The following is a 57671-nucleotide window of genomic DNA, read 5'->3' as shown; positions in this document are numbered from 1 at the left end:
AGCAGGGGTCCGGGGGCTGGCCCCCGGGAACGGTGCCGCACCCGGTAACGGGTCCGGGGCACAGCCACGGGGAACGGGCGAAGGGCGGGTAGGGGACCCAGCCCCGCAGGGTCGAACCAGCCACGGCCGCCCGCCGGTCCCGCGCCGGGACGGCCGTGGCAACAGCCCCGACTGGGCCACCGACGACGGAGTCCGGAACGCGTCAAGAAGACAACGCCGGGCTCACGCCAGGGCGAGTTCCGCGCGGCGGACCGCGGGGGCCGAGGTGCCTACTATCGCGCCCGCCATGCTCACCGCCGCCCCCGCCAGGAAGACCGGGGTCACCCCCCACAGATCGGCGGCGAAGCCGAAGGCGGGATAGGCCAGCGGGGCCAGGCCGACCGCCGTGAAGGCCATGACGGAGCTGACCCGCCCGAGGTAGGAGGGATCGGTGGCCGTCTGGATGAGGGCGATGGCGAGGCCGCCGCAGATTCCGCAGACGAGCCCCGTCAGTACCGCCAGCCCTACCGCCACCGGCAGGCTCGGCGCCAGCACGAGCCCGCCGATGCCCGCGGAGCCGACGATGAGGGTGAGGTTCTGGATGGCCCCGGCGCGGGGGAACCGCGGGATCAGGGTCAGGACCAGTGCGCTCGACGCCGCGCCCACACCCATCCCGCCGATGATCCAGCCGACCCCGCCCGGCCCCCAGCCGCGCTCTTCGGAGACCAGGATCAGCCCCAGTGTCATCGGCGCGGACGTGCCGAGCTGACTCAGCGCCCCGGACAGTACGAGGGGGCCGATCAGTCCGTGTCGCCGGATGTAGCCGAGCCCCGAGCGGAGCTGTGTCCAGGGGCTCTCCCCCGAGACTGCCACGGGCTCCGAAGGAGCCGGCAACGGGGCGATCCGTACCGCCACCAGCAGTACCAGCGAGACTCCGAACAGCGCCGAAGCGACCGCGAAGGCCGACGCGGGCCCGCCCAGCCCCATCGCCAGCCCCGCCACCGGCGGCCCGGCGGTGTGCCCGACGCGTTCCGCGAGGCTGCGCATCCCCTGGACCCGTACGAGCTGCCCGGGCCCGGCGATCCGCGGCGGCAGCGCGCCGACGGCCGGCATGAACAGCGCGTCGACGATGCCGAAGACCAGCGCGACGAGCACCAGGACCCACAGGCCCGGGGAGCCGAGGGCGAGGACGAGCGCCAGTCCCAGGACGACGCCGCACCGCACGGCGTCGGAGGAGATGACCACCAGGCGGGGCCCGAAGCGGTCGGCGACCACTCCGCCGCCGAGCATGAGCAGCGCCCTCGGTATCGCGCCGACGGCCATGACCAGGCCGACCTGGGCCGGGCCGGCCGTCTGGGCGGCCGCCCAGCCGAGGGCGAGGAAGTAGACCCCGTCCCCGACGAGCGAGGCCCCGTAGGCGGCCAGCCAGCGCAGGACGTTGCCGTCCCGCCACACGTTCCCGTTCACGAACCGGCCCCCCACGGGCGAAGCGAACCCCTCAGCGGACCGGGTGGCCCGCTTCCCTCAGCGCGTCCTTGACCTGCCCGATGCGCAGGTCGCCGAAGTGGAACACCGACGCCGCGAGCACCGCGTCGGCGCCCGCCGCGATCGCCGGCGGGAAGTGCGCGAGCTTGCCCGCGCCGCCCGAGGCGATCACCGGGACCGTGACGTGCTTGCGCACGGCCGCGATCATCTCGGTGTCGTAGCCGTCCTTGGTACCGTCCGCGTCCATCGAGTTCAACAGGATTTCCCCGGCGCCCAGCTCGGCGGCCCGGTGCGCCCACTCGACGGCGTCGATGCCGGCGCTCTGCCGGCCGCCGTGGGTGGTCACCTCGAAGGACCCGGAGGCGGTGCGGCGGGCGTCGACGGACAGGACGAGGACCTGCCGGCCGAACCGTTCCGCGATCTCCTGGATGAGCTCGGGGCGGGCGATGGCGGCGGTGTTGACGCCGACCTTGTCGGCGCCGGCCCGCAGCAGCTTGTCCACGTCGTCCGCGGTGCGGACGCCGCCGCCCACGGTCAGCGGGATGAAGACCTGCTCGGCGGTGCGGCGCACCACGTCGTAGGTGGTCTCCCGGTTCCCGGAGGACGCGGTGATGTCGAGGAAGGTCAGCTCGTCGGCGCCTTCGGCGTCGTAGAGCTTGGCCATCTCGACGGGGTCGCCGGCGTCGCGCAGGTTCTGGAAGTTGACGCCCTTGACCACGCGGCCGTTGTCCACGTCCAGGCAGGGGATCACCCGTACGGCGAGGGTCATGCCGAGCCTCCGGTGACGGGGCCGAAGGCCTCGACCTCCACCTCGACGACCATGCTCGGGTCCACGAACCCGTTGACGATGATCAGCGTGGAGGCGGGGCGGATCTTGTCGAAGAGCTCGCTGTGGGCGCGGCCGACCTCCTCCACGTCACGGGCGTGCGTGAGGTAGAGGCGGGTGCGGACCACGTGCTCGGGGCCGAGCCCGGCCTGCTCCAGCGCGTTGAAGGCCACGGAGAAGGCCTTCTTCGTCTGGTCGTACGGGCCGCCCGCGTCGGCCCCGGTGCAGCCGGAGACCAGGACCAGCCCGTTGGGGAGCTGGACGGCGCGGGAGTAGCCGAGTACGTCCTCGTAGGCGCCGCCGGAGGAGATGCGTCGGACGTCGGAGCTGTTCGCGGAACCGTTGTCGGAACTCATGCGGAGACCACCTTCAGGGCTTCTTCGAGCGTGAACGCCTTGGCGTACAGGGCCTTGCCTACGATGGCGCCCTCGACGCCGGCCCCGACGAGCCCGGCCAGTGCGCGCAGGTCGTCGAGGGAGGAGATGCCGCCGGAGGCGACGACGGGCCGGTCGGTGGCGGCGCAGACGTTCTTCAGCAGCTCCAGGTTGGGGCCGGTGAGGGTGCCGTCCTTGCCGATGTCGGTGACGACGTACCGGGCGCAGCCCTCGGAGTCCAGGCGTGCGAGGGTCTCGTAGAGGTCCCCGCCCTCGCTGGTCCAGCCGCGGCCCTTGAGGGTGGTGCCGCGTACGTCGAGGCCGACGGCGATCTTGTCGCCGTGCTCGGCGATGGCCTTGGCGGCCCACTCGGGGGTCTCCAGGGCGGCGGTGCCGAGGTTGACGCGGGTGCAGCCGGTGGCGAGGGCCGCGGCGAGCGAGGCGTCGTCGCGGATGCCGCCGGACAGTTCGACCTTGATGTCCATGGCGCCGGTGATCTCGGCGACGAGCGCGCGGTTGTCACCGGTGCCGAAGGCGGCGTCCAGGTCGACCAGGTGCAGCCATTCGGCGCCGGCGGACTGCCAGGCCAGGGCGGCCTGGAGCGGGGAGCCGTAGGAGGTCTCGCTGCCGGAGACGCCGTGCACGAGGCGGACGGCCTGGCCGTCGCGGACGTCGACGGCGGGGAGCAGTTCGAGCTTCTTCGACGTCGTCATCACAGGGTCTCGATCCAGTTGGTGAGGAGCTGGGCGCCGGCGTCCCCGGACTTCTCGGGGTGGAACTGGGTGGCCCACAGGGCCCCGTTCTCCACCGCCGCGACGAACCGCTCGCCGTGCGTGGCCCAGGTGACCTTGGGGGCCTTGATCAGCGGGTTGGTGACTTCCAGCGACCAGTCGTGGGCCGCGTAGGAGTGCACGAAGTAGAAGCGGGCGTCCTCGTCCAGGCCGGCGAAGGCCTGGCTGTCGGCCGGCGCGTCCACGGTGTTCCAGCCCATGTGGGGGACGATCGGGGCCTGGAGCGGGCCGACCGTGCCGGGCCACTCGTCGAGGCCCGCGGTCTCCACGCCGTGCTCGATGCCGCGCTCGAAGAGGATCTGCATGCCGACGCAGATGCCCATGACGGGACGGCCGCCGGAGAGCCGGCGGCCGATGATCCAGTCGCCGCGGGCGTCCTTGAGTCCCTGCATGCAGGCGGAGAAGGCACCGACGCCGGGGACGAGGAGTCCGTCGGCGTCCATGGCCTTGTCGTAGTCGCGGGTGATCTCCACGTCCGCGCCGGCGCGCGCGAGGGCGCGCTCGGCGGAGCGGACGTTGCCGAAGCCGTAGTCGAAGACGACGACCTTCTTCGTGGGGCTGACTGCGCTCATTCCCAAATTCCCTGGATCCGCAGGACTCCGGCGACCAGGCACATCACGGAGCCGATGGCGAGCAGGATGACGACCGAGGCGGGCATCTCCTGCTTCTTGAAGGAGTAGACGCCGCCGGCCAGGAACAGGCCGAGGACGATCAGGATCGTGTTGAGCCCGTTCACGCTAGAGGGCGCCCTTCGTGGAGGGCAGGATCCCGGCGGCGCGCGGGTCGAACTCGGCGGCGTAGCGCAGGGCCCGGGCCAGCGCCTTGAACTGGCACTCCACGATGTGGTGGGCGTTGCGGCCGTAGGGCACGTGGATGTGCAGGGCGATCTGGGCCTGCGCGACGAAGGACTCGAAGATGTGCCGGGTCATCGTCGTGTCGTACGAGCCGATCATCGGCGCCATGTTCTCGGGCTCGGTGTGCACGAGGTAGGGGCGGCCGGACAGGTCGACGGTCACCTGGGCGAGGGACTCGTCGAGCGGCACGGTGCAGTTGCCGAAGCGGTAGATGCCGACCTTGTCGCCGAGGGCCTGCTTGAAGGCGGCGCCGAGCGCGAGGGCGCTGTCCTCGATGGTGTGGTGGCTGTCGATGTGCAGGTCGCCCTCGGTCTTGACCGTGAGGTCGAAGAGGCCGTGGCGGCCGAGCTGGTCGAGCATGTGGTCGTAGAAGCCCACGCCCGTCGAGACGTCGACCTTGCCCGTGCCGTCGAGGTTTATCTCGACGAGGACCGAGGTCTCCTTCGTGGTCCGTTCGACCCGTCCGATGCGGCTCATGCGTGCTGCTCCTTCTTCAGTGCGCGAACCGCTTCCAGGAACGCGTCGTTCTCGGCCGGGGTGCCCGCGGTGACCCGCAGCCATCCCGGTACGCCGTTGTCCCGGACCAGGACGCCCTGGTCGAGGATCTTCTGCCAGGCGGTGTGGGAGTTTTCGAACCGGCCGAACTGTACGAAGTTCGAGTCGGAGTCGGTGACCTCGAAGCCGATCCCCCGCAGCTCGGTGACCAGGCGGTCCCGCTCGGCCTTGAGCTGCTCGACGTAGCCGAGCAGGGTGTCGGTGAACTCCAGGGCGGCCAGCGCGGTCGCCTGGGTGACGGCCGACAGGTGGTACGGCAGCCGTACGAGCTGTACGGCGTCGACCACGGCGGGGTGCGCGGCCAGGTAGCCCAGGCGCAGGCCCGCGGCGCCGAAGGCCTTGGACATGGTCCGGGAGACCACCAGGTTCGGGCGGCCCTCGATCAGCGGCAGCAGGGAGTCCCGGTGGCTGAACTCCACGTAGGCCTCGTCGACGACGACCAGCGAGGGCTTGGCCGCCTGCGCGGCCTCGTAGAGGGCCAGGACCGTCTCCGCCCCGACCGCGGTGCCCGTGGGGTTGTTCGGCGAGGTGATGAAAACGACGTCGGGGGCGTGCTCGGCGATGGCCTGCTCGGCGCTCTCCACGTCGATGGTGAAGTCCTCGCTCCGCGGACCGGAGATCCAGTCGGTCCCGGTGCCGCGCGCGATCAGCGCGTGCATCGAGTACGAGGGCTCGAAGCCGATCGCCGTGCGGCCGGGTCCGCCGAAGGTCTGCAGCAGCTGCTGGAGCACCTCGTTGGAGCCGTTGGCGGCCCAGACGTTCTCCAGGGCGACCGGGTGCTTGCCGGTACGGGTGAGATAGGCAGCCAGCTCGGTGCGCAGCTCGACCGCGTCCCGGTCGGGGTACCGGTTGAGGGTGCGGGCGGCCTCGGCGACCCGCTCGGCGATGCGCGCGACGAGCGCCTCGGGGAGCCCGTACGGGTTCTCGTTGGTGTTGAGCTGGACGGGCACGTCCAGCTGCGGGGCGCCGTACGGGGTCTTGCCGCGGAGCTCGTCCCGGATGGGGAGGTCGTCGATGCCGATGACGACCGCGCCGTCAGCGGTGTCAGCAGTGTCAGCGCTGTCAGTGGTGCCGGTCATGCCTGCGGAACCTTCCACCCGAATCGTGCCTTCAGAGCCGCGCCGTGCGCGGGCAGGTCCTCGGCCTCGGCGAGGGTCACCACGTGGTGGGTGACCTCGGCGAGGGCGTCGCGCGTGTAGTCCACGATGTGGATGCCGCGCAGGAAGGACTGCACGGACAGGCCCGAGGAGTGGCAGGCGCAGCCGCCGGTGGGCAGCACGTGGTTGGAGCCGGCGCAGTAGTCGCCGAGCGAGACCGGGGACCACGGGCCGACGAAGATCGCGCCGGCGTTGCGCACGCGGGCGGCCCAGGCGGCCGCGTCGGCGGTCTGGATCTCCAGGTGCTCGGCGCCGTACGCGTCGACCACCTTGAGGCCGTCCTCCAGGCTGTCGACCAGCACGATCGCGGACTGGCGGCCGGCCAGCGCGGGCTTGATCCGGTCCTCGACGTGCTTGGTGGCCGCGACCTGCGGCGCCAGCTCCTTCTCGACGGCGGCGGCGAGCTCCTCGGAGTCCGTCACCAGCACGGCGGCGGCCAGCGGGTCGTGCTCGGCCTGGCTGATCAGGTCGGCGGCGACGTGCACCGGGTCGGCCGTGGAGTCCGCGAGGACCGCGATCTCGGTCGGGCCGGCCTCGGTGTCGATGCCGATCTTGCCGGTGAAGTAGCGCTTGGCGGCGGCGACCCAGATGTTGCCGGGGCCGGTCACCATGTTCGCCGGGGGGCATTCCTCGGTGCCGTACGCGAACATCGCGACGGCCTGGGCGCCGCCCGCGGCGTACACCTCGTCGACGCCGAGCAGGGCGCACGCGGCGAGGATCGTCGGGTGCGGCAGTCCGTCGAAGTCCGCCTGCGGCGGGGACGCGAGCGCGATGGACTCCACGCCCGCCTCCTGGGCCGGGACCACGTTCATGACGACGGAGGAGGGGTACACCGAGCGGCCGCCCGGGGCGTACAGCCCCACGCGCTCCACCGGAACCCACTTCTCGGTCACGGTGCCGCCGGGGACCACCTGGGTGGTGTGCTCGGTGCGGCGCTGGTTGCGGTGCACGATCCGGGCGCGCCGGATCGACTCCTTGAGGGCGGCGCGGACGGCCGGGTCGAGCGCGTCGAGGGCGGCCTTCAGCGCCTCGACGGGGACCCTGACCTGCTCCAGCTCGACCCCGTCGAACTTCCGCGCGTACTCGATCAGCGCCGCCGTCCCACGATGGTGGACGTCCTCGCAGATGGGCCGCACCTTCTCCAGGGCGGCTTCCACGTCGAACTCGGCACGGGGCAGCAGATCGCGCAGGGCGCCACCCTCGGGGAGGGTGTTGCCGCGCAGGTCGATACGAGAGATCACCTGGCAATTCTCTCAGACCGCTTCGCGCCGCCGTTCGTCCGTATCACTGACTGATACAGGCCACGGACGTTTCCCGATGTCACAGCGGCCCTCTAGCGTGACAGGAAGCGCGGCTCGTCCGCGCGTACGAGCGGGAGGGACCGCGCGGTGCCGTCCGCGCGGACGAGCGGAGGGGGGCCGCCATGGCCGAAGCACGCCCGGCCGGGGAACCGGCCGATCTCACCGTCCCCGAACGGCTCATGTGGGACGCGTACCGGACCGGCAGCGTCTGCGATCTCAGTACCCGCACCGCCGAGCGGGACGATCCGCACGCCGACCGGGTCTGGGGCCCCGAGCGCAGCGTCCGTGCGGCCGTGGTGGCCCTGCTGCTGCTCCACGGGCCGGGCCCGGTGCCGGGCCGGGTGGCCTCCCTGAAGCTGCGCGGCGTGCGGATCACCGGCCGCCTCGACCTCTCCGGGGGCACGGTCAGCCCGTACGTGGAGCTCCAGTCCTGCCGCTTCGACGGCGAGGTGCAGCTCTCCGAGACCCGTTTCGGCACGCTGCGCCTGGTGAACTGCGCGATACCCCGGCTGGACGCGGCCCGGCTGCACACGGAGGGCGACCTGCACCTGCCGCGCTGCCGGGTGGCGCGCGGGATCCGGCTGACCGACGCCCAGATCGGCACCGATCTGCTGATCAGCGAGGCGGTGCTGCAGCGCGACGCCAAGGGGCGGGCCCTGGCCGCCGACGGCATGTCCGTCGCGCAGGACTTCCAGGGCGAGCTGCTCCGCACCTACGGGGAACTGAGCCTGCGCGGCGCCAAGGTCGGCGTGTCGATGAGCCTGCGCGGGGCCCGCCTGAGCAATCCGGCGGGGAAGCGGGCGCTGAACGCCCCGCAGCTCACCGTCGAGCGCACCCTCTACCTGACCTCCATCGCCCTGGACTACGCCTTCGGCGACCCCGGCTCCTCCACTCCCCCCTACGGGCAGGGCCACACCCCGCTGCGGGGCGAGCCAGCGCAGCATTTCGAGTGCCGGGGCGGCCTGCGGCTGGACGACGGCCGCTTCGGGGACGCCGTGGACTTCTACGGGGCCCGGTTCACCCTCACGGAGGACCAGGAGGTCTCGCTGCGCCGCATCCACACCCCGGAGCTGCGGTTCGTGGGCGAGCGGCCGGAGCGGGGCCGGGTGGTGCTGTCGGGCTCGCAGGTGGTCAAGCTGGTGGACACGGCCACGAGCTGGCCGGAGCGCCCGGGCCGGCTGTCCATCGAGGGCTTCGGCTACGAGAACCTCGCGCCCCGGGGCCACTTCCCGCCGGCCCGCCGGCTGGAGTGGATCGAGGCGGCCAGCCCCGAGTACTCCCCGGAACCGTACGAGCGGCTCGCCGCGGTCCTGCGGGCCTCCGGGGAGGACGCGGACGCCCGCGAGGTGCTGCTGGCCAAGCAGCGGCGCCGCCGGGCGACGCTGCCGCCGGCGCTGCGCGCGTGGGGGTACCTCCAGGACTGGACGGTGGTCTACGGCTACCGGCCGGGCCGGGCGGCGCTGTGGATGGCCGTGCTGTGGGCGGCCGGGGCCGCGCTCTTCACGCTGCACGGCGAGCCACCGCCGCTCAAGGCGCAGGAGCACCCGGACTGGAACGCGGCGCTGTTCGCGCTGGACCTGCTGCTCCCGGTGATCGACCTCGGCCAGCAGGACCAGTGGATTCTGCGCGGCGGCTGGCAGTGGGGCACGGCGGCCCTGGTCATCCTGGGCTGGATCCTCGCCACCACGGTCGCGGCGGGAGCCTCCCGCGTCCTGAGGCGGGGGTGAGTCTGCTGGCCACGGCCACTACCCTGTGCCTCGTGACCACCGTTCGCCTGCCCCTCTTCCCGCTGAACTCGGTGCTGTTCCCGGGACTCGTCCTCCCGCTGAACATCTTCGAGGAGCGTTATCGCGCCATGATGCGCGAGCTGCTGAAGGCGGGAGAGGAAGAGCCCCGCCGTTTCGCGGTCGTCGCGATCCGCGACGGCCGGGAGGTCGCCCCGACCGCGCCCGGCCTGCCCGACCAGACGGCCGTCCCCGAGCGCGGGCCGGCCGCCGGTTTCGGCGCGGACCCGGTCCAGGCCTTCCACCGGGTGGGCTGCATCGCGGACGCGGCCTCCATCCGGGAGCGGGAGGACGGCAGCTTCGAGGTGATGGCGACCGGCACGATCCGGGTCCGGCTGCTGTCGGTCGACGCGTCCGGCCCGTTCCTGGTGGCGGAGCTGGAGGAACTCCCGGAGGACGCGGGTGACGGCGCGGGCGCGCTGGCGGAGGGCGTGCTGCGGGCGTTCCGCGCCTACCAGAAGCGGCTGGCCGGAGCCCGCGAACGGTCCCTGACCGGCATGGACCTCCCCGACGAGCCGTCGGTGGTCTCGTACCTGGTCGCGGCGGCCGCGGTGCTCGACATCCCGGCGAAGCAGCGCCTGCTCCAGGCCCCGGACACGGCGACCCGCCTCGCGGAGGAGCTGAAGCTGCTGCGCTCCGAGACGGCCGTCATCCGCCACCTCCCCTCGCTCCCGGCCGTGGACCTCACCCGCGCCCCGACGAGCCCCAACTGACGAAGGACCCATGGCGAAGAAGAAGCCGGCGGGCACCCCGGCGATCGTGGCCCTGACGGCCGCGGGAGCCGAGTTCACCGTGCACGCCTACGAGCACGACCCGGCCCACCCGTCCTACGGCGAGGAGGCCGCGCAGGCCCTCGGGGTCTCCCCCGCGCAGGTCTTCAAGACGCTCCTGGCCGATGTGGACGGCTCGCTGGTGGTCGCGGTGGTCCCGGTCTCCGGCAGCCTCGACCTGAAGGCCCTGGCCGGCGCGGTGGGCGGCAAGCGGGCGGCGATGGCCGATCCGGCGCTGGCCGAGCGCACCACGGGCTACGTCCTGGGCGGCATCTCCCCGCTGGGCCAGCGCAAGCGCCTCCCCACGGTCCTGGACGCCTCGGCGTCGGCCTTCCCCACGATCTGCGTCTCGGCCGGCCGCCGCGGCCTGGAGGTCGAACTCGCCCCGTCCACCCTGGCCACCCTGACCGCAGCCACCCTGACCCCGATCGCCCGCGGCTGACACCCCGGCTGCCTGTATCCAGCCCGTCCGGCGTTTGAGGTCCGGGTCCGGGCAGCGCCCGGGGAACGGTGGAAGGGCGGGTAGGGGCCTTCCGCCCCGCAGGGCCTACGGCCGCGGAGGCTCCGTACCGGACGGGTCCGCGGACGGGTGCCCGGCAGAGTCGGCGGGGGCGGCAGGGGCGGCAGGGGCGGCAGGGGCCTGGTAATACCCCGACGGCCAGAGCGACAGCTCAGGCGCCGGATCCCGCGTACCCCACAGCGCCGTCAGCGCGAGGTGCACGACGACCGCGGCCATCGGCCACCCCAGCAGCGCCCCGTGCGCGAGCAGTTCCAGCGGGGCGTCGAAGGGGACACCCTTCCCCGCCTTCCGGGCGACCGCCACCAGGTCCGAGGACGGGCCCAGCCACAGGCCCACCCGCCAGCCGACCAGCGCGGCGAAGACCGACCCGACCGCGAGCCCGACGACCTGCGCCGCACCCCCGCTCCGGCGCCACAGGAACACGGCCACCGCGCTCAGCACGCCGAATCCGACGGACAGCAGCAGGAAGGTCCCGTCGGCCCCGATGCGCGCTTCGCTCTCGGTGTCCCGCAGGAACACTGCCTCGCCGTTGGAGACGTACTGCACGCGCGGTGCGAGCCAGACCCACAGCAGCCCGAGGAGCACTCCGGCCACACCGGTCACGAGGGCGATGGCGGCCCCGTCGCGGATGTCGGACGGGGAGAAGGCGGGCTCGGCCGCGGGCGCGCCCGGAGCCGAAGGGGACTCCGACGGCGGCTGGTCGGGCTTGTCATAGGGGGTCACGGCTTCGGTCACCCCCACATCGTGCCAGGAAGTGTTTGATTTAACGATCGGCCCCGGCGGGGGTCAGCGGACCGCTGCCCGTCGGTAGGCCCAGGTCGCGACGGCGAGGGACAGTACGCCCACCCCCGCGCACACGCCGAGGTCGAGGAGGACCGCCGCCCAGTCGGGGTGCGGTTCGAAGGTGCGGGCGAAGGCCTCCACGCCGTACGTGGACGGCAGCAGGTCCCGCGCCCAGACGATGACGTCCGGCATCCGCTCGGGCGGCAGGACGCCCAGCAGCAGGGCCGCGGACATGCCGAGCTGTCCGGCGAGGGTGGCCAGCTCCTGCCGGGGTGCGAGCAGGCCCAGCGCCGCGCCGAGCCCGGCGAGGGCGGCGCCGGCGAGCGGCACCACGGCGGCCAGGATCCACAGTCCGCCCATGGGCAGTCCGAACAGCACGCTGCCGAAGACGGCCGTCACCAGGGTGCCGGGCAGTGTGAAGGAGGCGTAGGCGGCGGCCGCGCCGAGCACCACGGACGCGGGCGGCACGGGCAGGGTGGCGTAGTGGTCGAGCCCGCCGCTGGCCCGGAGCTGGCCGAAGTACTGCGCGAGCAGGTTCAGCGCGACGAAGGCGACGACCAGCACGGAGGAACCGGCGACGACGGCCCGCGCCTCGGAGCCCCCGTCGACCACGCCCCGCATCAGGATCATGATCCCGACGGACTGGAAGGTGGCCACGAACAGCAGGGGGATCCGCGAGACCCGTGCGCGGGACAGCTGGGCCCGGTAGACGGCGGCCAGCGCCGGGAAGAACCGGGCGCGGGGTGCCAGTACGCCCGGGGCGGTGACGGGGGCGTCCGTGGCGGCGGCGGTGGTCGTGGCGGCGGTGGCGCTCACGCCTTCACCAGTCCCTTCGAGGTGCGTCCGCCCAGGGCGAGGTACACGTCCTCCAGGCTCGGCGTGGCCAGCGTGAAGTCGTCGAGGGCGGCGAAGGCCGGGCCTCCGGTCACGGCGGCCACCGCCGCCCGTGCTTCGTCGGGTCCGAGCCGCAGCACCCAGCGCCGCCCGGATTCGGTGGCCTTCGCGGCGAGCGCGGCGACCTCCGGGAGCTCCAGCGGCGGCGCGGTACGCCAGACGAGTTCGAGGCGGACCTCGCCGGACACCCGCGTCTTGAGCCCGGCGGGGGTGTCGCAGGCGATGACCCGGCCCTGGTCGATGACGGCGACCCGGTCGAGGACGGTCTCGGCCTCGATGACGTTGTGGGTGACCAGGAGCACGGTGGCGCCGGTCTGGGCGCGGCGGCGGTCGACGGCGGCCCAGACGGCCCGCCGGGCCACCGGGTCCATGCCGGTCGTGGGCTCGTCGAGCACGAGGACGGGCCGCTCCCCCACGAGTGCGGCGGCGAAGCAGGCGAGGCGCCGCTGCCCGCCGGACAGCTTCTTCAGGGGGCGTCCGGCGATCTCCGTCAGTCCGAGTTCCTCCAGGACGGAGTCCCGGGCGGCCCGCGCCTCGCGCAGGCCGAGGCCGCGCAGCCGGCCGGTCGTCTCGGCGGCCAGCGAGACCGTGAGCTCGTCGAGGGCGGTGGATTCCTGCCCGAGGTAGGAGAGCAGCCGGGCGGACCGGTCGGGGTGGCGCACGAGGTCGTGGCCGAGCAGGGTCACGGAGCCGGAGTCGGGCCGCAGCAGGCCGGTGAGCTGGCGGACCAGGGTCGATTTGCCGGCGCCGTTGGGGCCGAGCAGCCCGAAGATCTCGCCGCGCCGCACGTCGAGGGAGATCCCGTCGGTGGCACGGGTCTCGGGCAGGGCCGGGGCCCCGCGCCGTCCTCGTACCGCGGGATACGTCTTGACCAGGTCACGTACCGCGCAGACCACGTCGGGGGCCGGTCCCGCGGCCCCTGCCGTGTCCGTATCCGCCTGTGCTGTCCCCGTACTCACGAGGGAGCAGCCTACGGGGTTGCGGGCCCTACTCGGCTGCCGGGGCCGCCGGGGCCACCGCTACGGGGGCCGTGACGGGGGCTGCGGGAGTGCCGGGAGCGGCGGGGGCGGCGGCCGGGCCGGCCGGTGATCCGGTCCCGGCCACGTGTTCCGCGGCGGCCCGTACGTCGATCTCGCGCCAGAAGCCGGCCCGGATGGCGTACCGGTCGTGCTCGTCGATCTGGTCGTCCTTGTGCGCGAGGAGTCCGAAGCGGGCGGCGTAGCGCAGCAGCTCCCCGTCGATCCGGTGCGGGATCCGCGGGTACATGGTGGCGAGCTTCTGCAGGTGCACGGTCTCCGGGAGGCGTTCCATCCAGCGCCGGGCGAACACCTGGCCGACCTCGAAGGGGTCGCCGCCGACGGTGGTGATGTCCTCCTCGCGGTCCGCCCAGCGCTGTTCGGCGGAGGTGAGCTGGGCGAGGGTGGGCAGCGAGGCGGTTTCGGCGGGCTCGCCGAGCGGCCCGGCGCGGTCGACCCATCCCTTGTCGGAGGACCAGCGCAGTGCGCTGCCCGCCGGGGCCCCGCCGAGGGCCTGGCCGGGCCCGGGGGCGGGGGCGGGGGCGGGGGCGCCGGGGGCGCGCAGGGCGCCCGCGAGGTCCTTCGGGGTCGGGACGGTCTTGCCGTTGGCGGTGGTGGCCGCGGCGGTGGCGGGTACGCCGCCCTCCTCGGGCTCCACGGGGGCCGGAGGCCGGGTGCCGCGGGCGGCCTCGGCGAGGGCGGCCTCGGGCAGCGGAGCGGAGAGGATGGCGGCGATCTCGGGCCGCGGGGCCGGCGCGGGGGCGCAGAGTCCGGTGAGGTCGCGGGCGCGGACGGCGCGGGTGATCCAGGTGCGGTCCAGGACGCGGCGTTCGTCGGCTTCGGCGACGAGGTCCTCGGACTGGTTGTAGTCCCCGTCGGCGGCCTGGACGGCCCACAGGTGGACGGCGACCCCGTGTTCCTTGGCGGACATCAGGCCGGGCAGCAGGTCCCCGTCGCCGGTGACGAGGACGACGTCGGAGCAGGCGCGGTTGCGGGCGAGCTCGGTGAGCTCGGCGTGCATGGCCGCGTCGACGCCCTTCTGGGCCCAGCGGCCGTCGCTGCGGGTCAGGGCGCCGAGCCGGACGGTGACCCGGGGCATGACGCGCAGCCGCCGGTGCTCGGGCTGGGGCACCCGGTCGGGTGCGCCGTCGAACCAGTAGATCCGCAGGAGCGGCTGCTCGGTATCGGCTTCGGCACGCTCGCGCAGGCCCTGGATGAGCGCCGCATGGTCGACGGTGATCCGGGAGCGGGACGGCTCTCCTGCGAGGAGGCTCGCGGCGGCGCCCAGCAGATAGCCGGCGTCCACCAGGACGACGCAGCGGTCCACGCGTACCACCCTCTTCTTCCCTGGGGGTCCTCTGTGTCTTTCGCGGTTTCCCCGAGTCTGCCCGACGGCAACGGCCTTGACGGCCGGAACTCGATCATCGGCGTGGCGTATCTCTCGGAGTTGCCCGGCAGGAGCCCCGACTACACGCGGTAATGATCCAAAATGCGCCGTTTACGGCGCTGTGTGAGTGTGAAGGCGGCCCTGGCCCCTACACCCCCCACGGAGGCATCCCATGGCCAAGAACAAGAACCGCCAGCAGCCTGCCAAGTCCGAAGAGCGCTCGGCTTCACAGGATCCGGCGAAGAGTTCGATGGAGTCCTCGTCCCCGGCCTCCTCACCGGCGGCCCCGAGTCCGCTGCAGATGGCCGGCAAGAAGAGGGAAAAGAAGTTCGGCCACAACTGACGACTCCACACGCACACGGAAAGGCCCGCCCCCGTCGACAGGGGCGGGCCTTCCCGCGTGCGGAGCGGAGCGGGGAGTGACTACCCGGCGAGGCAGGACGGGCCGAGGAGCACCTTGAGGTCGCCGAAGAGCGCCGGGTCGGGCTTGACCCGGTGCTTGTCGAGCCGGAGCACGGTGGTGGTGCGCGGCCCCTGGAGCTTGATCCGCACCTCGCTGTTGCCCTGGTGGTGGCGCAGGATCTCGCCGAGCCGGGTCACCATCGGCGGAGTGACCTTGACGGTCGGGATGGTGAGGACGACGGGGGCGTTGGTGCCGGCGTTGGACAGGTCGGGGACCATCATCTCCATGGCGACGAGCCGGGGGACGTCCTCGCGCTTGTCCAGGCGGCCCTTGACGAAGACGACCGTGTCCTCGACCAGCTGGGTGGAGACGAGCTGGTAGGTCGCGGGGAAGAACATGCATTCGATGGAGCCGGCCAGGTCCTCGACGGTGGCGATGGCCCAGGCGTTGCCCTGCTTGGTCATCTTGCGCTGGAGGCCCGAGATGATGCCGCCGATGGTGACGACCGCGCCGTCGCCGTGCTCCCCGCCGGTGAGCTGGGAGATGCCGGCGTCGGTCTTGTCGGAGAGCACGTGCTCCAGGCCGAAGAGCGGGTGGTCGGAGACGTAGAGGCCGAGCATCTCGCGCTCCTGGGCGAGCAGGTAGGCCTTCTCCCACTCGACGTCGGAGAACTCCACGTCGAGGCCGAAGCCGGGCTCGTCGCTCGCGTCCGCGTCACCCATTCCGCCGAAGAGGTCGAACTGTCCCTCGGCCTCCTTGCGCTTGACGGCGACCACGTTGTCGATCATCGGTTCGTGGTGGGCGACCAGGCCCTTGCGGGTGTGGCCCATCTCGTCGAAGGCGCCGGCCTTGATCAGGGACTCGACGGTGCGCTTGTTGCAGACGACGGCTTCGACCTTGTCGAGGAAGTCGGGGAAGGTGGAGTACTTCCCCTTGGCCTTCCTGCTCTTGATGATCGACTCGACGACGTTGGTGCCGACGTTGCGCACGGCGGTGAGGCCGAAGAGGATCACGTCGTCGCCCTGGGCGGCGAAGTTGGCCTCCGACTCGTTCACGTTCGGCGGGAGCACCTTGATGCCCATCCGGCGGCACTCGTTCAGGTAGATCGCGGACTTGTCCTTGTCGTCCTTGACCGAGGTGAGCAGTCCCGCCATGTACTCGGCCGGGAAATTGGCCTTGAGGTAGGCGGTCCAGTAGGAGACCAGGCCGTACGCGGCCGAGTGGGCCTTGTTGAAGGCATAGCCGGCGAAGGGGACCAGGACGTCCCACAGCGCCTTGATCGCCTGGTCGCTGAAGCCCTTGTCCTTGGCGCCCGCCTCGAAGATGACGAAGTTCTTCGCCAGTTCGTCGGGCTTCTTCTTGCCCATCACGCGGCGCAGGATGTCGGCCTCGCCGAGCGAGTACCCGGCGATGATCTGGGCGGCCTTCTGGACCTGCTCCTGGTACACGATGAGGCCGTAGGTGACGCCGAGGATCTCCCTGAGCGGCTCCTCCAGCTCCGGGTGGATCGGGGTGATCTCCTGCTGCTTGTTCTTGCGCAGGGCGTAGTTCGTGTGCGAGTTCATGCCCATCGGGCCCGGCCGGTACAGGGCCGAGACGGCGGAGATGTCCTCGAAGTTGTCGGGCTTCATCAGGCGCAGCAGGGAGCGCATGGGCCCGCCGTCGAACTGGAAGACGCCGAGGGTGTCGCCGCGGCCGAGCAGTTCGAAGGTCTTGGGGTCGTCGAGCGGCAGGCCCAGGAGGTCGAGGTCGATCCCCTTGTTGGCCTTCACCATCTTGACGGCGTCGTCCATGATCGTGAGGTTGCGCAGGCCCAGGAAGTCCATCTTGATCAGGCCGAGCGACTCGCACTGGGGGTAGTCCCACTGCGTGATGGTCACGCCGTCCGTGTGCCGGACCCAGACCGGGGCGTGGTCGACGATCGGCTCGCTGGACATGATCACGCCGGCGGCGTGCACGCCCATCTGGCGGACCAGGCCCTCGACGCCGCGGGCGGTGTCGATGACCTTCTTGACGTCCGGCTCGTTCTCGTACATCGCCCGGATCTCGCCGGCCTCGCCGTAGCGCGGGTGCGAGGGGTCGGTGATGCCGTTGAGGTCGATGCCCTTGCCGAGGACGTCGGCGGGCATGGCCTTGGTGAGCCGGTCGCCCATGGCGTACGGGTAGCCGAGGACCCGGGCCGAGTCCTTGATGGCGTTCTTCGCCTTGATCTTTCCGTACGTGCCGATCATGGCGACCTTGTCGTCGCCGTACTTGTCGGTCACGTACCGGATCACTTCGACGCGCCTGCGCTCGTCGAAGTCGATGTCGACGTCGGGCATGGAGACGCGCTCGGGGTTCAGGAACCGCTCGAAGATCAGGCCGTGGGTGATCGGGTCCAGGTCGGTGATGCCCATGGCGTAGGCGACGATCGAGCCGGCGGCGGAGCCACGGCCGGGGCCGACCGCGATGCCCTGCTTCTTGGCCCACATGATGAAGTCGGCGACGACGAGGAAGTAGCCCGGGAACCCCATCTGGATGATGACGTCGAGCTCGTAGTCGGCCTGCTTCTGCCGGTCGTCGGGGACCCCTCCGGGGTAGCGGCGGGCCATGCCGCGCCGCACTTCCTCCTTGAACCAGGTGATCTCGGTGTAACCGTCTTCGGGGATCTCGAACTTCGGCATGAGGTTCTTGGCCTCGAACATGCCGGTGGTGTCGACCTGCTCGGCCACCAGGAGGGTGTTGCGGCACCCCTCCTGCCAGGCGTCCGAGGAGTCGACGGCGTACATCTCCTCCGTGGACTTCAGGTAGTAGCCGGTGCCGTCGAAGCGGAAGCGGTCCGGGTCGGAGAGGTTCTTGCCGGTCTGGATGCACAGCAGGGCGTCGTGCGCGGTCGACTCGTGCGCGTAGGTGTAGTGCGAGTCGTTCGTCACCAGCGGCGGGATGCCGAGCTTCTTGCCGACCTCCAGCAGTCCGTCGCGGACCCGGCGCTCGATCTCGATGCCGTGGTCCATCAGCTCCAGGAAGTAGCGGTCCTTGCCGAAGATGTCCTGGTATTCGGACGCGGCCTTCAGGGCCTCGTCGAACTGGCCGAGGCGCAGCCTGGTCTGCAGCTCACCGGAGGGGCAGCCGGTGGAGGCGATCAGCCCCTCCGACCACTGGGAGATGGTCTCGCGGTCCATGCGCGGCCACTTGGTCAGCCAGCCCTCCTGGTAGGCGTCGGAGGACAGCCGGAAGAGGTTGTGGAGCCCGGTGGAGTTCGCCGCCCAGATCGTCTTGTGGGTGTAACCGCCGGAACCGGACACGTCGTCGCGCTTCTGGTGCGGCTGGCCCCACTGGATGCGCCGCTTGTTGCGCCGGGACTCGGGGGCGACGTAGGCCTCGATGCCGATGATCGGCGTCACCCCGGCCTTCTTCGCCGTGTGGAAAAAGTCATAGGCCCCGTGCAGGTTGCCGTGATCGGACATGGCGATGTGCGTCATGCCCATCTCGTTGCACGCGTTGAACATGTCCTTCAGCCGCGCGGCACCGTCCAGCAGGGAGTACTGGGTGTGGACGTGCAGGTGCGTGAACGGCGTCTTGGTCACGGTGGGGGCCTCCGGGCGGGGAGAGAGGGGGCGGCAGCTATGAATCCTACGTGGCCCGAGTGACAGTTCCCGGGCACGGCGGGGTAGCTTCATCCGTTGCAGACCCAAGGACCCGTGTCCGATATGCGATCCACCCCGCGCCACCTGGAGGCACCCGCCATGGCGGTTCCCGAGACGACCGACGAGCAGCGCGCCGAGCAGATACTCGACGTGTTCGACATCGCCTTCGGCGAGCTGATCACCGCCGACCCCGCGGCCTTCCGGGTCAAGTTCCGCAAGATGGCGGCCTCGGCCTTCGCCTTCTACCGGGGCACCGCCTGCCTCTTCTACGCCGACCTGGAGCGCGAGCGGCACGGCGGCCCCTACCTGGACGAGCGCACCGGCCGGGTGTGGATCCACGGCGACCTGCACGCCGAGAACTTCGGCACCTACATGAACGCGCAGGGCCGGCTGGTCTTCAACGTCAACGACTTCGACGAGGCCTACGTCGGCCCCTTCACCTGGGACCTGAAGCGGTTCTCCGCCTCCGTGGCCCTGCTCGGCTACACCAAGGCGCTCAGCGACGACCAGATCGGCGAGCTGGTACGGATCTACGCGGCCGCCTACCGGGAGCGCATCCACGCGCTGGCGACCGGGGCGAAGAACGAGGAGGTTCCGGCCTTCACGCTGGACACCGCCGACGGCCCGCTGCTGGAGGCCCTGCGCCACGCCCGCCGCCGCACCCGCTTCTCGCTCCTCGACTCGATGACCGAGATCCGCGATTTCGAGCGCCGCTTCTCCCCCGGCCCGGGCACCATCGAGCTGGACGCGGCCACCCGGTACAAGGTGCTCGCCGCCTTCGACGGGTACCTGGAGACCCTTCCCGACGAGTCCCTGGTCCGCCCGGACTCCTACCGGGTCAAGGACGTGGTGGGCCGCCGCGGCATCGGGATCGGCTCGGCGGGCCTGCCCTCGTACAACGTCCTGCTGGAGGGGCACAGCGACGCCCTGGAGAACGACGTCGTGATCTACCTCAAGCAGGCGCAGACCCCGGCCGTGTCCCGGCACGTCACCGACCGCGCGGTGCGCGAGTACTTCCAGCACGAGGGGCACCGCACGGTGATCTCCCAGCGGGCCCTGCAGGCACACGCCGACCCGTGGCTCGGCTGGACCGAGCTGGACGGGGCCGGACAGCTCGTCGCGGAGGTCTCCCCGTACGCGGTGGACCTGGACTGGTCCGACCTGGACGACCCGGAGGAGATCGCGGCCGTGGTCGCCGACCTGGGCCGGGCCACGGCGACGATGCACGGCGCCGCGGACGAGCAGGAGAGCGGCCAGACGCTGGTCCCGTTCTCCACCGAGCGGGCCATCGACGCGGCCATCGCCGCCGACGAGGAGGGGTTCGCGGACCTGCTGGTGGACTTCGCGCACGCCTACGGCGCCCGGGCCCGCGCCGACCACCAGATCTTCGTGGACCTCTTCCGCAACGGCCGGATCCTGCCCTAGAGCGGGACCCTGGGCAGGACCTAGGTCCCGCTCTCACAGGGACGCGTGGCACACTCGCGACGATGGACATATCCGGGGTGGGTCTCAGGGGGCTGCGGGCCGCGCTGTTCAGCGCGGTCGTCGTGCTGCTCTCGACCGGCTCGCACGTCCTGCTGTCCCGGGTGCCGCTGCCTCCCGCCCTGGTGGGAGGGGCCTTCGCCGCCGTCTTCGCGATCGCCTTCGCGCTGGCCGGACGCGAGCGGGGCCTCGGTCACATCGCCGGGCTGCTCGTCCCCCTGGAACTGGCCGCCGACACCGTCCTGACCTCCGGCCAGCACCTCTGCTACGGCCCCGCGGGCGGCCCCGTCTCGGGTCCGCTGCGGGCCATGGGGCTCGCCGACTTCTGCGGCGGCGCCCCGGTGGGCGGGCCGCTGGGCGAGGTCGGCGGGCCCGCCGACCCGGCCGCGCTGCTGGCCGCACCCGGACCGTGGGCGCCCTGGCTGCTGCTGGGCGCGCACGTATCGGTCGGACTGCTCGCCTCCGTGTGGCTGCACAGCGGGGAGCGGGCGCTCGGCCGGCTGCTGCGCGCGGCGTCCGCCTGCGCCTTCCGGCCGCTGCGGATGGCCGCGGCCCGCACGGCGCGGTTCCTGGCTCCGGTACGGGGCTCGCGGCCGGCGGCGCTGCGGAGCACGGTGGCCCGTACCCGCTTCCCCGCGCACTCCGTGGGACGGCGGGGACCTCCTCGCGTGCACGGCGCGTTCGCTCGCGCCTGACGTACGAGGACAGTCCCCCCTTCCAGCCGGCTCCACCGCGGAGCCACACCCCACGGAGAGAACGATGAGCGCACGCAACAGCCAGGCGAACAAGGCGGCGGCCCGCGAGAAGCTGCGCGTAGAGCGCGAGAAGCAGGCCAAGAAGGCCAAGGTCCGCCGGCAGGTGTTCGTGGCGGGCGGCGTCGTGGCCGCCCTCGCCCTGGCCGGGGGCGTCGGCTACGCCGTCGTCCAGTCCAACCAGCCGAGCGCCTGGGAGAAGGCCGCCGACGCGCCGCTGGTCGCGCCGAAGAACACCTCGGGCGACAACGGCACCACGGTGGTCATCGGCAAGGCCGACGCCAAGAAGACCCTGGAGCTGTACGAGGACTCGCGCTGCCCGGTCTGCGCGAGCTTCGAGCAGGCGGTCGGCCCGCAGCTCAAGACGGACCTCGACGCGGGCAAGTACAAGATCCAGTACATCGGTGCCACCTTCCTGGACAACGGCTTCCCCGGCACCGGCTCGAAGAACGCCCTGAGCGCGCTGGGCGCAGCCCTCAACGTCAGCCCCGAGGCGTTCCTGGAGTACAAGACGGCCCTCTACTCCGCGGCGAACCACCCGGAGGAGAAGGACGACAAGTTCGCCAAGGACGACGCCCTGCTGTCGATCGCGGACCAGGTCCCGGCGCTCAAGGGCAACGCCGAGTTCAAGAAGGCGGTCGAGGACGGCACCTACGACCGGTGGGCGCTGGAGATGTCCAAGACCTTCGACAAGAGCGGCGTGAAGGGCACTCCGACGCTGCAGATGGACGGCAAGAAGATCGACCCGCTGCCGCAGACTCCCGAGGCGTTCACCGCGGCGATCGACAAGGCCATCGCCGGCTGACGCCTTCAGACCGGACCACCGGCCGGACCACCGGCCGAGCCGCCGGCCGAACCACCGACTGAACCGCCGACGGACGGGCGAACTCCCAGAGTTCGCCCGTCCGTTGCTTTCACGGGTCTGGCCCCGATCCCGTACCCGTCGGTAATGTGACCGCCCGTGACCAGTCAACTCTCCCCTTCCGCCCCGGAATCGGCGCCGGCGCCGGCTCCCAGCCGCCGTACGGTCGTCCTGGCCGCGGCGGCCACCGCGGCCCTCGTCCCGATCGCCGCGCTGGGCGCCGAAGCCGCCCACGCCGCCACCGGCACCGCCGATGACGCGCCCTCCTTCCTGCACGGGGTCGCCTCGGGCGACCCGCTCCCCGACGGGGTCCTGCTGTGGACCCGCGTCACCCCGACCGCCGCGGCCGTACCGGGCTCCGGCGCGGGCCCCGCCGTCGCGGTGGGCTGGGAGGTCGCCGAGGACCAGGCCTTCACCCGCACCGTCGCGAGCGGCACCGTCACCGCGAGCGCGGCCTCCGACCACACGGTCAAGGCCGACGTACGGGGCCTGCGGCCGGAGACGGCCTACTGGTACCGGTTCACCGCCGGCGCCGCCGTCTCCCCGGCCGGCCGCACCCGTACCGCCCCGGCCGCCGCCACCGCACCCGCCGGGGTCCGCTTCGGCGTGGTCTCCTGCGCCAACTGGGAGTCCGGCTACTTCTCCGCGTACCGCCACCTGGCCGCGCGGGCCGACCTGGACGCCGTACTGCACCTGGGCGACTACATCTACGAGTACAAGAGCGGCGGCTACCCCGAGCCGAAGTACGTCGTACGGCAGCACGAGCCGCTGCACGAGATCCTCACCCTGGCCGACTACCGCACCCGGCACGGGAAGTACAAGACCGACCCCGACCTCCAGGCCCTGCACCAGGCCCACCCGGTCATCGCGATCTGGGACGACCACGAGATCGCCAACGACACCTGGTCCGGCGGCGCCGAGAACCACGACCCCGCCACCGAGGGCCCCTTCGCGGCCCGCGCGGCCGCCGCCCGGCAGGCGTACTTCGAGTGGATGCCGGTGCGCACCTCCACCGAGGGCACCGTCTACCGCCGGCTGCGCTTCGGCACCCTCGCCGACCTGCACCTGCTGGACCTGCGCACCTTCCGCTCGCAGCAGGCGGGCATCGGCAGCGGCGCGGTGGACGACCCGGAGCGCAGCATCACCGGGCGCGCCCAGCTGGACTGGCTGAAGGCCGGGCTGGCCGGTTCGCAGGCCACCTGGAAGCTGGTGGGCACCTCGGTGATGATCTCGCCGGTGGCCTTCGGCTCGCTGCCCGCGCACCTGCTGGGCCCCCTCACCGAGCTGCTCGGCCTGCCCGCGGGCGGCCTCGCGGTCAACGTGGACCAGTGGGACGGGTACACGGACGACCGCCGGGAGCTGCTGGGGCACCTGACGGACCGTTCCGTCCGCAACACCGTCTTCCTGACCGGAGACATCCACATGGCCTGGGCGAACGACGTCCCGGTGACGGCGGCCACCTACCCGTGGTCGCGGTCGGCGGGCGTGGAGTTCGTGGTGACGTCGGTGACCTCGGACAACATCGACGACCTGCTGCACGTGCCGGCCGACACGGTCTCGCTGGTCGCCGAGACGGCGATCAAGGCCGCCAACCGGCACGTGAAATGGCTGGACATGGACGCCCACGGCTACGGAGTGCTGGACGTGACGGCCGAGCGTTCCCAGATGGACTACTACGTGATCTCGGACAAACGCCGCCAGGACGCCACGGCCGCCTGGGCGCGCTCGTACCGCACGCTGACCGGGACCCAGAAGGTCGAGAGGGCCGACCGGCCGGTGCGCTGACATTCAGCCAGATCTCCCGTCCGAAGGGGCGCTTGGCGTAGACCAGGCGCCCCTTTGGCATCAGAAGCAACAAATCTTTTACGTAGAGGACTTGACCTGTTTATGACATGCGCACGTAAGATTCCCGCCAGCCGAGGAGATCCCTCCCGCTCAACCCCCCACTCGCGAGGAGCACACGTGCGCGCTCTTGCCCGCATATCCCCCCTTCTTCGCCGCCGCCTGATGGGCGCCGCCGTACTCACCGGCACCCTGGCCTTCACCCCGCTCGCCGCCCCCACCGTCGTGTCCGCCGCGCCCAAGACCGGAGCCGAGGTGTGTGCCGAGGCCGCCTCCGGCCCCGCCAACGCCCGTGTCGCGCGCCCGAAGGACCAGCACGCGGCCGAGCCCAACGAGGTCACCGACGCCCAGGCCAAGGCCATGGACGCCGACCTCAAGGCGAAGCTGGACCAGATCTCGAAGGGCGCCCGCAGCCTGACCGCCGCCGACGCCGTCATCACCATCCCCGTGTACGTGCACGTCATCACGTCCGGCAGCGCCGGCAACCTGACGGCCGCACAGGTCAACAGCCAGATCTCGGTCCTGAACGCCGCCTACGCGGGCCAGGGCACCGGAAACGTCAACTCCGGCTTCCAGTTCTCCCTCGCCGGGACCGACTACACCAACAACTCGACCTGGTACAACGTCTCGGACGGCACCACCGCCGAGAAGAACATGAAGAACGCCCTGCGCAAGGGCGGCAAGAACGCGCTGAACCTCTACACCGCCAACCTCGGCGGCGGGCTGCTCGGCTGGGCCACCTTCCCCAGCTCCTACGCCTCCCAGCCCAAGATGGACGGCGTGGTCATCCTCAACACCTCCATCCCCGGCGGCTCGGCCACCAACTACAACCAGGGCGACACCGCCACCCACGAGGTGGGCCACTGGCTCGGGCTCTACCACACCTTCCAGGGCGGCTGCTCGGGCAGCGGCGACGGGGTCTCCGACACCCCGGCGGAGAAGAGCGCGGCCTTCGAATGCCCGACCGGCCGTGACACCTGCACGGCGAGCGGCGTCGACCCGATCCACAACTTCATGGACTACACGTACGACTCCTGCATGTACCAGTTCACCGCGGGCCAGGTGACCCGCATGAAGAGCATGTGGACGTCCTACCGCGGCTGAGCCCCGGCACTGACGCACACATGACGCACGCATGACGAAGGGGCCCCGCGAGCGGGGCCCCTTCTTCGCGTCCGCTTCTTCGCGTCCGCTTCTTCGCGTCCGCGCCTAAATGCCGTCGAGGAAGGCCAGGGCGACCGCCCAGGCCTGCTCCGCCGCCTCGGCGTCGTAGTCGTCCAGCCCCGGGTCGGTGAACAAGTGCCCGGCCCCCGGATATCCGTGGACCTCCACGTCGGCCCCGGCCTTGCGCATCCGCAGGTACCAGGCCGTCAGCCAGTCGTGCGGCTCGAAGGGGTCCGGATCGGCGACGTGCAGCTGCACCGGCAGCTCGTCGACGTAGACGTTCTCCTCCAGGTCGGCCGTGCCGTGCAGGAGCAGCAGCCCGCGCGCCTTCTCGTCGGCGAGCGCCAGGTGCTGGGCGATCGAGCCGCCGAAGGAGAAGCCGGCGTAGACCAGGCCCTGGTCGGAGTAGGGAGCGGAGGCCAGGACCGCCCGCTTGAGCAGTTCGTCACGGCCGATCGCGTCCCGGTGGGCCATGCCCTCCTCGACGGTCTCGAAGGTGCGTCCCTCGAAGAGGTCCGGCACCTGGACCTGGTGCCCGGCCGCGCGCAGCCGGTCGGCCGCCTCCCGCACGGCGGGCCGCAGCCCGTAGGTCGAATGGAAAAGCATGATGTTCATGCCCCCATCGTGCCAGTTTCGGCGGACCCCCTCCGGTTACGTTGGCCTGCATGGACACGGACTCCTTCCTGCGCCCGATCGCGGCCGTCGCCGGCACCCTGGCGATCACCCTGCTCGCGGGCTGGCTGCTGGACCTGCTGCTGCGCCGCGCCGACGCCCGGCACAGCGAGACCCCGCTGTGGGGGCTGCTGCGCCGCTGCCGCCCGCCGTTCCTGGTGGTCCTGGCCGCCTCGCTGCTCCAGGCCGTGCGCCGGCGCGCGGACGGCCCCGGGCACGTGCTGACCCTGGTCCTGATCGCCGCGGCCGCGTGGCTGCTGATCCGCATCACCACGGCGATCGTGGACTCCACGTACGCCCGCTACGCGGCCGACGCCTCCGACCAGGCCAAGGTCCGCCGGGTCCGCACCCAGGTCACGCTGATCCAGCGGGTGGTCACGGCCGTGGTGATCGTGGTGGCCCTCGGCGCGATGCTCCTGACGTTCCCCGAGATGCGCACCGTCGGCACCTCGATGCTGGCCTCGGCGGGCGTCCTCGGCATCGTGGCGGGCATCGCGGCGCAGGCAGCCCTCGGCAACCTCTTCGCCGGACTCCAGATCGCCTTCGGCGACACCGTCCGGATCGGCGACACGGTGGTGGTGGACAAGGAGTGGGGCACGGTGGAGGAGATCACCCTCACCTTCCTCACGGTCCGCACCTGGGACGAGCGCCGCATCACGATGCCGGTCTCGTACTTCACGAGCAAGCCCTACGAGAACTGGTCGCGCGGTGGCGCGCAGATGACGGGCACCGTGTTCTGGCACCTGGACCACAGCGCCCCGGTGGAGCTGATGCGCGAGGAACTCCAGCGGATCCTCAAGACCATCCCGGAATGGGACGGCCGCACCGGCTCCCTGGCCGTCACGGACACCACCCCGCACACCATCCAGGTCCGCGCGGTCGTCACGGCCAAGGACGGCGACGCCGTCTGGACCGTCCGCTGCGCGGTCCGAGAACGCCTGATCACCTGGCTCACCACCCACCACCCGTACGCCCTCCCCCACATCGCCACCACGGAGGCATCCCTCCCACCCGGGCAGTAGATCCAGCCGCCCGGCGTTCGGCCTTTCAGCCGCCCGGCGTTCGGCCTTTCAGCCGCCCGGCGTTTGGTCTTTCAGCCGTCCGGCGTTTGAGGACCGGGGTCTGGGGCGGAGCCCCAGGGTCTTCCGGGTCCGGGCAGCGCCCGGGTCCCCTCCCCAGCCCGTCCGGCGTTTGAGGACCGGGTCCGGGCAGCGCCCGGGGAACGGTGGAAGGGCGGGTAGGGGAACTCCGCCCGCGCAGCGGCAAAGCCCGCAGCGGCAACTCGGCCCCGCCGGGCCGGAACCAGGGCCGGCGTCAGCCGGGAGCTGCGAAGCTCAGCCGGAACAGCGCGCCCCCGCCGGGGGCAGCTTCGGCGACGAGCTCCGCATCATGCGCCCGCGCAATCTGCCGAGCCATCGCCAGCCCCAGCCCAGACCCCGGCAGGGCCCGCGCCGCCCCCGCCCGGTAGAACCGGTCGAAGACGTACGGCAGGTCCCCCGCCGCGATCCCCGGCCCGTGATCCCGTACGGTCACCTCGGCCCCGCCGTCCCCCCGGACGCCCAGCGTCACCTCCACCTCCGCCCCGGCCGGGCTGAACTTCGCCGCGTTGTCCAGCAGGTTGGACAGCAGCCGGCTCAGCCGCGCCGGGACTCCCGCCACCACCACGGCCTCCTCCCGGGACGGCCCCCGCACCCGGAACGCCACCCCGGGCCAGTGCGCCCGCGCGGCCCCCGCGCAGTACTCCACCAGCGGAGCCAGCCGCACCTGTTCCACCAGCAGCTGCGGCTCCTCGTCGCGGGCCAGCTCGATCAGGTCGTTGACCAGTCCGGTCACCTCCCGCAGCTGCCGCCCGAGCGCCAGCGAGGCCCGTTCGCGCTGTTCCGCCGTCAGCCGGTCCCCCCGCGCGAGCAGCTCCGCGTTGGTCCGCAGCGCGGTCAGCGGGGTCCGCAGCTCGTGCGAGGCGTCCGCTACGAGCCTGCGCTGTGCGGTGACGGACTGTTCCAGCTCGCCCAGCATGGTGTTGAAGCTCCCGGCCAGCCGGGTGACCTCGTCCTCGCGGCCCCGCCCGGGCGGCGGCAGTTCGATCCGGTGCCTCGGGTCCCTGGTGGCGGCGATCCGCTCGGCGGTGGCGGTGAGCCGGGTGACGGGGGCCAGTCCGGTCCGGGAGACCCAGTAGCCGAGCAGTGCGGCCAGCAGCACTCCGGCGGCGGCGGTCACGGCGAGCCAGCGGGCGGCCCGGTCGATGCCGGTCTCGACCGAATCGGAGCGCACGGCCACCTGCAGGGCCCGGTCCTTGAGGAAGTCGGTGGTGAGCATCCGCGCGGGATGCCCCTCGACGACGATGTTGGTGTAGAAGGGTGCCCGCTCCTCCACGGCGACCTGCCGGGTGGCCGGCGCCACCGGCATCCGGTAGCCGGGTTCGCCTCCGGCCGGGTCCTTGCGCGGGTCGGCCGGGACGATCTGGACGCAGGCGGGCGCGGCCAGGTACCGGCAGTCCCAGGCGGCGGTCCCCGGCGGGGAGTCCCCGTACTGCTTCGCGGCGAGCCGGGCGGCCTGGGTCAGGCTCAGGTCGAGCTGCTGGTAGAGCGCGGCCCGCCCTTCCAGGAAGGCGGCCGTGCAGATGCCGAGCGCCACGAAGGCCACCGCGGCGGTGACGGACAGCGCCAGCCGGGTCCGCAGCGGCCGCCTGCGCCGCCACCGCGCTCCGCGCCCGTGCCGCGGCCCCGGGTCCGATCCCGATCCCGATCCCGATCCCGGCCCCTGCCCCTGCCCCGGCCCGCTCATGCGGCGTCCAGCCGGTAGCCGACCCCGTGCACGGTGTGCACGAGCCGGGGCTCGCCGCCCGCTTCGAGTTTGCGGCGCAGGTAGCCGACGTAGACGGCCAGGGAGTTGGAGTCCGGCCCGAAGTCCCGGCCCCACACCAGTTCCAGGACGAGCTCGCGCGGCAGCACCTGTCCGGGGTGGCGCAGGAGCAGTTCGAGCAGCGCCGACTCGGTGCGGCTGAACTCCAGCGGCCGCTCCCCGCGCCGCCCGGTGCGGGTGACCGGGTCGAGCACGAGGTCCCCGTACCCGAGGAGCGCCCGTCCCCCGGCCGGATCGTCGGGGGCGGCCCGGCGCAGGAGGGCCCGCACCCGGGCCACGAGCTCGTCGAGCGCGAAGGGTTTGACCAGGTAGTCGTCGGCGCCCGCCTCCAGCCCGTCGACCCGGTCGCTCACCGCGTCCAGGGCCGTGAGGACGAGGACGGGCGTACGGTCGCCCACCGCGCGCAGCTGCCGGCACACGGCGAGCCCGTCCAGCACCGGCATCATCACGTCGAGGACCACCGCGTCCGGCTGCCAGAGCGCCACCTCCGACAGCGCGGCCAGTCCGTCGGCCGCGCCCCGCACCTCGTACCCCTCGACGGCGAGCCCGTCCTCGACGGCGGCCCGCACCTCGGGCTCGTCGTCCACCACCAGAATCCGCTGCATGTGGCAAAGCCTCCCAAATGCTCCAGGAGAACCTCTTAGAACCTTCTTAGGGCGCACCGGAAGTCTGCGTCCATGACCTCCTCACCCCCTCCCTCCTCCTCGCGCCGGCCACTCTCCGTCGTGATCGGCGCGGGCGGCACCGGCGGACACATCTATCCCGGGCTCGCCCTGGCGGAGGCGCTGCGCGCCGCCGTCCCGGACGCCGTGGTCTCCTTCATCGGCACCGAACGCGGCCTGGAGACCGAGCTGATCCCGGCCGCCGGCTACCGCCTGCACACCGTGGACATGATCCCCTTCGACCCGGCGCTGGGCGCCAGGCGCTACCTCCTCCCGGCGGCGCTGCTGCGCTCGGCCGGGCAGGCGCGGGCCGTGATCCGGGCGCAGGGCGCGCACGTGGCCGTCGGCATGGGCGGCTATCCGAGCGCACCCGCCGTGCTCGGGGCCCGGCTGGCCGGGCTGCCCGCGGTGATCCACGAGTCCAACGCGGTACCGGGCCGGGCCAACCAGTTCGCGGCCCGCCTCACCCCGCACATGGCGGTGGCCTTCGACCGCAGCAGGGAGCACCTGGCGGGCGGGGCGCGGGCGCTGACCACCGGAATGCCCGTCTCCGCCGCGCTGTCGGGCCTCGCCGAGCTGTCCCGCCCCGAGCGGGCGGCCCTGCGCACGCGGGCCCGGCGGGAGCTCGGGGTGCCGGACGGGCGGCGGCTGGTGGTGTTCAACGGCGGCAGCCTGGGCGCCGTACGGCTGACGACGGCCGCGGCCGGGCTGGCGGACGCCTGGCAGGCGCGGGAGGACGTACAGCTGCTGATCAAGACGGGGCCGGCGGCGCTCGCGGACACCGTGGCCGGGCTGGCCGCCTCGGGCGGGCGGCGGATCGCCCGGGCCGTGCCGTACCTGGACCGGATGGACCTGGTCTACGCGGCCGCCGACCTGGTGGTGTGCCGGGCGGGCTCGGCGACGGTGGCGGAGCTCGCCGCGACCGGGGTCCCCGCGGTGCTGGTCCCCTACCCGCACGCCCCGGGCGACCACCAGACGCACAACGCCCGGGTGCTGTCCGACGCGGGCGCCGGACTGCTGCTGGCCGACGCCGAGGCCACCGCCGGGCGCCTCGCGGAGCTGATCGCCCCGCTGCTGGCCGACCCGGCGCGGCTGGCGGCGATGGCCGGCGCGGCCGACCCGGGCCCGCACGCGCGGGCCGCCGAACTGCTGGCCTCGCAGGTCCTGCGGGTGGCCGGCTTCCCCTCCTTCTCCCCCACCCCCCTGGAGTTCGCATGACCGCGCACGCCCCCGCCTCCACGCCCACCCTCACCCTCACCCCGGCGCGCACCCCCGCCGACTGGAGCGGCCGTACGGTCCTGGTCACGGGCGCCGAGGGGTTCATCGGCTCCACGCTCGTCGACCTGCTGGTCGCGCGGGGCGCGAAGGTGCGCGCCTTCGTGCACTACAAGCCGTACGCCGAGAAGGGCCACCTGGCCCGGTACCTGGCCGACCCGGGCGGCCCGGTGGAGATGTGGGCCGGGGACGTCCGCGACGCGGGCCGGGTCAGCGACGCGGTGGCCGGCTGCGACACGGTCTTCCACCTGGCGGCGCTGATCGGGATCCCGTACAGCTACGCCTCGCCCGGCGCGTACGTCCAGACCAATGTCACCGGTACCGAGAACATGGCCGAGGCCTGCCGCCGGCACGGCGTGCGCCGCCTCGTCCACACCTCCACCAGCGAGGTCTACGGGACGGCCCTGACGGCCCCGATCTCCGAGAGCCACCCGCTCCAGCCGCAGTCCCCGTACTCCGCCTCGAAGATCGGCGCCGACATGATGGCGCTCTCCTTCCACCACGCGTTCGAGCTGCCGGTGACGGTGGTCCGGCCCTTCAACACCTACGGCGCCCGCCAGTCGGCCCGCGCGGTCATCCCGGCCATCCTCGCCCAGCTCCACTCGGGCGCCCGGGAGATCCGCCTGGGCTCCCTGACCCCCACCCGGGACTTCACCTACGTGACCGACACCGCGGCGGGCTTCCTCGCCGTCGCGGAATGCGAGCGGGCCCTGGGCGAGGTGGTCAACCTCGGCAGCGGGGAGGAGATCTCCATCGGCGACCTGGCCCGCGCCCTGATCGCGGCCTCGGGACGGGAGGCGGAGGTGGTCGTCGACCCGGCCCGGCTGCGTCCCGCGGGCAGCGAGGTCCAGCGCCTCCTGTCGGACAACTCCCGGGCCCGCGACTGGGCCGGCTGGAAGCCCGAGGTCACCCTCCGGGAAGGCCTGGCCCGCACCTCGGAGTGGATAGCCGCCCACCTCCACCTCTTCGCCCCGGACCGCTACCAGGTCTGAGGCGGGCGGCCCGCCGTCCGACCCCCGGGTCAGACGGCGGCGTTCGGCCCCTGGACGGCCTTGACCGCCTGCAGCGCGGTCAGCTTGCGCACGAAGAGGACGGCCAAGACGGCGGCCACGGCGGTGGTCAGGTCCGCCACCGCACCCAGGGTGAACTGTCCGCTGAACTCCTCGGCGGTCTCCGCCGGGTTCTGGAACCGGTCGTAGAGCCGGAGCACCCAGCTGAAGGCGTACACCACCCACCAGACGGTCAGCGGGGCAGCCGAGGTCCGGCGGAAGGATCCGTCGGGCGCGTTCTGGGTGCTGGCCTCCCAGGTCTCCAGCGCCACCCGGTACGGGAGCGCGAAGTTCACGATCGGGATGAACCAGGCGCCGATGGCCCAGCCGGCGCCCTGACTGAAGCCATCGGGACGGAACACCTGCCCGTTGCTGCGGACCCGGTGGAACCAGACGAGGAAGACCACGAGCAGCGCCAGTCCGAGGAGGTTGCGCCCGGACGCGATCATCATCTGCATGTTGTCGACCCGGTCGAGGCTGTCCTCCGCGACGCTCCCCGGATCGGTGATCAGGTCCTGCATCAGCCCCCGGCCGTAGAAGCCGACCCCGGCCGACAGGAGAGCGAGACCGGCTTCGAGGGACAGCATCACGGTCAGCGCCGTCGCCAGGCTCTGCGGGGACCGGAGCTCATCGACGGGCTGTGGCAAGGGTGTAGCGGACAACTGGGACATGACGAGGTACCCCCCACGGGAACGCACGGCGCGGAAACGGGCCACCGGACGGGCACCCGAGCCGACCGAAGATATGCCATGCCCATGCCTACCGTCTACGCCTTCCGGTTGCGCGGGCGAACAAGCGAACGCCGGCCCGGCCAACCGCCCTTCCAGGGCTACGGGTTGCGCAGGCTGCGTACGTCCAGGTGCCGGAGCACCCGGTCGACGATCTCCGGGTCGGCGCCCGGTTCGCTGCGCGCGGCCAGCACCTCGTGCCGGGCGGCGGACATCATCTCCCGCTGGATGCGCTGCACGTCGCGGATCCGCTCCACCCGCTTCGCGTACGCCTCGCGCCGCTCCTCGTCGACCATGTCCGGGCTGATCCTGGCGCCCACGTCGTACGCCCTGCGGTAGAGCACCTCCACCAGGTCCTCGGGCAGGTCCTCCACCTCCTCGATCTCCTTCAGCCGCCGCTTCGCGGCCTTGGCGGCGCGGATCGCCAGCGTCCGGGCGATCTCGGCCTCGGCGTCCGAGTCTGCCTCCACGCCGAGCCGGCGGACCAGCCACGGCAGGGTCAGCCCCTGCACCACCAGGGTGGTCATGATCACGGCGAAGGCGATGAAGACGATCTCCTGCCGGGCCGGGAAGGGATCCCCCGAGTCCGTCTTGAAGGGGATGGCGAGGGCGAGCGCCACCGAGGCCACGCCCCGCATGCCCGCCCACCACATCACCACGGACTCCCGCCAGCTCAGCGGGATCTCCTCCTCGTAGTCGCGCCGCGAGTGGAGCCGTTTCGCGAGCCACCCGGCCGGCAGCAGCCACACCAGCCGTACGCCGACCACCACCGCGACCACGACCGCCGCCCATCCGGCCATCTCCCAGCCCCGGCCGCGGGCGGCGGCGCCGAACACGTGGTGCAGTTCCAGCCCGATCAGTCCGAAGGCGACGCCGGTGACCAGCATGTCGACGACCTCCCAGAACGTGTGGCCGGCCAGCCGCCCCAGCACGTCGTCGGCGTCGGTCGCGTACTCGGCGAGGAACAGCGCCGTGGTCAGCACGGCCAGCACGCCCGAGCCCCAGAACTCCTCGGCCAGCACGTAGGACACGAACGGCACGAGCAGGGTCAGCCCGATCTGGAGCGTGGCGTCGCCGAGCCGCCCCATGAGCCGGTTCGCGGCCCAGCCGAGCCCGAGCCCCACCGCGACGGCCACGACGGCCGACAGCACGAACTCCCCGAGCGCGTCGGGCCACGAGAAGGTGCCGCTGACGGCCGCGGCGATGGCCACGTGGTAGAGCACGATGGCGGTGACGTCGTTGAAGAGCCCCTCGCCCTCCAGGATCGACACCATGCGCCGGGGCAGCCCGAGCGACCCCGCCACGGCGGTGGCGGCGACCGGGTCGGGCGGGGCGACGAGCGCGCCGAGCGCGACGGCCGCGGCGATGGAGATCCCCGGCACGAGGGCGTGCGCCGTGAAGGCAACGGCCACGGTGGTCACGAAGACGAGGGCGACGGCCAGCAGCAGGATGGGCCGTACGTTGGCGGCGAACTGCCGCCAGGAGGTCCGCTGCACGGAGGCGTACAGCAGCGGGGGCAGTACGAGCGGCAGGATGTACTCGGGCGGGATGTCCACGTTGGGCACCAACGGCACCAGGGCGAGCACCACCCCGCCGAGCGTCATCAACACCGGCGCGGGCAGCCCCAACCGCTCCCCGAGCGGCACCGTCACCACGGCCCCGAGCAACAACACGAACAGAAGCGCCAGCTGATCCACTCCCACACATTGCCAGTCCGCCGCGCTTGCCGACGTGGTTGGGAGTGCGTGCCGCGCCGTGTCCTGGGCCACGCGCCGGTGAGCTTTCAGCCCGTCCGGCGTTCGAGGACCGGGTCTGGGCGGAGCCCAGGGAACGGTGGAGGGGCGGGTAGGGGAAGGCCCCGCAGGGCTGCCCGCGCCCACACCCCGGCCGGGGCCGGGGCTACGGCAGCGCGCGCCGCATCGACATGTGCGGAATCCCCGCGTCCTGGAACTCCGGCCCGTAGGCCTCGTACCCCAGCCGCTCGTAGAACCCCATCGCATGGGTCTGCGCCCCGAGGTCAACGGCGGAAAGGCCCAGCCGCCCCGCCTCGGCCTCGATCGCCCGCACCAGCGCGACCCCGACCCCGAGCCCCCGCGCCGCCTTGCTGACGGCCAGCCGGCCGAGCGAGCCGACCTCCGGGGATCCCGTCTTGCCCAGGGCCCGCGGCCCGTGCAGCAGCCGGCCGGTGCCCAGCGGCACCCCGTCCGGCCCCTCGGCCAGCACGTGCACCGCGATCTCGTCGTACGCGTCGTACTCGATCGACTCCGGCACCGACTGCTCGACGACGAAGACCTCGGTCCGCACGGCGAAGCAGGCCTTCAGGTCCTCGTCCGTGACGGCGACCCGTACGACGACGCCACCGCCGGCACATCCGTCCGCAGCGCCGCCCGCGGTCACTCGCTCTCCTTGCGGATCACGTCCAGCGCGTTCTGCAGGTCGGCCGGGTAGGTGCTCGCGAACTCGACCCACTGGCCGTCCGACGGGTGCTCGAACCCGAGCCGCACCGCGTGCAGCCACTGCCGGGTGAGCCCGAGGCGCTTCGCGACGGTCGGGTCGGCGCCGTAGGTCAGGTCGCCGACGCAGGGGTGCTTGTGGGCAGCCATGTGCACGCGGATCTGGTGCGTGCGGCCGGTCTCCAGCTTGATGTCCAGCAGCGAGGCGGCGCGGAAGGCCTCGATCAGGTCGTAGTGGGTGACGGAGGGCTTGCCCTCCTGGGTCACGGCCCACTTGTAGTCGGCGGTGGGGTGCCGGCCGATCGGCGCGTCGATCGTGCCGCTCATCGGGTCCGGGTGGCCCTGCACCAGCGCGTGGTAGCGCTTGTCGACGATCCGCTCGCGGAACTGGTTCTTCAGCGAGGTGTACGCGCGCTCCGACTTCGCGACGGCCATCAGGCCGGAGGTGCCGACGTCGAGGCGGTGCACGATGCCCTGGCGCTCGGAGGCGCCGGAGGTGGAGATGCGGTAGCCGGCGGCGGCGAGGCCGCCGATGACGGTGGTACCGGTCCAGCCGGGGCTGGGGTGGGCGGCGACGCCGACCGGCTTCATGATGACGACGATGTCGTCGTCGTCATGGACGATCTCCATGCCGGGAACGGGCTCGGCGACGAGCTCGACCTTCCGCGGCGGTTCGGGCATCTCGACTTCGAGCCAGGCGCCACCGTGCACACGCTCGGACTTCCCGACGACACTGCCGTCGACCAGCACCTTTCCCGCGGCCGCAAGTTCGGCCGCCTTCGTCCGGGAAAATCCGAACATACGGGCGATCGCGGCGTCGACGCGCTCGCCCTCGAGGCCATCGGGTACGGGCAGGGTGCGGATCTCGGGAATCGTACTCACCTGTCGAGTATGCAGGACTCGGCAGAAGACCATTCCCGCGATCAGCCCGTGGACGGCTTGCCGGACCGCTTGCCGACCCGCTCGCCGGACCGCTCGCCGGCTCAGTCCTTGTGGACGGTGCCGTCCGGGTCCAGGCCCTTGAAGGACAGCAGGACGATCAGGATCCCGCCGCACACGATCGCCGAGTCCGCGAGGTTGAAGACCGCGAAGTGGGCGGGCGCGATGAAGTCGACGACCGCTCCGCGGAAGACGCCCGGCGAGCGGAAGATCCGGTCGGTCAGGTTGCCCAGCGCCCCGCCCAGCAGCAGGCCCAGCGCGATCGCCCAGGGCAGGCTGTAGAGCTTCCGCGCCAGCCGCACGATCACCACGATGACCGTGGCGGCGATGCAGGTGAAGATGATCGTGAAGGCCTCGCCGAAGCCGAAGGCGGCTCCGGGGTTGCGGATCGCGTCGAACTTCAGCAGGTCGCCGATCACCTGGATCGACGGCTGGTGCTCCAGCTTCGCGACGACCAGCATCTTGCTGCCCAGGTCGATCAGGTAGGCGAGAAGCGCCACGACCAGCAGCGCGACGATCCGCCGCCGCCCCTTGGGCGCGACGGATTCGGGCTGGGTGCCGTCTTCCCCGACCTCCGGCGTACCGATGATGCGCTCCGCCTCTGCCACGTCAGTCCCTCGAAAGCTAGAACCAGGTTGTTGGCCGGCACCGCGCCGGCCGGCCCGCCAGGTTCCCGGACCCTGACGAGACACGAGAGTACGTCAGGGCACCCTTGGGCCGCCGCCCCGGCCGGACCCCGCAGGAGCCCGCAGGACCCCGCAGGAGCCCGCAGGGACCGTCCGGGGCCGTGCGGGGCCCGCCCGGCCCGCGCCCGGGTCCGCTCAGCCCGCGCTCAGTGCCGCCGCTCCTGCTTCTGCTTGCAGTCCACGCACAGCGTGGCCCGCGGGAAGGCCTGCATCCGCGCCTTGCCGATGGGCTGGCCGCAGTTCTCGCAGAGGCCGTACGTGCCCGCCTCCAGCCGTTCCAGCGCGCGCTCGGTCTGCTCCAGCATCGAGTTGGCGTTGGCGGCGAGGGCGAGCTCGGACTCCCGGGTGATGTTCTTGGTCCCGGTGTCGGCCTGGTCGTCGCCCGCGCCGTCGCCGGAGTCCCTCATCAGCCCGGAAATGGCCTCGTCGGAGGCCTGGAGCTCGGCGCGCAGCCGCAGGATCTCGCTCTCCAGCTCGGCCCGCGCGTCGGCGACCTCCGCCGGGGTCCAGGGGTCCTCGCCGGGCCGTACGGCGAGCTCGCCGGGCGCCAGGCCCGCCGTGCCCCGCGCCTTGGGCAGCCCGCTGGTCGCGGCGGCGGCCGTCTTCCTGGCCGTGCCGGTGCTCTTCTTGGCAACCACTTTCCGGGCTCCCGTCTCGTGCGCGGCCTGCGCCGCCCCCTCGGCCCCGGCCGCCTTGGCCGTGGCCTTCTTCGCGGCCGTCTTCTTGACGGCGGCCGCCCTCTCGGCGGGCGCCGTCCCGGCAGCCGCCTTCTTCGCGCCGGCGGCCTTCGTCCCGGCCGCCTTCTTCGTGGCCGCCGCCTTCTTCCCGGCGGCAGCACCTTCCACCGGTCCGGCCTCCGGATCGCGGGCCGCCACCTCCGTCACCGGCTCCTGCGCCGGCTTCTCCGCAGCCTTCCCGACAGCCTTCTTGGCAGTACTCCCGGCGGTCTTCTTCGCCACCATGGCCGCGGCCCCTTCACATACTGTGATCATTGCTCGCGAATCGTGCCGGAACGATAAATCGCCTCCGGCCCCGCGGCAACGGGGCACGCGTCCATCGAGGTCAACCTGCATCCGTTGTGCCCAGCAGGAAGCCCGGTAATCCGCCCCACCCGCCCCACCGCACCCCGGAGCGGCCCATCGGCCCATTCGGGTCAATCGGGTCTCGGACCCGGGTCCGGTCCGGGTCCGGTCCGGGTCCGGTCGGGACCGGTCGGGACCCGGTCCGGAGACCGGTTGCGACCCCCGGCCCGGACCCCGGTCCGCGCCCCGCCCGGACCCCCGCGCCACGCCCCGTAAACCGGTCTGCCGACCTGCCCCCCGGCCCGTACACTGGGCCCAGCGAGAGGCATGGATGGGGACGAGTAGCGTCGGACGCAGCCAGGAGCGACCCGGGGACGGTGAGAGCCCGGGGGCGAGCGCGATGCGAAGGATCACCCCGGAGCCGCCGGAAGAAAGCCCACCGGGATTCCCGTAGGGCGAGTAGAACCGGCTTCGCACCCCAATGAGGGGGCCGACGGACCGCAGGTCCGCAGGCCAAGGAGGGTGGTACCGCGGGAGCAGCTTCACTTCGGCTCTCGTCCCTCCGGACGGAAGTGACACCCCGCCGGAGGAAGAGTTCAGCCTCATGACCACACCGCCGCAGTACCGCCCGGTACCCGCCCAGGTCGACCTGCCTGCCCTTGAGCACGCCGTCCTCGACTTCTGGCGCGAGAGCAAGACCTTCGCCAAGACCCTGGAGCAGTCCGAGGGACGCCCCGAGTGGGTCTTCTACGAGGGCCCGCCCACCGCGAACGGCATGCCCGGCGCGCACCACATCGAGGCCCGCGTCTTCAAGGACGTCTTCCCCCGGTTCCGCACCATGCGCGGCTACCACGTGGCCCGCAAGGCCGGCTGGGACTGCCACGGCCTGCCCGTCGAGCTCGCCGTCGAGAAGGAACTGGGCTTCAACGGCAAGAAGGACATCGAGGCGTACGGCATCGCCGAGTTCAACGCCAAGTGCCGCGAGTCCGTGACCCGCCACACCGACGCCTTCACCGAGCTCACGAACCGCATGGGCTACTGGGTCGACCTGGACGACGCCTACCGCACCATGGACCCCGAGTACGTCGAGTCCGTGTGGTGGTCGCTGAAGGAGATCTTCAACAAGGGCCTGCTCACCCAGGACCACCGCGTCGCCCCCTGGTGTCCCCGCTGCGGCACCGGCCTCTCGGACCACGAGCTGGCCCAGGGCTACGAGACGGTCGTCGACCCCTCGGTCTACGTCCGCTTCCCGCTGACCTCCGGCCCCCTCGCGGGCCGGGCCGCGCTCCTCGTCTGGACGACCACCCCGTGGACCCTGGTGTCCAACACGGCCGTGGCCGCGCACCCCGACGTCACCTACGTCGTCGCCACCAACGGCGAGGAGCAGGTGGTCGTCGCCCAGCCGCTGCTGGAGAAGTCCCTCGGCGAGGGCTGGGAGGCCACCGGCGAGTCCTTCACGGGCAAGGAGATGGAGCGCTGGACGTACCAGCGCCCCTTCGAGCTCATCGAGTTCCCCGCCCCCGCCCACTACGTCGTGAACGCCGAGTACGTCACGACCGAGGACGGCACCGGTCTGGTCCACCAGTCCCCCGCCTTCGGCGCCGACGACCTCGCGGTCTGCCGCGCGTACGGCCTGCCCGTCGTGAACCCGGTCCGCCCCGACGGCACCTTCGAGGAGGAGGTCCCGCTCGTCGGCGGGGTCTTCTTCAAGAAGGCCGACGAGAAGCTGACCGCCGACCTGGACGCGCGCGGCCTGCTCTTCAAGCACATCGCCTACGAGCACAGCTACCCGCACTGCTGGCGCTGCCACACCGCCCTGCTCTACTACGCGCAGCCGTCCTGGTACGTCCGCACCACCGCCGTCAAGGACGCGATGCTGCGGGAGAACGAGAAGACCAACTGGTTCCCGGACTCCGTCAAGCAGGGCCGCTTCGGCGACTGGCTGAACAACAACATCGACTGGGCGCTGTCCCGCAACCGCTACTGGGGCACCCCGCTGCCCATCTGGCGCTGCGAGGAGAACCACCTCACCTGCGTAGGCTCGCTCGCCGAGCTGAGCGACCTGACGGGCACGGACCAGTCGAACCTGGACCCGCACCGCCCGTACATCGACGAGGTCACCTTCCCCTGCACGGCGGAGGGCTGCGAGCTCACCGCCGTCCGCGTGCCGGAGGTCATCGACGCCTGGTACGACTCGGGTTCGATGCCGTTCGCGCAGTGGGGATACCCGCACAAGAACAAGGAGATCTTCGAGAAGCGCTACCCGGCGCAGTTCATCTCGGAGGCCATCGACCAGACGCGCGGGTGGTTCTACACGCTGATGGCGGTCGGCACCCTCGTCTTCGACAAGTCCTCCTACGAGAACGTGGTCTGCCTGGGCCACATCCTCGCCGAGGACGGCCGCAAGATGTCCAAGCACCTGGGCAACACCCTCGAACCGATCCAGCTGATGGACACGCACGGCGCCGACGCCGTGCGCTGGTTCATGGCGGCCGGCGGCTCCCCGTGGGCGGCGCGCCGCGTGGGCCACGGCACCATCCAGGAGGTCGTCCGCAAGACGCTCCTCACGTACTGGAACACGGTCGCCTTCCAGGCCCTGTACGCCCGCACCTCGAACTGGGCCCCCTCGGCCGCCGACCCGGCGCCCGCGGACCGCACCGTCCTGGACCGCTGGCTGCTCTCGGAGCTCCACACCCTCACGACCGAGGTCACCGAGGCGATGGAGGCGTACGACACCCAGCGCGCCGGCAAGCTCCTCTCCTCCTTCGTGGACGACCTCTCCAACTGGTACGTCCGCCGCTCGCGGCGCCGCTTCTGGCAGGGCGACGCGGCCGCGCTGCGCACCCTGCACGAGGTCGTGGAGACGGTCACCCGCCTCCTCGCCCCGCTCACCCCCTTCATCACGGAGCGGGTCTGGCAGGACATGGTCGTCCCGGTCACCCCGGACGCCCCGGAGTCGGTGCACCTGACCACGTGGCCGGTTCCGGACGCCTCGGCGATCGACCCGGAGCTGTCCCGGCAGATGCTGCTGGTACGCCGCCTCGTGGAGCTGGGCCGCGCCACGCGGGCCGAGTCGGGCGTGAAGACCCGTCAGCCGCTCTCCCGCGCGCTGGTCGCCGTATCGGGCTTCGAGACCCTCTCCCCCGAGCTGCACTCGCAGATCACGGAGGAGCTGAACGTCTCCTCGCTGGCCTCCCTCTCGGAGGTCGGCGGGTCCCTGGTCGACACCACGGCCAAGGCGAACTTCCGTGCGCTGGGCAAGCGGTTCGGCAAGGGCGTGCAGGACGTGGCGAAGGCGGTGGCCGCGGCCGACGCGGCGGCGCTGTCCCTGGCCCTGCGCTCCGGCTCCGCCGTGGTCGAGGTGGACGGTTCGCCGGTCACCCTCACCCCCGAGGAGGTCATCATCACGGAGACCCCGCGCGAGGGCTGGTCGGTGGCCTCCGACTCGGGCGCGACGGTGGCCCTGGACCTGGAGATCACTCCGGAGCTGCGGCTCGCGGGCCTGGCCCGTGACGCGATCCGCCTGATCCAGGAGGCCCGGAAGAACTCCGGCCTGGACGTGGCCGACCGCATCGCCCTGCGCTGGTCCACCTCGGACCCGGAGCTGACGACGGCCCTGACGGACCACGCCGCGCTCATCGCCGACGAGGTCCTGGCCACGGACTACGCCTCCGGCGGGGCGGACGCGTCGTACGGCGACCCCTTCACGGACGAGCCCCTCGGCCTCACCTTCCGCCTCCGCAAGGCGTAGCCCCCCGGCCGCAGCGGCCCGTACCCCTCCCCGGGGTGCGGGCCGCTTCGCGTTTCCCCCTCGAACGCCGGCCACATCCAGCCCCTCCGGCGTTTGAGGAGCGGGGTCTGGGGCGGAGCCCCAGGGAACGGGCGAAGGGCGGGTAGGGGAACTCCGCCCCGCGCAGCGGCATCCCGCCACCGGGCCGGGGCACGGAAAACGGGCCGGGCCCGGTGCCCCCGAAGGGGAACCGGGCCCGGCCCGAACCGTCTGCCGACGGCTACCGCTTAGTTGTCGTCCTCGTCGATCAGGAAGCCCCGCATGGGAGACGGCGCCTGCTGCATCGGCTGCGGACCAGCCGGCCGCACCGGAGCCATCGGCTGCGTCATCGCCGGGGACATCTGCTGCTGGCCGCCACCGTAGGAGGGGGCCATCGGGGACGGACCGCCCATCGGCGACGGGCCACCCATCGACGGACCACCCATGGAGTGCATCGCACCGGCCGGGGCCATCGACGGGGTCGGCGACGGCGGCAGCGCGGGACCGGCGGGGTTCCGCGGCGGAGCCAGCGAGTCGTCGGCCTGCGTCTCCAGCTGGCGCAGCTGCGATTCCAGGTAGGACTTCAGACGGGTGCGGTACTCGCGCTCGAAGCCCCGCAGGTCCTCGACCTTGCGCTCCAGCGTGGCGCGGGCGGACTCCAGGGAGCCCATCGCGACGCGGTGCTTCTCCTGCGCGTCCCGCTCCAGCGCGTCGGCCTTGGCGCGGGCGTCCCGCTCTAGACCCTCGGCGCGCGACCGGGCCTCGCCGACGATCTTGTTGGCCTCGGAGCGGGCCTCCGCGATCGCCTGGTCGGCGGTCTGCTGCGCGAGCGACAGGACGCGGGCGGCGCTGTCGCCACCGGGACCCTGCTGCGGAAGCTGCTGCGGCTGCTGGTGCATCTGCTGGCCCATGGGCTGCATCTGCTGGCCCATCGGCTGCATCTGCTGACCCATCGGCTGGCCCATCTGCTGGCCCATCTGCTGGCCGAGCGGGTTCTGGCCACCCATGGACTGCTGCTGCTGTCCCTGCATCGGGCCGCCCATCGGACCGGGACCCTGCTGGCCCATGCCCTGCTGACCCATGCCCTGCTGGCCCATCTGCTGCTGGCCCATCTGCTGCTGCCCACCCATGGTGTGCTGCTGCTGCATGGGGTTGCCCATCGGGCCGGGGCCCTGCGGACCGTGCCCACCGGGGCCGGCCGGAAGCTGGGGCGGACCACCCTGGAGCTGCGGCTGACCCATCGGGGGCTGCTGCTGCGGGGGGCCGGATATGGCCGCGGGCACGGGGGCGCCGGGGCCGCGCTGGTCCTGGGGCTCGGGCTTGCGCATGCCCTGCTGCTGCTGGTTCTGTGCGGCGGCACGCGTGGCGGCCGCCAGCTTGGCGCGCAGGTCCTCGTTCTCGCGCAGCAGGCGCGTCAGTTCGGACTCGACCTCGTCGAGGAAGGCGTCGACCTCGTCCTCGTCATAGCCTTCTCGCAGGCGGACGGTCGTGAACTGCTTGTTCCGCACGTCCTCGGGAGTCAGCGGCATGTCTTCTTCACCTCTACGTAGTCGTCGGCAGTCGGCAGGACCGTATCGGGACTGTCCCCGCGCCTGCGGGGAAGCTCATCGTTCACACGCTTCTCGCAGCGGTGCTCACGAAACTGATGAGGATGTAAACGATGATCATCAGAACGAAGAAGGACAGGTCGAGTGCCACGCCCCCGAGACGCAACGGCGGGATGAGCCGCCGAAGGAGCTTGAGCGGTGGATCGGTGACAGTGTAGGTGGCCTCCAGAACGACCACCATCGCCTTGCCGGGTGTCCATGAACGTGCGAACTGGAACACGTAGTCCATGACCAGTCGGAAGATCAGCACGATGAGGAAGCACATCAGCGCGATGTAAACCACTTGCAGTGCTACGCCCATCCCGCGCTTCCCTCTCCCCTGCTTCCGCCCTGTACCCGGTCCCGTATCTGACGGATCGGTCTAGCTTTGGTTGAAGAACCCGCCCTCCGCGATGCGGGCCTTGTCCTCCGCCGTGACATCGACGTTAGCAGGAGACAGCAGGAACACCTTCTGTGTCACGCGTTCAATGCTGCCGTGCAAACCGAAGACGAGACCGGCGGCGAAGTCGACAAGACGCTTCGCGTCCGTGTCGTCCATCTCCGTGAGATTCATGATCACCGGAGTGCCCTCACGGAAGTGTTCCCCGATGGTACGGGCCTCGTTGTACGTCCGGGGGTGCAGCGTCGTGATGCGGTACGGCTCCCGCTCGGAGACGACCTTGGGCATGATCACGGGGGCGTTCTTCTCCAGATTCGAGCGTTCGGGTGTGATGGACGCCACGGGGGCAATTCGCGCAGGACGTCCGTTTTCAACCGGCATTGGGATGGGTTCCCTTGGCGCCGGAGGCTGGGCGACTCGTACCGGTTCGTCCGATACGGGCGTTTGATGCGGAACGGGTTGCTGTCGGCGGTCCCGGTCGCGCGACCGCTCCGGCTCCGGCTCGGGTTCGAACTCGTCGTCGGGGTCGTACCCCGGGTTGTCGTACCGGTCGTCCTCCACGAGGCCGAGGTAGACCGCCATCTTGCGCATCGCGCCGGCCATTCTCTGAGTCCTCCGCTCTGTGGTGGATCGCCCTGTCGCAGGTGTCTCGCCGTGTCACGAATGTCACCAACTGCCCGCGATCCACGTGGCCTGTCCGCTCATCAGCGGAAATGACCATATTTTCTGCTGTGGTCCGACTTTCTTCGCGACGTTACCCGAGCCGGGGTCTCGCGCCGAGTACCGCAGTGCCGACGCGTACATGTGTCGCACCGGCCGCAACGGCCTGTTCCAGGTCTGCGCTCATCCCGGCCGACACCATCGTGGCAGCCGGATGGTCCGCGCGCAGGCGGGATGACAATTCCACCAGCCGCTCGAAGGCCGCCTGTTCGCGTCCCGCGTAGTGCCCGGCCAGCGGAGCGACCGTCATGAGGCCGTCGATGCGCAGTCCGGGAGCCGCGGCCACGAGGTCCGCCAGCTCGGCGAGCTGCTCGGGCGCCACGCCTCCGCGGGTCCCCCGCTCGCCCGACTCGGCGTCGAGGGCGATCTGCACGAGGCAGCCCAGTTCCCGTCCGGCGCCTTCCGCGGCCGCCGAGAGGGCCGTGACGAGCTTGGGGCGGTCGACGGACTGCACGAGGTGCGCGTATCCCGCCACGGAACGGACTTTGTTCGTCTGCAACTGGCCGACGAAGTGCCAGGTGAGGCCCAGATCCGCGCAGGCCTCGGCCTTGGGGGCCGCGTCCTGGTCCCGGTTTTCCGCCACGTGACGGACCCCCAGGTCCGCCAGCAGTCGTACGTCGCTCGCCGGGTAGGTCTTGGTGACCACGATGAGGGTCACCTCTTCCCGCTTGCGCCCGGCGGCCGCGCAGGCGGCTCCGATCCGGTCCTCCACGTGCGCGAGGTTCGAGGCGAGCTCGGACTTACGATCCGTCATTCTTCAGTCCAACCAGACATATCCGGCAAGCCGCCCGGTCATCCGGTCGCGGCGGTACGAGAAGTGGTCCCGCGACTCCAGTGTGCAGAACGGGGACCGGCCGATGTCGGCCACCCCCGCCTCCGCGAGCTGGGCCCGCACTCCGGCCACCACGTCGACGGCCGGTGTTCCCCAGCTCGTCTCGGCGTAGGCGGCCGGCACCACCTCGGCGACCGCGGCCCGCATCTCGGCGGGAACCTCGTAGCAGCGTCCGCACACCGCGGGTCCGGTACGGGCCACCATGCGGGCGGGGTCCGCCCCGAGCGCGACCATCGCCTCTACGGCGGCGCCCACGACTCCGGCGACCAGTCCGGGCCGCCCGGCGTGGGCGGCTCCCGCGATGCCGGCGACCGGGTCGGCCAGCAGGACGGGGGTGCAGTCGGCGGTGAGGACCGCGAGGGCGAGCCCCCGACGGGCGGTCACCACCGCGTCCACCGAAGGGATCTCCCGGTCGGAGCCCCACGGGCCGTCGACCACCGCCACGTCCCGGCCGTGCACCTGGTTCATCCAGACCACCCGGTCCGGCGCGATGCCCAGCGCCTTCGCCGCGGCGGCCCGGTTCGCACGAACGGCGGCCGGGTCGTCTCCGACCGCGCCGCCGAGATTGAGCTCCTCGTACGGAACGGCGCTCACCCCGCCCCACCGGTCGGTGAAGGCGAAGTGGGCGCCGCTCTCGCTGTACTGCTCCAAGGTCACTTCAAGAAGTCCGGGACGTCCAGTTCCTCGGCCGGGCTGTCCTGGTACGGCCGGGCCGTCGGGACCTGCGGGGCCGGAGCCTCGGCGACCGGGATCGGCTCGCTGCGGACCGGCTCCTCGCGCGGGGTGACCGAGCCGAGTCCGCCGAAGGCCGGGCGGGCCGGCTCGGCGGCACGGACCGGAGCCGGGGCCGGCTCCTCGCGCTTGGTGGAGGCCGCGCCGATGACGTTGTCGCGGCGGGCCGGAGGCTGTCCGCCGTCGAACCCGGCAGCGATGACGGTGACCCGTACCTCGTCGCCGAGCGCGTCGTCGATGACGGCTCCGAAGATGATGTTCGCCTCGGGGTGCGCGGCCTCGCTCACCAGCTGCGCGGCCTCGTTGATCTCGAAGAGACCGAGGTCCGAGCCACCGGAGATGGAGAGCAGCACGCCGCGGGCGCCGTCGATGGACGCCTCCAGCAGCGGCGAGGAGATCGCCATCTCGGCGGCGGCCACCGCGCGGTCGTCGCCGCGGGCCGAGCCGATGCCCATCAGTGCCGAGCCCGCCTCGGACATCACGGACTTGACGTCCGCGAAGTCGAGGTTGATCAGACCCGGGGTGGTGATGAGGTCGGTGATGCCCTGGACGCCGGACAGCAGGACCTGGTCCGCCGACTTGAAGGCGTCCAGGACGCTGACCTGGCGGTCCGAGATGGACAGCAGGCGGTCGTTGGGGATGACGATGAGGGTGTCGACCTGCTCGCGGAGCTGGGCGATGCCGTCCTCGGCCTGGTTCGCGCGGCGCCGGCCCTCGAAGGTGAACGGCCGGGTGACCACACCGATCGTCAGGGCGCCCAGCGAGCGCGCGATGTTGGCGACGACGGGTGCGCCGCCCGTTCCGGTGCCGCCGCCTTCTCCGGCGGTGACGAAGACCATGTCGGCCCCCTTGAGGACCTCCTCGATCTCCTCGCGGTGGTCCTCTGCCGCCTTACGGCCGACATCGGGGTTGGCGCCGGCGCCAAGACCCCGGGTGAGTTCCCGGCCGACGTCGAGCTTGACGTCGGCGTCGCTCATCAACAGCGCCTGGGCGTCTGTGTTGATGGCGATGAACTCGACGCCCTTGAGACCGACCTCGATCATTCGGTTGATGGCATTGACACCACCGCCGCCGACACCGATGACCTTGATGACTGCGAGGTAGTTCTGCGGTGCTGCCACGTCGAAGGCCTCTCGCCTCGAGTTACGTGTCGTTCGCCTCGCGGGCCTGCGGTGCGACGACTGATGCCGAAATTGGGACGGTTCGTACACGCCGACCCGAACCCTAACCCTGAAGTTTAGGGTTATGAGTGTGTCTGTTCCTTGGACTCTTCCGAACAGGACACTAAGTCGACAAGTAGCGCGTGTTCAACGAACACGCCGAACCTCCCGTTTTTCTTTTCACCCTATGTGATCACCCGTATCGGTGGCCAACCAGGGTGCGACGCTGTTCGACCGGACGTCAACTACCGGACACCGCCGGGGCGGTGGGGACGCTCACGTCGAATCGGTCAGCCTTGGGCGAGGCCTTCAGGAGCGCCGCCAGCGCGCGGCCCTTCGCCTCGCCCTGTTCACCGCTCCCCCAGACCACCGACCGGCCGCCGGTCAACTCCAGTACGACCGAGTCGTAGGACCGGACCTTGACCTGCGCGGTCTCCTTGCGGACGGATTCCGGGAGGACGCCGGCGATCTGGACGGCCTCGCGCAGCAGCCGTTCCTCGTCGAACCGGCGGCCGCTCGGAGACTGCTGGGCACTCAGTTCGAGGAGCGGAACACCCGCCGGCGCTTGTCCGACCGTGTCGAATCGCACACCGGATGCGTCCACTTCCACAAACTGCGCGCCCTTCTTGATGAGCAGAACGGGCTTGCGTTCCGTCACCTTCAGCCCGATTCCGTGCGGCCAGGCCCGCACCACATCGACCGAATCGATACGGGGCAGGCGGCCGCGGAGCCGGGCTTCGATCTCGTCGGTGTCCACGGACACCAGGGGTGCGCCGACCGGAACGGCCGCCGCCGCCAGTACCTGGTCCCGGGTCAGGACCTCGGTACCGGTGGCGGTGACCTTCTCGACCCGGAGCCAGGAGGAGCCGTAGAGCACCCAGGTGCAGCCGGCCGCCAGGAGCAGCGCGAGGACCACGCCGGCGACCACCAGGGGGCCGCGGCGCAGCCCTCCCGGGAGCCGCCCGCCGGCGCCCGGGCCGCGGGTTCCCCCGGGGCCGGATCCCTTGGGCGGCTTGGGCGACTTGGGGGCCTTCGGGGTCCCCAGCCGCTTGAGGGGGCCGGAGCCCTTCCCGGCGGCTCCCGGACCGCCACGCTGCGCGGTGCTCGCTCCGGCCACTCCTGTGCCTCCTGCGTCGGTGCTTCCCGCGTCAGCGGGCTCTGTTGGCTGCGATCGCCTCGTACACCATGCCGACGAGCAGCTCGTCCGCGTCCCGGCGGCCGAACTCGGCGGCGGCGCGGGACATCTCGTACAGCCGGTGCGGGTCGGCGAGCACCGGGAGGACCTGGCTGAGCACCCACTGGGGCGTCAGTTCCGCGTCGTCCACGAGCAGGCCGCCGCCGGCCTTGACCACCGGCTGGGCGTTGAGCCGCTGTTCGCCGTTGCCGATCGGCAGCGGGACGTAGGCGGCGGGCAGCCCGACGGCGGAGAGTTCGGCGACGGTCATCGCGCCCGCGCGGCACAGCATCATGTCGGCGGCGGCGTACGCGAGATCCATCCGGTCCACGTACGGTACCGGCACATAAGGCGGCATCCCGGGCATGTTGTCGACACGCGGCAGTTCGTTCTTCGGGCCGACCGCGTGCAGGATCTGGACCCCGGAGCGCTGGAGGGTCGGCGCGACCTGCTCGATCACCTCGTTGAGGCGCCGGGCGCCCTGCGAGCCGCCGGAGACCAGCAGCGTCGGCAGGTTGGGGTCCAGGCCGAAGGCGGCGCGCGCCTCCGGGCGGACCAGCGCCCGGTCGAGGGTGGAGATGGAGCGGCGCAGCGGGATGCCGATGTAGCGGGCGCCCCGCAGCTTGCTGTCGGGCGTGGAGACCGCGACGGCGTGCGCGTACCGGGAGCCGATCTTGTTGGCCAGTCCGGGCCGGGCGTTGGCCTCGTGGACGATGATCGGCACCCCGAGGCGCTTGGCCGCGAGGTAGCCGGGCAGGGCCACGTAGCCGCCGAAGCCGACGACGCAGTCGGCCTTGGTCCGTACGAGGATCTCCTCCGCGGCCTTGATGGTGCCGCGCAGCCGTCCTGGGACGGTGATCAGCTCGGGCGTGGGCCTACGGGGCAACGGGACGGCCGGGATCAGTCCCAGCTCGTAGCCGCGCTCTGGCACCAGGCGGGTTTCGAGTCCGCGTTCGGTGCCGAGGGCGGTGATGCCCACGGAAGGGTCCTGCCTGCGCAGGGCGTCCGCGAGGGCCAGCGCCGGCTCGATGTGGCCGGCGGTCCCCCCACCGGCGAGTACGACATGCACCGAAATTCACCGCTCTCCGGACGGACGCTTCTTGACGCGCCGTCTCATCGACTTCCATCTCTGCCCGGTCCGCGGCCGGCCGTTCTTGGGCCTCCGCATCGCGAGCGCCGCCCGTGCCGCCGGCTCCTCCCGCGCGAAGGCGATGAGCAGTCCGACCGCGAACATGGTCGGCAGCAGGGCCGACCCGCCGTAGGAGAACAGCGGGAGCGGGACCCCGGCGATCGGCAGCAGACCGAGTACCGCACCGATGTTGATCACGGCCTGTGCCGTGATCCAGGTGGTCACGCCTCCCGCGGCAAACCGTACGAAGGGGTCCTCCGTGCGTCCGGCCACGCGGATACCCGCATAGCCTAGGGCCGCGAACAGGGCGAGCACCGACAGCGTCCCCGCCAGCCCCAGTTCCTCGCCGGTGATGGCGAAGATGAAGTCGGTGTGGGCCTCTGGCAGTTGCCCCCATTTTTCCACACTGGCACCCAGTCCGGAACCGAACCATCCGCCCGATGCGAGGGCGTAGATTCCGTGCACGGCCTGCCAGCACAGCCCGTTTTCGGGCAGCTCGGACACTCCGATGCACTGGAGCCGGTCCATGCGGTGCGGGCTGGTCTTGATGAGCAGGGCGACGAGCACGCCCACGAAGGCCAGTACCCCCGCGAACATCCGCGTCGGCGCCCCGGCCAGCCACAACAGGCCGAACAGGATGGCTCCGAGGATCATCGCGGTGCCCATGTCCCCGCCCAGCATGATGAGCCCGAGCAGCAGGAAGGTGACCGGGACCAGCGGCACCAGCAGGTGTTTCCACTGGCTCAGCAGGTCCTTGTCGCCCTTGCGGGCCAGCAGGTCGGCTCCCCACAGGATGAGGGCCAGTTTGCCGAACTCACTGGGCTGGAGCATGAACGGACCGCCAAGGGAGATCCAATTCTGGTTGCCGTTGATCGACACCCCTATCCCGGGAACCTGGACCAGGACCATCAGGAAGAGCGTGCCGGTGAGCACGGGGTAGGACAGCGCCCGGTGGAGTTTGACGGGCATCCGGGAGGCGGTCAGGAGCAGTACGGCGCCGATCGCGGCCGCCAGGAACTGCTTCTTGAAGAAGTACGCGTCGCCCAGGCCGAGCTGGAGCGCCTTGATCATGGAGGCCGAGTAGACCATCACCAGGCCGAGCACGGTGATGAGCAGCGAGCTGCCGAAGATCAGGTAATACGCCGTGAGGGGCCGGTCCCAGGCCCGGCGCAGCCGGCGCTGGGTGCGCCGCAGCCCGGTGAGCGGGCCGCCGCCGGCGGGCCGCCGGGGACGCGCCGCGGGGCGGGCCCGGCCCAGCACTCCCCGGCCGGTCCTGGACGCGCCGGGTCTGGCGCCCCTGGCTTCCCCGGCTCCCTTGGCGGTCTTTTCGGCGGACGGCCGCCGCCCCGGCAGGACTTGCTTGGCCGGCATCTGTGATCTTCCCCTCCAACTCGTACGAGGCGAGCAGCCGGTCGGCCGGAGGGAACCTGCCCTGGATCGAGCCGGACCTAGGCCTGCTCGGCGGCCAGTTCGCGCACCGCGTCGGCGAACGCGTCCCCACGCTTGCTGTAGTTCGCGAACATGTCCATCGAGGCACAGGCAGGTGCCAGCAGAACCGTGTCGCCCGGCTCCGCGAGCCGGGCCGCTTCCCGGACCGCCGCGAGCATCGCCCCAGTGTCGGTCCGTGCGAGGTCCACGACCGGGACCTCCGGGGCGTGTCGCGCCAGCGCCTCGGCGATCAGGGCCCGGTCGGCGCCGAGCAGGACGACGCCCCGCAGCCGCTTCGCGGCCTTCTGCACGAGCTCGTCGAAGGTCGCGCCCTTGGCGAGGCCGCCGGCGATCCAGACCACCGGCTCGAAGGCCGCCAGGGAGGCTTCCGCGGCGTGGGTGTTGGTGGCCTTGGAGTCGTCGACGTACGTGACCCCGCCCACCTCGTCCACGTGGCTGACCCGGTGGGCGTCCGGGCGGAAGTCGCGCAGTCCGTCGCGGACGGCGCGCGGCTCCACGCCGAAGGCGCGGGCCAGGGCCGCGGCCGCGAGGGCGTTGGCGATGTTGTGCGGGGCGGGCGGGTTGACGTCCGCGACCTCGGCGAGTTCCTGGGCGTTCTTCTGCCGGTTCTCCACGAAGGCCCGGTCGACGAGGATGCCGTCGACTACGCCGAACATGGAGGGTCCGGGGGCGCCGAGGGTGAAGCCGATGGCCCGGCAGCCCTCTTCCACGTCCGCCCCGACGACCAGGTCCTCGGTGGCCTTGTCCGCGGCGTTGTAGACGCAGGCGACCGTGTTGCCCTCGTAGATCCGGCCCTTGTCGGCGGCGTACGCCTCCATCGAGCCGTGCCAGTCGAGGTGGTCCGGGGCCAGGTTCAGGACGGCCGCGGAGTGGGGGCGCACCGAGGGCGCCCAGTGCAGCTGGTAGCTGGAGAGCTCGACGGCGAGTACGTCGTACTGCTCCTCGCCGAGCACCACGTCGATGATCGGGGTGCCGATGTTGCCGACGGCGGCGGTCCTGAGGCCGGCGGCCCGCAGGATCGAGGCGAGCATCTGGGTGGTGGTGGTCTTGCCGTTGGTACCGGTGATCGCCAGCCAGGGGGCGGCGTCCGGCCCGCGCAGCAGCCAGGCGATCTCCACGTCGCCGACGACGTCCACGCCCGCGTCGGCCGCGGCCGCGAACAGCGGGCTGTCGGGCTTCCAGCCGGGTGAGGTGACGACCAGTTCGGTGCCCTCGGGCAGGGTCTGAGCGTCGCCGAGGCGTACGGAGATGCCCGCGGCTTCCAGTTCCGCGGCCCGGGCGCGGTGGCCCTCGCCGTCGCCGCCGTCCACGACGGTGACGACCGCGCCGAGGCCGGCCAGGGCGCGGGCGACGCTGATGCCGCTCACGCCGAGGCCGGCGACGGTGATGTTCTTGCCGTGCCAGGCGGTCACTTGTCGGCTGCCCATCCCGCGTAGAAGACGCCGAGGCCCACGATCACGCACATGCCCTGGATGATCCAGAACCGCACGACGACCAGGACTTCCGACCATCCCTTGAGTTCGAAGTGGTGCTGCAGCGGTGCCATCCGGAAGACGCGCTTGCCGGTCAGCTTGAAGGAGCCGACCTGGATGACGACCGACATGGTGATCAGGACGAAGAGTCCGCCGAGGAGCGCCATCAGGAACTCCGTGCGGGAGCAGATCGCCAGGCCGGCGAGCGCGCCGCCGAGGGCCAGCGATCCGGTGTCACCCATGAAGATCTTGGCGGGCGAGGTGTTCCACCACAGGAAGCCGAAGCAGGCGCCCATCAGGGCGGCGGCGACGACCGCGAGGTCCAGTGGGTCGCGCACCTCGAAACAGGCGGCCGGGTTGGTCAGGGTCTGCGCGTTGGCGCAGGACTCCTGGTACTGCCAGACGCCGATGAAGGTGTAGGCACCGAAGACCATCACGGCGGCGCCGGTGGCCAGGCCGTCGAGGCCGTCGGTGAGGTTCACGCCGTTGGACATCGCCAGGATCATGAACAGCGCCCAGACCACGAACAGCACCGGGCCGATCGACCAGCCGAAGTCCGTGACGAACGACAGCTTGGTGGAGGCGGGGGCGAGTCCGCGCGCGTCCTTGAACTGCAGCGCGAGCACCGCGAAGGCGATGCCGACGATCAGCTGGCCGGCCATCTTGGCCTTGGCCCGCAGACCGAGCGAACGCTGCTTGACGATCTTGATGTAGTCGTCGAGGAAGCCCACCACGCCCATGCCCGCCATCAGCAGGAGGACGAGGAGGCCCGAGAACGTCGGCTGGCTTCCGGTGATCACCTTGGTGAGGGCGTACGCGATCAGCGTGGCCAGGATGAAGGAGATGCCGCCCATGGTGGGCGTGCCCTTCTTCCCGGCGTGACCGCGCGGCCCGTCGTCCCGGATGAACTGGCCGTAGCCCTTGCGGGCCAGACCCTTGATCAGCAGCGGGGTGCCGATGAGCGTGAGGAAGAGTCCGATGACTCCGGAGAACAGGATCTGCCTCATCGGCCGGCGACCTCGCCGTCGAGCAGGGCCTGGGCCACCCGCTCCAGGCCGGCTGACCTGGAAGCCTTCACCAGCACGACGTCACCCGGGCGCAGTTCACTGCGCAACAGGTCGACCGCCGCCTGCGCGTCGGACACGAGCACCGACTCCTCACCCCACGAACCCTCGTTATATGCGCCCAGTTGCAGCCAGGAGGCTTCCCTGCCCCCGACCGCGACCAGCTTGCTCACGTTGAGCCGGACGACAAGCCGTCCGACCGCGTCGTGCTCGGCGAGCGCGTCGTCTCCGAGCTCGGCCATCGGGCCGAGCACCGCCCACGTGCGGCCCCCGTTCGCCTTGGCGGCACCGCCCATCGCGGCGAGTGCGCGCAGTGCGGCCCGCATGGACTCGGGGTTTGCGTTGTAGGCGTCGTTGACGATCGTCACGCCGTCCGCCCGCTCGGTGACCTCCATCCGCCACCGGGACAGGCTGCCCGCCCCGGAGAGCGCGATGGCGATCTCCTCGACGGACATGCCCAGTACGTGGGCGACGGCGGCCGCGGCGAGCGCGTTCGACACGTGGTGCTCACCGTACAGCCGCAAGGTCACGTCGCTGCACCCGGTCGGTGTTCGCAATGTGAAGGAAGGCTGTCCCCTGTCCGTCATCCGGACTTCGGTGGCCCGGATGTCGGCGTCCTCGGCCTCGCCGAACAGCACCGTACGCGCCTTCGTACGCCCGGCCATGGCACGTACCAGCAGGTCATCGGCGTTGAGGACGGCGATGCCGCCCTCCGCCTCCGACGGCAGGGCCTCGACCAGTTCGCCCTTGGCCTGCGCGATCTGCTCGCGGCCGCCGAACTCCCCGATGTGCGCGGTGCCGACGTTGAGGACCAGGCCGATGCGCGGGGGCGTCAGTCCGGCGAGGTAGGCGATGTGGCCGATGCCGCGGGCGCCCATCTCCAGGACCAGGTGCTGGGTGTCCTCGGTGACCCGCAGCGTCGTGATCGGCAGGCCGATCTCGTTGTTGAGGTTCCCCGGGGTCCACACGGTCGGCGCGTGGTGCTGGAGGACCTGGGCGATCAGGTCCTTGGTGGAGGTCTTTCCGGCGGAGCCGGTGAGGGCCACGACATCGGTGCCCAGCCGTTCGACGACGGACCGGGCGAGCGCGCCGAGGGCGGCCACCACGTCGGGGACGACGATGGCCGGGACGCCGACGGGCCGGGTGGCGAGGATGCCCACCGCACCGGCGGCGAGGGCGCGTTCGGCATAGTCGTGGCCGTCCACCCGCTCCCCGACGAAGGCGGCGAACAGGCTGCCGGCCTGCACCTCGCGGGAGTCGTAGACCACGGGGCCGGTGACCAGGACGGACGGATCCGGTATGTCGTGGGGCTGCCCGCCGGTGATGTCGGCGATCTCGGCGAGGGAAAGGGCGATCACTGGTTCACCTCGGCCTGTCGGGGACGCTGGCGTGCTTGGGTCTCGATGGCCGCGCGCAGGACCGCCCGGTCGTCGAAGGGGCGTACGACGCCCGCGGTGTCCTGGCCCTGCTCGTGGCCCTTGCCGGCCACCAGCACGGTGTCCCCGGCCTCGGCGCGCGCGACGGCGGTGGCGATGGCCGCCGCCCGGTCGGCGTCGACGAGGACGGTGCCCCGCTCGGCGGGCGGCACGGACACGGCGCCGCGGAACATCGCGGCGAGGATCCCGAGGGGGTCCTCGGAGCGCGGGTTGTCGGAGGTCAGTACGGCGGTGTCGGCGAACCGGGCGGCCGCGGCGCCCATCGGGGCCCGCTTGGTGGTGTCGCGGTCGCCGCCGCAGCCGATGACCACGTGCAGTTTGCCGGTGGTGACCTCGCGCAGGGCCCGCAGGACCGATTCGACGGCGTCCGTCTTGTGCGCGTAGTCCACGACGGCCAGGTACGGCTGTCCCGCGTCGACCCGCTCCAGGCGGCCGGGCACCCCGGGGACCGCGGCGACGCCGTCGGCGGCGGTCTGCGGGTCGAGGCCGGCCGCTGCGAGGGTCACGACGGCGGCCACGGTGTTGGCCACGTTGAACGGGCCGGGCAGCGGGGCGGTGGCCGTGACCCGCTCGCCCGCCGGACCCACCAGGGTCAGGGTCGAGTCCATGTGGCGCGAGACCACGTCCTCGGCCCGCCAGTCGGCCGCCGGGTCACCCGTGGCGGAGAACGTGACGACCGGGATCGGCGACTCCTTGGCCAGCCGGCGGCCGTACTCGTCGTCGACGTTGACCACGCCGAGGCGGGCGCGGCGCTCGGTGAAGAGCTGCGCCTTGGCCTGGAAGTAGTCCTCCATGTCGGAGTGGAACTCCATGTGCTCCGGGCTCAGGTTGTTGAAGACGGCCACGTCGAAGACGCAGCCGTCGACCCGGCCGAGCACCAGGGCGTGGCTGGAGACCTCCATGGCGACGGCCTCGACGCCGCGTTCGCGCATGACCGCGAACAGCGCCTGGAGGTCGGTGGCCTCGGGGGTGGTGCGCTCGGACTTGATGCGCTCGTCGCCGACGCGCATCTCGACGGTGCCGATGAGTCCCGTCTTGCGTCCGGCGCCGCGCAGGCCGCCCTCGACGAGGTACGCCGTGGTGGTCTTGCCGGAGGTGCCGGTGATGCCGATCTGGAGCAGGTCCCCGCCGGGCCGTCCGTAGACCGCGGCGGCCAGTTCTCCCATCCGGCCGCGCGGGTCGGCGACGGCGAGGACCGGGAGTCCGGTGGCCGCGGCGCGCTCCGCTCCGGCCGGATCGGTCAGCACGGCGGCGGCGCCGAGGGCGGCCGCCTGCGCGGCGAAGTCCGCGCCGTGCAGCTTGGCGCCGGGCAGGGCCGCGTACAGGTCTCCGGGACGCACGGCACGGGAATCGTGCGTGATGCCGGTGATCCGCGTCAGCGCGCCGGGGGTTTCCACTCCCAGCAGCTCCGCCAGCTCGCCGAGCGGTGTCGGGCGGACGGACAGGGGGCGTGGCGCTCCCGGCGGCGCTGCCGGTGCGTCGTTCTGGGTGGTTCTGGGCTGATCAGCGTGGGGCACGGCGGTGAGCGTACCGGGCCCGGCGGGCCGCTCGCGAAGCGAGGGCCCGGCCTCGGGGGCCTCGGGCCCGTGGTTCCCGGATTCGGGGGTGATCGTTGTCACTGATGGTGCCTCACGCTTTTCTGGGGCGGGCCGGCCGGTCGGCGGTCACTGACCCGGCTGCGGGCTCGGCTGGGGGCCGGGCTGCGCGCCGGGTTCGTAGGTGACCGGGAGTCCGGCGGGGGCGGTTCCGGTGGGAGCGATCTGGAGGGTTTTGAGGGCGAACTCCATGACCTTCTTGTAGATGGGCCCGCAGATCTGGCCACCGAAGTAACTGCCCTTGGTGGGGTTCTGGATGGCGCAGTAGACGGTGATGCGGGGATTGTCCGCGGGTGCGAAGCCCGCGAACGAAGCGGTGTAGCCCTTGTAGCGGCCGGTGGCCGGATCCACCCGGTTGGAGGTGCCCGTCTTGCCGCCGACCCGGTAGCCGGGGATCCGCGCCTTGGTGCCGGTGCCCTCCTGGTCGTCGACCACCGACTCCAGCATTTCCGCGAGGGTCTTGGCGGTCTCCTTGCTGACCACCTGGGTCTTCGCGGGCGCCGGGGCCGGGGTGAAGCGGCCGTCGGGGCCCTTGGTGCCGCGGACCAGGGTCGGGGCGATGCGGACCCCGCCGTTGGCGATGGTCGAGTACACGGAGGCCGCCTGCATGGCGTTGAGGGACAGGCCCTGGCCGAACGGGATCGTGTACTGCTGTGAAGTGGACCAGTCCCCGGGCTTGGCGAGGATGCCCCGGGACTCGCCGGGGTAGTTCAGCCCGGTGGGCCGGCCGATGCCGAACTTGTCCAGGTACGAGTACAGGACCTTGTTGGACTCGGGCTGCGTCGGGCCGAGCTGACCGGTGGCCAGGATGGTGCCGATGTTGGAGGACTTGGCGAGGACCCCGTTGAGGGTCAGGTACCAGGTCGGGTGGTCGATGTCGTCCTTGAAGAGCCGGTCGCCGCGGTGCAGCCGGTTGGGGACCTCGACGTGCGTGTCGGGCTTGGCCTTCTTCTCCTCCAGGACGGCCGCCATCGACATCACCTTGGCGGTGGAGCCGGGCTCGTACACGTCCTGGAGCGCGGCGTTGCCCATGGCGGCGGAGCTGGCCTTGGAGAGGTCGTTGGGGTCGAAGCCGGGGGCGTTGGCCATGGCGAGGACCTCGCCGGTGGTCGTGTCCTGGACGATGACGTACCCGCGGTCGGCCTCCGACTTGGCGACCTGCTCGGTGATGGCGCTCTGCGCGGCCCACTGGATGTCGCGGTCGATGGTCAGCTCGATGTCCTCGCCGGGCACGGCGGGCTTCTCGCTGGAACCGGCGGTCGGCACGCGGCGGCCACCCGACTGGGCGTAGGTGAGCTCGCCGTCCTTGCCGGACAGCTTCTTGTCGAGGGAGGACTCCAGGCCGCCGCCGCCCTTGCCCTCGGCGTTGACGTAACCCAGTATCCCGGCGGCGAGGTCGCCGTTCGGGTACACGCGCTTGCTGCTGTTCTCGTTGAACACGCCGGCCAGGACGTTGGCGCCGGGACCGTTGTTCTTCTTGTCGGCGGTCGCCTTCTCGGCGAACACCTTCTTGAGGTCCTTGATCTGGTTCCAGACCTGCGGGGTCTGGCGGCGGGCCAGGACGACGTAGCGGGTGTTCTTCGTCTTCAGCCGGGCGGTGAGCTCCTTGGCGTCCTTGCCGAGGATCGGCGCGAGGAGGGCTGCCGCCTGCTCGGGGGCGTCGGGGGCCTTGCTCTCCTGCACGGTGAACATGTGCGGGTCCGCGGTGATGTCGTACGCGTCCACGCTGGTGGCGAGCGCCACACCCTTGCGGTCGGTGATCTCCCCGCGCTCGGCGGCCAGGGTGTAGCTGGCGAAGCGGTTCTCGGAGGCCTTGGCGGAGTACGCCGACGCGTCGACGGCCTGCACCTGGAGCAGCCGTACGACGAACACCAGCATCACCATCGTCAGCCCGACGCTGACCAGCCGCAGCCGGGGCTTGGGGGCGCCGAGCCGGATCGTGTGCGGTTGCCTCGCGGGGGCGGGGCGCCGGGTGGCCGGCCTGGATCCGGGCCGCGCCGCGGAGGCCCGCGCCCGGTCCCCGCCGGGCCGGGGCCGCCCGGGCCCGGGCACCCGCCGCCGCGGCGGCTCCTGCGGGCTCACGCGGCAGCCCCCACGACGCGCACGGAACCCGGCTGCGCGGGGGCTTCCGGGGCGCCGCCCCGGACCCCGCTCCTCAAACGCCGGAGGGGCTGGATGTGGCCGGCGTCGGCCTGGAT

Annotated in this window: 50 protein-coding genes; 13 read left to right on the top strand and 37 right to left on the bottom strand. The window is 71.9% G+C overall.

Annotated elements, in window-relative coordinates; translation table 11 throughout:
• Positions 1 to 222 precede the first annotated feature (222 nt).
• Genes ACFWNV_RS19555 through hisD form a run of 9 tightly spaced genes read right to left on the bottom strand, consistent with a single transcriptional unit; the run spans position 223 to position 7262 of the window.
• The gene (locus ACFWNV_RS19555) at positions 223 to 1446 is read right to left on the bottom strand and encodes an MFS transporter (RefSeq protein WP_383948272.1); all 1224 of its coding nucleotides are present in this window, start codon (positions 1444 to 1446) and stop codon (positions 223 to 225) included.
• Between the two features lie 31 nt (positions 1447 to 1477).
• The gene (gene hisF, locus ACFWNV_RS19550; protein ID WP_266909499.1) at positions 1478 to 2233 is read right to left on the bottom strand and encodes an imidazole glycerol phosphate synthase subunit HisF; all 756 of its coding nucleotides are present in this window, start codon (positions 2231 to 2233) and stop codon (positions 1478 to 1480) included.
• Positions 2230 to 2646, bottom strand: coding sequence for a RidA family protein (locus ACFWNV_RS19545; protein ID WP_383948269.1), 417 nt, complete (start codon positions 2644 to 2646; stop codon positions 2230 to 2232). The genes hisF and ACFWNV_RS19545 overlap by 4 nt, the downstream gene beginning before the upstream one ends.
• The gene (gene priA, locus ACFWNV_RS19540; RefSeq protein WP_266877054.1) at positions 2643 to 3377 is read right to left on the bottom strand and encodes a bifunctional 1-(5-phosphoribosyl)-5-((5-phosphoribosylamino)methylideneamino)imidazole-4-carboxamide isomerase/phosphoribosylanthranilate isomerase PriA; all 735 of its coding nucleotides are present in this window, start codon (positions 3375 to 3377) and stop codon (positions 2643 to 2645) included. Before priA ends, ACFWNV_RS19545 begins: the two co-directional genes overlap by 4 nt.
• Positions 3377 to 4027 (bottom strand): imidazole glycerol phosphate synthase subunit HisH, encoded by a 651-nt coding sequence (hisH, locus tag ACFWNV_RS19535; protein ID WP_383948265.1) that lies wholly within the window; start codon positions 4025 to 4027, stop codon positions 3377 to 3379. Before hisH ends, priA begins: the two co-directional genes overlap by 1 nt.
• On the bottom strand, positions 4024 to 4191 hold the full coding sequence (locus ACFWNV_RS19530) for a hypothetical protein (RefSeq protein ID WP_383948262.1): 168 nt from the start codon (positions 4189 to 4191) through the stop codon (positions 4024 to 4026). The genes hisH and ACFWNV_RS19530 overlap by 4 nt, the downstream gene beginning before the upstream one ends.
• A gap of 1 nt (position 4192) precedes the next feature.
• On the bottom strand, positions 4193 to 4786 hold the full coding sequence (hisB, locus tag ACFWNV_RS19525; protein ID WP_215035049.1) for an imidazoleglycerol-phosphate dehydratase HisB: 594 nt from the start codon (positions 4784 to 4786) through the stop codon (positions 4193 to 4195).
• Positions 4783 to 5943 (bottom strand): histidinol-phosphate transaminase, encoded by a 1161-nt coding sequence (locus ACFWNV_RS19520; RefSeq protein WP_383948260.1) that lies wholly within the window; start codon positions 5941 to 5943, stop codon positions 4783 to 4785. The genes hisB and ACFWNV_RS19520 overlap by 4 nt, the downstream gene beginning before the upstream one ends.
• Entirely contained in the window at positions 5940 to 7262 is a 1323-nt protein-coding gene (hisD, locus tag ACFWNV_RS19515; protein WP_383948257.1) for a histidinol dehydrogenase, read from the bottom strand. Before hisD ends, ACFWNV_RS19520 begins: the two co-directional genes overlap by 4 nt.
• Before the next feature lie 182 nt (positions 7263 to 7444).
• Between hisD and ACFWNV_RS19510 the strand changes: the two genes are divergently transcribed.
• The 3 genes from ACFWNV_RS19510 to ybaK are packed head-to-tail and all read left to right on the top strand — an operon-like array spanning position 7445 to position 10318.
• On the top strand, positions 7445 to 9049 hold the full coding sequence (locus tag ACFWNV_RS19510; protein WP_383948254.1) for an oxidoreductase: 1605 nt from the start codon (positions 7445 to 7447) through the stop codon (positions 9047 to 9049).
• A 32-nt stretch (positions 9050 to 9081) separates the two neighbouring features.
• Positions 9082 to 9819, top strand: coding sequence for an LON peptidase substrate-binding domain-containing protein (locus ACFWNV_RS19505; RefSeq protein ID WP_383948251.1), 738 nt, complete (start codon positions 9082 to 9084; stop codon positions 9817 to 9819).
• 10 nt (positions 9820 to 9829) lie between these two features.
• Positions 9830 to 10318 (top strand): Cys-tRNA(Pro) deacylase, encoded by a 489-nt coding sequence (gene ybaK, locus ACFWNV_RS19500; protein WP_383948248.1) that lies wholly within the window; start codon positions 9830 to 9832, stop codon positions 10316 to 10318.
• A 105-nt stretch (positions 10319 to 10423) separates the two neighbouring features.
• On the opposite strand, the gene ACFWNV_RS19495 is transcribed toward ybaK, so the two are convergent.
• The 4 genes from ACFWNV_RS19495 to ACFWNV_RS19480 are packed head-to-tail and all read right to left on the bottom strand — an operon-like array spanning position 10424 to position 14425.
• Complete coding sequence (locus tag ACFWNV_RS19495; protein ID WP_383948245.1) at positions 10424 to 11131, bottom strand: hypothetical protein; 708 nt, start codon at positions 11129 to 11131, stop codon at positions 10424 to 10426.
• Between the two features lie 51 nt (positions 11132 to 11182).
• The gene (locus ACFWNV_RS19490; RefSeq protein WP_383948242.1) at positions 11183 to 11995 is read right to left on the bottom strand and encodes an ABC transporter permease; all 813 of its coding nucleotides are present in this window, start codon (positions 11993 to 11995) and stop codon (positions 11183 to 11185) included.
• Positions 11992 to 13032: an ABC transporter ATP-binding protein gene (locus ACFWNV_RS19485; RefSeq protein WP_383948240.1), complete on the bottom strand. Its 1041-nt coding sequence runs from the start codon at positions 13030 to 13032 to the stop codon at positions 11992 to 11994. Before ACFWNV_RS19485 ends, ACFWNV_RS19490 begins: the two co-directional genes overlap by 4 nt.
• A 28-nt stretch (positions 13033 to 13060) precedes the next feature.
• Positions 13061 to 14425: an NYN domain-containing protein gene (locus ACFWNV_RS19480; protein WP_383948237.1), complete on the bottom strand. Its 1365-nt coding sequence runs from the start codon at positions 14423 to 14425 to the stop codon at positions 13061 to 13063.
• Between the two features lie 223 nt (positions 14426 to 14648).
• Between ACFWNV_RS19480 and ACFWNV_RS19475 the strand changes: the two genes are divergently transcribed.
• The gene (locus tag ACFWNV_RS19475) at positions 14649 to 14819 is read left to right on the top strand and encodes a hypothetical protein (protein ID WP_383948234.1); all 171 of its coding nucleotides are present in this window, start codon (positions 14649 to 14651) and stop codon (positions 14817 to 14819) included.
• A gap of 80 nt (positions 14820 to 14899) precedes the next feature.
• On the opposite strand, the gene dnaE is transcribed toward ACFWNV_RS19475, so the two are convergent.
• The gene (gene dnaE / locus ACFWNV_RS19470) at positions 14900 to 18445 is read right to left on the bottom strand and encodes a DNA polymerase III subunit alpha (RefSeq protein ID WP_383948231.1); all 3546 of its coding nucleotides are present in this window, start codon (positions 18443 to 18445) and stop codon (positions 14900 to 14902) included.
• Positions 18446 to 18604: 159 nt separating this feature from the next.
• Here dnaE and ACFWNV_RS19465 point away from each other — a divergent pair, with 159 nt between their 5' ends.
• The 5 genes from ACFWNV_RS19465 (at position 18605) to ACFWNV_RS19445 (ending at position 24547) form a co-directional block, all read left to right on the top strand.
• A complete protein-coding gene (locus tag ACFWNV_RS19465; RefSeq protein ID WP_383948277.1) occupies positions 18605 to 19930 on the top strand; it encodes a DUF2252 domain-containing protein in 1326 nt (441 codons plus the stop codon).
• A gap of 62 nt (positions 19931 to 19992) precedes the next feature.
• Positions 19993 to 20682, top strand: coding sequence for a hypothetical protein (locus ACFWNV_RS19460; protein ID WP_383948228.1), 690 nt, complete (start codon positions 19993 to 19995; stop codon positions 20680 to 20682).
• A gap of 64 nt (positions 20683 to 20746) precedes the next feature.
• The gene (locus tag ACFWNV_RS19455) at positions 20747 to 21544 is read left to right on the top strand and encodes a DsbA family protein (protein WP_383948225.1); all 798 of its coding nucleotides are present in this window, start codon (positions 20747 to 20749) and stop codon (positions 21542 to 21544) included.
• 156 nt (positions 21545 to 21700) lie between these two features.
• A complete protein-coding gene (locus ACFWNV_RS19450) occupies positions 21701 to 23386 on the top strand; it encodes an alkaline phosphatase D family protein (RefSeq protein ID WP_383948222.1) in 1686 nt (561 codons plus the stop codon).
• A 222-nt stretch (positions 23387 to 23608) separates the two neighbouring features.
• Positions 23609 to 24547: a zinc metalloprotease gene (locus ACFWNV_RS19445; protein ID WP_383948275.1), complete on the top strand. Its 939-nt coding sequence runs from the start codon at positions 23609 to 23611 to the stop codon at positions 24545 to 24547.
• A gap of 105 nt (positions 24548 to 24652) precedes the next feature.
• On the opposite strand, the gene ACFWNV_RS19440 is transcribed toward ACFWNV_RS19445, so the two are convergent.
• Complete coding sequence (locus ACFWNV_RS19440; RefSeq protein ID WP_383948219.1) at positions 24653 to 25222, bottom strand: dienelactone hydrolase family protein; 570 nt, start codon at positions 25220 to 25222, stop codon at positions 24653 to 24655.
• A gap of 50 nt (positions 25223 to 25272) precedes the next feature.
• Between ACFWNV_RS19440 and ACFWNV_RS19435 the strand changes: the two genes are divergently transcribed.
• The gene (locus ACFWNV_RS19435) at positions 25273 to 26301 is read left to right on the top strand and encodes a mechanosensitive ion channel family protein (protein WP_383948216.1); all 1029 of its coding nucleotides are present in this window, start codon (positions 25273 to 25275) and stop codon (positions 26299 to 26301) included.
• 292 nt (positions 26302 to 26593) lie between these two features.
• On the opposite strand, the gene ACFWNV_RS19430 is transcribed toward ACFWNV_RS19435, so the two are convergent.
• Both ACFWNV_RS19430 and ACFWNV_RS19425 read right to left on the bottom strand, forming a co-directional pair.
• Positions 26594 to 28063 carry a sensor histidine kinase gene (locus ACFWNV_RS19430; RefSeq protein WP_383948213.1) on the bottom strand — a complete coding sequence of 490 codons (1470 nt, stop codon included), beginning with the start codon at positions 28061 to 28063 and terminating at the stop codon, positions 26594 to 26596.
• A complete protein-coding gene (locus ACFWNV_RS19425; protein ID WP_383948210.1) occupies positions 28060 to 28746 on the bottom strand; it encodes a response regulator transcription factor in 687 nt (228 codons plus the stop codon). The genes ACFWNV_RS19430 and ACFWNV_RS19425 overlap by 4 nt, the downstream gene beginning before the upstream one ends.
• Positions 28747 to 28818: 72 nt before the next feature.
• Here ACFWNV_RS19425 and ACFWNV_RS19420 point away from each other — a divergent pair, with 72 nt between their 5' ends.
• A complete protein-coding gene (locus tag ACFWNV_RS19420) occupies positions 28819 to 30021 on the top strand; it encodes a glycosyltransferase (protein ID WP_383948206.1) in 1203 nt (400 codons plus the stop codon).
• Positions 30018 to 31070, top strand: coding sequence for an SDR family NAD(P)-dependent oxidoreductase (locus ACFWNV_RS19415; protein WP_383948203.1), 1053 nt, complete (start codon positions 30018 to 30020; stop codon positions 31068 to 31070). Before ACFWNV_RS19420 ends, ACFWNV_RS19415 begins: the two co-directional genes overlap by 4 nt.
• A gap of 29 nt (positions 31071 to 31099) precedes the next feature.
• Here the strand turns inward: ACFWNV_RS19415 and ACFWNV_RS19410 are convergent, their stop codons facing one another.
• The 6 genes from ACFWNV_RS19410 to ACFWNV_RS19385 form a co-directional block, all read right to left on the bottom strand.
• Entirely contained in the window at positions 31100 to 31774 is a 675-nt protein-coding gene (locus ACFWNV_RS19410; RefSeq protein WP_383948200.1) for a DUF4328 domain-containing protein, read from the bottom strand.
• 182 nt (positions 31775 to 31956) lie between these two features.
• The gene (locus ACFWNV_RS19405; protein ID WP_383948197.1) at positions 31957 to 33552 is read right to left on the bottom strand and encodes a Na+/H+ antiporter; all 1596 of its coding nucleotides are present in this window, start codon (positions 33550 to 33552) and stop codon (positions 31957 to 31959) included.
• Between the two features lie 202 nt (positions 33553 to 33754).
• Entirely contained in the window at positions 33755 to 34252 is a 498-nt protein-coding gene (locus tag ACFWNV_RS19400) for a GNAT family N-acetyltransferase (RefSeq protein ID WP_383948194.1), read from the bottom strand.
• Positions 34249 to 35190: an RluA family pseudouridine synthase gene (locus tag ACFWNV_RS19395; protein ID WP_266909448.1), complete on the bottom strand. Its 942-nt coding sequence runs from the start codon at positions 35188 to 35190 to the stop codon at positions 34249 to 34251. The genes ACFWNV_RS19400 and ACFWNV_RS19395 overlap by 4 nt, the downstream gene beginning before the upstream one ends.
• Before the next feature lie 101 nt (positions 35191 to 35291).
• A complete protein-coding gene (lspA, locus tag ACFWNV_RS19390) occupies positions 35292 to 35855 on the bottom strand; it encodes a signal peptidase II (protein ID WP_383948190.1) in 564 nt (187 codons plus the stop codon).
• Positions 35856 to 36079: 224 nt separating this feature from the next.
• Positions 36080 to 36895 (bottom strand): TraR/DksA family transcriptional regulator, encoded by an 816-nt coding sequence (locus tag ACFWNV_RS19385; protein WP_383948187.1) that lies wholly within the window; start codon positions 36893 to 36895, stop codon positions 36080 to 36082.
• Between the two features lie 664 nt (positions 36896 to 37559).
• On the opposite strand from ACFWNV_RS19385, the gene ileS reads away from it, so the two are divergent.
• The gene (gene ileS, locus ACFWNV_RS19380) at positions 37560 to 40706 is read left to right on the top strand and encodes an isoleucine--tRNA ligase (RefSeq protein ID WP_383948185.1); all 3147 of its coding nucleotides are present in this window, start codon (positions 37560 to 37562) and stop codon (positions 40704 to 40706) included.
• 266 nt (positions 40707 to 40972) lie between these two features.
• On the opposite strand, the gene ACFWNV_RS19375 is transcribed toward ileS, so the two are convergent.
• The 14 genes from ACFWNV_RS19375 to ACFWNV_RS19310 form a co-directional block, all read right to left on the bottom strand.
• Entirely contained in the window at positions 40973 to 42253 is a 1281-nt protein-coding gene (locus ACFWNV_RS19375; RefSeq protein WP_383948181.1) for a DivIVA domain-containing protein, read from the bottom strand.
• Between the two features lie 82 nt (positions 42254 to 42335).
• Positions 42336 to 42632, bottom strand: a complete 297-nt coding sequence (locus ACFWNV_RS19370) for a YggT family protein (protein ID WP_112450285.1) — start codon at positions 42630 to 42632, stop codon at positions 42336 to 42338.
• A 60-nt stretch (positions 42633 to 42692) separates the two neighbouring features.
• Positions 42693 to 43313, bottom strand: a complete 621-nt coding sequence (locus ACFWNV_RS19365) for a cell division protein SepF (protein WP_383948178.1) — start codon at positions 43311 to 43313, stop codon at positions 42693 to 42695.
• Positions 43314 to 43464: 151 nt separating this feature from the next.
• Positions 43465 to 44184, bottom strand: a complete 720-nt coding sequence (locus tag ACFWNV_RS19360) for a YggS family pyridoxal phosphate-dependent enzyme (RefSeq protein WP_383948175.1) — start codon at positions 44182 to 44184, stop codon at positions 43465 to 43467.
• A 3-nt stretch (positions 44185 to 44187) separates the two neighbouring features.
• Positions 44188 to 44919, bottom strand: a complete 732-nt coding sequence (pgeF, locus tag ACFWNV_RS19355) for a peptidoglycan editing factor PgeF (RefSeq protein ID WP_383948172.1) — start codon at positions 44917 to 44919, stop codon at positions 44188 to 44190.
• The gene (ftsZ, locus tag ACFWNV_RS19350; RefSeq protein ID WP_383948169.1) at positions 44916 to 46115 is read right to left on the bottom strand and encodes a cell division protein FtsZ; all 1200 of its coding nucleotides are present in this window, start codon (positions 46113 to 46115) and stop codon (positions 44916 to 44918) included. Before ftsZ ends, pgeF begins: the two co-directional genes overlap by 4 nt.
• 280 nt (positions 46116 to 46395) lie before the next feature.
• Positions 46396 to 47271 (bottom strand): cell division protein FtsQ/DivIB, encoded by an 876-nt coding sequence (locus ACFWNV_RS19345; RefSeq protein ID WP_383948167.1) that lies wholly within the window; start codon positions 47269 to 47271, stop codon positions 46396 to 46398.
• A 31-nt stretch (positions 47272 to 47302) separates the two neighbouring features.
• Positions 47303 to 48397: an undecaprenyldiphospho-muramoylpentapeptide beta-N-acetylglucosaminyltransferase gene (gene murG, locus ACFWNV_RS19340; protein WP_383948164.1), complete on the bottom strand. Its 1095-nt coding sequence runs from the start codon at positions 48395 to 48397 to the stop codon at positions 47303 to 47305.
• Between the two features lie 6 nt (positions 48398 to 48403).
• Complete coding sequence (gene ftsW, locus ACFWNV_RS19335; protein WP_383948161.1) at positions 48404 to 49828, bottom strand: putative lipid II flippase FtsW; 1425 nt, start codon at positions 49826 to 49828, stop codon at positions 48404 to 48406.
• A gap of 77 nt (positions 49829 to 49905) precedes the next feature.
• A complete protein-coding gene (gene murD, locus ACFWNV_RS19330; RefSeq protein ID WP_383948158.1) occupies positions 49906 to 51333 on the bottom strand; it encodes a UDP-N-acetylmuramoyl-L-alanine--D-glutamate ligase in 1428 nt (475 codons plus the stop codon).
• On the bottom strand, positions 51315 to 52385 hold the full coding sequence (mraY, locus tag ACFWNV_RS19325) for a phospho-N-acetylmuramoyl-pentapeptide-transferase (protein WP_250743750.1): 1071 nt from the start codon (positions 52383 to 52385) through the stop codon (positions 51315 to 51317). The genes murD and mraY overlap by 19 nt, the downstream gene beginning before the upstream one ends.
• Positions 52382 to 53800, bottom strand: coding sequence for a UDP-N-acetylmuramoyl-tripeptide--D-alanyl-D-alanine ligase (murF, locus tag ACFWNV_RS19320; RefSeq protein ID WP_383948155.1), 1419 nt, complete (start codon positions 53798 to 53800; stop codon positions 52382 to 52384). Before murF ends, mraY begins: the two co-directional genes overlap by 4 nt.
• On the bottom strand, positions 53797 to 55497 hold the full coding sequence (locus tag ACFWNV_RS19315; RefSeq protein ID WP_383948152.1) for a UDP-N-acetylmuramoyl-L-alanyl-D-glutamate--2,6-diaminopimelate ligase: 1701 nt from the start codon (positions 55495 to 55497) through the stop codon (positions 53797 to 53799). The genes murF and ACFWNV_RS19315 overlap by 4 nt, the downstream gene beginning before the upstream one ends.
• 45 nt (positions 55498 to 55542) lie before the next feature.
• Positions 55543 to 57555: a peptidoglycan D,D-transpeptidase FtsI family protein gene (locus tag ACFWNV_RS19310; protein ID WP_383948149.1), complete on the bottom strand. Its 2013-nt coding sequence runs from the start codon at positions 57553 to 57555 to the stop codon at positions 55543 to 55545.
• Between the last annotated feature and the right edge of the window lie 116 nt (positions 57556 to 57671).

Origin of the sequence: Streptomyces sp. NPDC058401, from assembly GCF_042722885.1 — a bacterium.
Classification (GTDB): Bacteria; Actinomycetota; Actinomycetes; order Streptomycetales; family Streptomycetaceae; genus Streptomyces.
This window is presented reverse-complemented; position numbering and strand designations above follow the sequence as displayed.

Coding starts and splice junctions, on each gene's coding strand:
- ileS (WP_383948185.1), top strand. CDS start 37,560: ATGACCACACCGCCGCAGTACCGCCCGGTACCCGCCCAGGTCGACCTG.
- ACFWNV_RS19520 (WP_383948260.1), bottom strand. CDS start 5,943: ATGACCGGCACCACTGACAGCGCTGACACTGCTGACACCGCTGACGGC.
- ACFWNV_RS19430 (WP_383948213.1), bottom strand. CDS start 28,063: ATGAGCGGGCCGGGGCAGGGGCAGGGGCCGGGATCGGGATCGGGATCG.
- ACFWNV_RS19510 (WP_383948254.1), top strand. CDS start 7,445: ATGGCCGAAGCACGCCCGGCCGGGGAACCGGCCGATCTCACCGTCCCC.
- ACFWNV_RS19425 (WP_383948210.1), bottom strand. CDS start 28,746: ATGCAGCGGATTCTGGTGGTGGACGACGAGCCCGAGGTGCGGGCCGCC.
- hisH (WP_383948265.1), bottom strand. CDS start 4,027: ATGAGCGCAGTCAGCCCCACGAAGAAGGTCGTCGTCTTCGACTACGGC.
- mraY (WP_250743750.1), bottom strand. CDS start 52,385: ATGAGGCAGATCCTGTTCTCCGGAGTCATCGGACTCTTCCTCACGCTC.
- ACFWNV_RS19545 (WP_383948269.1), bottom strand. CDS start 2,646: ATGAGTTCCGACAACGGTTCCGCGAACAGCTCCGACGTCCGACGCATC.
- ACFWNV_RS19360 (WP_383948175.1), bottom strand. CDS start 44,184: ATGACGGATCGTAAGTCCGAGCTCGCCTCGAACCTCGCGCACGTGGAG.
- murD (WP_383948158.1), bottom strand. CDS start 51,333: ATGGGCAGCCGACAAGTGACCGCCTGGCACGGCAAGAACATCACCGTC.
- ACFWNV_RS19455 (WP_383948225.1), top strand. CDS start 20,747: ATGAGCGCACGCAACAGCCAGGCGAACAAGGCGGCGGCCCGCGAGAAG.
- ACFWNV_RS19460 (WP_383948228.1), top strand. CDS start 19,993: ATGGACATATCCGGGGTGGGTCTCAGGGGGCTGCGGGCCGCGCTGTTC.
- hisF (WP_266909499.1), bottom strand. CDS start 2,233: ATGACCCTCGCCGTACGGGTGATCCCCTGCCTGGACGTGGACAACGGC.
- ACFWNV_RS19475 (WP_383948234.1), top strand. CDS start 14,649: ATGGCCAAGAACAAGAACCGCCAGCAGCCTGCCAAGTCCGAAGAGCGC.
- ftsW (WP_383948161.1), bottom strand. CDS start 49,828: ATGCCGGCCAAGCAAGTCCTGCCGGGGCGGCGGCCGTCCGCCGAAAAG.
- ACFWNV_RS19440 (WP_383948219.1), bottom strand. CDS start 25,222: ATGAACATCATGCTTTTCCATTCGACCTACGGGCTGCGGCCCGCCGTG.
- ACFWNV_RS19385 (WP_383948187.1), bottom strand. CDS start 36,895: ATGGTGGCGAAGAAGACCGCCGGGAGTACTGCCAAGAAGGCTGTCGGG.
- ACFWNV_RS19415 (WP_383948203.1), top strand. CDS start 30,018: ATGACCGCGCACGCCCCCGCCTCCACGCCCACCCTCACCCTCACCCCG.
- ACFWNV_RS19420 (WP_383948206.1), top strand. CDS start 28,819: ATGACCTCCTCACCCCCTCCCTCCTCCTCGCGCCGGCCACTCTCCGTC.
- ACFWNV_RS19465 (WP_383948277.1), top strand. CDS start 18,605: ATGGCGGTTCCCGAGACGACCGACGAGCAGCGCGCCGAGCAGATACTC.
- ACFWNV_RS19365 (WP_383948178.1), bottom strand. CDS start 43,313: ATGGCCGGCGCGATGCGCAAGATGGCGGTCTACCTCGGCCTCGTGGAG.
- ACFWNV_RS19375 (WP_383948181.1), bottom strand. CDS start 42,253: ATGCCGCTGACTCCCGAGGACGTGCGGAACAAGCAGTTCACGACCGTC.
- ACFWNV_RS19370 (WP_112450285.1), bottom strand. CDS start 42,632: ATGGGCGTAGCACTGCAAGTGGTTTACATCGCGCTGATGTGCTTCCTC.
- ybaK (WP_383948248.1), top strand. CDS start 9,830: ATGGCGAAGAAGAAGCCGGCGGGCACCCCGGCGATCGTGGCCCTGACG.
- priA (WP_266877054.1), bottom strand. CDS start 3,377: ATGACGACGTCGAAGAAGCTCGAACTGCTCCCCGCCGTCGACGTCCGC.
- hisB (WP_215035049.1), bottom strand. CDS start 4,786: ATGAGCCGCATCGGACGGGTCGAACGGACCACGAAGGAGACCTCGGTC.
- ACFWNV_RS19445 (WP_383948275.1), top strand. CDS start 23,609: ATGGGCGCCGCCGTACTCACCGGCACCCTGGCCTTCACCCCGCTCGCC.
- ACFWNV_RS19435 (WP_383948216.1), top strand. CDS start 25,273: ATGGACACGGACTCCTTCCTGCGCCCGATCGCGGCCGTCGCCGGCACC.